At 75.1% G+C, this 56,600-nt stretch carries 55 protein-coding genes and 3 pseudogenes (1 of these 58 running past the window's edge); 33 read left to right on the top strand and 25 right to left on the bottom strand.

Annotated elements, in window-relative coordinates; genetic code table 11:
• The 4 genes from ACYVQV_RS12355 to ACYVQV_RS12340 form a co-directional block, all read left to right on the top strand.
• Positions 1-591, top strand: partial view of an alpha-ketoacid dehydrogenase subunit beta gene (locus ACYVQV_RS12355; RefSeq protein ID WP_461023596.1) — the 3' portion only. 393 nt of this gene lie to the left of the window's left edge; only the last 591 of its 984 coding nucleotides appear in the window; the start codon falls outside the window, past its left edge; the stop codon is at positions 589-591.
• A gap of 14 nt (positions 592-605) precedes the next feature.
• On the top strand, positions 606-959 hold the full coding sequence (locus ACYVQV_RS12350) for a biotin/lipoyl-containing protein (RefSeq protein ID WP_461023595.1): 354 nt from the start codon (positions 606-608) through the stop codon (positions 957-959).
• Complete coding sequence (locus ACYVQV_RS12345; RefSeq protein WP_461023594.1) at positions 952-2,508, top strand: dihydrolipoamide acetyltransferase family protein; 1,557 nt, start codon at positions 952-954, stop codon at positions 2,506-2,508. The genes ACYVQV_RS12350 and ACYVQV_RS12345 overlap by 8 nt, the downstream gene beginning before the upstream one ends.
• 123 nt (positions 2,509-2,631) lie before the next feature.
• Positions 2,632-3,192 (top strand): GNAT family N-acetyltransferase, encoded by a 561-nt coding sequence (locus ACYVQV_RS12340; RefSeq protein WP_461023593.1) that lies wholly within the window; start codon positions 2,632-2,634, stop codon positions 3,190-3,192.
• 11 nt (positions 3,193-3,203) lie between these two features.
• Here ACYVQV_RS12340 and ACYVQV_RS12335 read toward each other — a convergent pair whose 3' ends face one another.
• Both ACYVQV_RS12335 and ACYVQV_RS12330 read right to left on the bottom strand, forming a co-directional pair.
• Complete coding sequence (locus tag ACYVQV_RS12335) at positions 3,204-4,094, bottom strand: sulfurtransferase (protein WP_461023592.1); 891 nt, start codon at positions 4,092-4,094, stop codon at positions 3,204-3,206.
• On the bottom strand, positions 4,091-4,918 hold the full coding sequence (locus ACYVQV_RS12330) for a maleylpyruvate isomerase family mycothiol-dependent enzyme (protein ID WP_461023591.1): 828 nt from the start codon (positions 4,916-4,918) through the stop codon (positions 4,091-4,093). The genes ACYVQV_RS12335 and ACYVQV_RS12330 overlap by 4 nt, the downstream gene beginning before the upstream one ends.
• Positions 4,919-5,005: 87 nt before the next feature.
• On the opposite strand from ACYVQV_RS12330, the gene ACYVQV_RS12325 reads away from it, so the two are divergent.
• From ACYVQV_RS12325 to ACYVQV_RS12305, 5 genes are all read left to right on the top strand, one after another.
• Positions 5,006-5,833 (top strand): carbon-nitrogen family hydrolase, encoded by an 828-nt coding sequence (locus tag ACYVQV_RS12325; protein WP_461023590.1) that lies wholly within the window; start codon positions 5,006-5,008, stop codon positions 5,831-5,833.
• Entirely contained in the window at positions 5,830-6,330 is a 501-nt protein-coding gene (locus ACYVQV_RS12320) for a copper resistance CopC family protein (protein ID WP_461023589.1), read from the top strand. Before ACYVQV_RS12325 ends, ACYVQV_RS12320 begins: the two co-directional genes overlap by 4 nt.
• A 62-nt stretch (positions 6,331-6,392) precedes the next feature.
• On the top strand, positions 6,393-8,162 hold the full coding sequence (locus ACYVQV_RS12315) for a sensor domain-containing diguanylate cyclase (RefSeq protein ID WP_461023588.1): 1,770 nt from the start codon (positions 6,393-6,395) through the stop codon (positions 8,160-8,162).
• A gap of 97 nt (positions 8,163-8,259) precedes the next feature.
• Entirely contained in the window at positions 8,260-10,275 is a 2,016-nt protein-coding gene (locus ACYVQV_RS12310; protein WP_461023587.1) for a cytochrome c oxidase assembly protein, read from the top strand.
• A gap of 290 nt (positions 10,276-10,565) precedes the next feature.
• Positions 10,566-11,249, top strand: a complete 684-nt coding sequence (locus ACYVQV_RS12305; RefSeq protein WP_461023586.1) for a maleylpyruvate isomerase N-terminal domain-containing protein — start codon at positions 10,566-10,568, stop codon at positions 11,247-11,249.
• 97 nt (positions 11,250-11,346) lie between these two features.
• Here ACYVQV_RS12305 and ACYVQV_RS12300 read toward each other — a convergent pair whose 3' ends face one another.
• Positions 11,347-11,652: a hypothetical protein gene (locus tag ACYVQV_RS12300; RefSeq protein ID WP_461023649.1), complete on the bottom strand. Its 306-nt coding sequence runs from the start codon at positions 11,650-11,652 to the stop codon at positions 11,347-11,349.
• A 239-nt stretch (positions 11,653-11,891) separates the two neighbouring features.
• Here ACYVQV_RS12300 and ACYVQV_RS12295 point away from each other — a divergent pair, with 239 nt between their 5' ends.
• Both ACYVQV_RS12295 and ACYVQV_RS12290 read left to right on the top strand, forming a co-directional pair.
• Positions 11,892-13,862: a S9 family peptidase gene (locus ACYVQV_RS12295; protein WP_461023648.1), complete on the top strand. Its 1,971-nt coding sequence runs from the start codon at positions 11,892-11,894 to the stop codon at positions 13,860-13,862.
• A 76-nt stretch (positions 13,863-13,938) separates the two neighbouring features.
• Positions 13,939-14,565: a hypothetical protein gene (locus ACYVQV_RS12290; protein WP_461023585.1), complete on the top strand. Its 627-nt coding sequence runs from the start codon at positions 13,939-13,941 to the stop codon at positions 14,563-14,565.
• Between the two features lie 16 nt (positions 14,566-14,581).
• Here ACYVQV_RS12290 and ACYVQV_RS12285 read toward each other — a convergent pair whose 3' ends face one another.
• Positions 14,582-15,460, bottom strand: a complete 879-nt coding sequence (locus tag ACYVQV_RS12285) for a hypothetical protein (protein WP_461023584.1) — start codon at positions 15,458-15,460, stop codon at positions 14,582-14,584.
• A 48-nt stretch (positions 15,461-15,508) separates the two neighbouring features.
• On the opposite strand from ACYVQV_RS12285, the gene ACYVQV_RS12280 reads away from it, so the two are divergent.
• From ACYVQV_RS12280 to ACYVQV_RS12265, 4 genes and pseudogenes are all read left to right on the top strand, one after another.
• Positions 15,509-16,513, top strand: a complete 1,005-nt coding sequence (locus ACYVQV_RS12280; protein WP_461023583.1) for a Gfo/Idh/MocA family protein — start codon at positions 15,509-15,511, stop codon at positions 16,511-16,513.
• A gap of 79 nt (positions 16,514-16,592) precedes the next feature.
• Positions 16,593-17,540: pseudogene (locus ACYVQV_RS12275) on the top strand (DNA polymerase domain-containing protein); the annotation flags it as partial.
• A 176-nt stretch (positions 17,541-17,716) separates the two neighbouring features.
• Positions 17,717-18,295 (top strand): hypothetical protein, encoded by a 579-nt coding sequence (locus ACYVQV_RS12270; protein ID WP_461023582.1) that lies wholly within the window; start codon positions 17,717-17,719, stop codon positions 18,293-18,295.
• Entirely contained in the window at positions 18,292-19,377 is a 1,086-nt protein-coding gene (locus ACYVQV_RS12265) for an OmpA family protein (protein WP_461023581.1), read from the top strand. Before ACYVQV_RS12270 ends, ACYVQV_RS12265 begins: the two co-directional genes overlap by 4 nt.
• Here ACYVQV_RS12265 and ACYVQV_RS12260 read toward each other — a convergent pair.
• Both ACYVQV_RS12260 and ACYVQV_RS12255 read right to left on the bottom strand, forming a co-directional pair.
• Positions 19,367-20,299, bottom strand: coding sequence for an RNA polymerase sigma factor (locus tag ACYVQV_RS12260; RefSeq protein WP_461023580.1), 933 nt, complete (start codon positions 20,297-20,299; stop codon positions 19,367-19,369). The genes ACYVQV_RS12265 and ACYVQV_RS12260 overlap by 11 nt on opposite strands.
• A gap of 66 nt (positions 20,300-20,365) precedes the next feature.
• A complete protein-coding gene (locus ACYVQV_RS12255; RefSeq protein WP_461023579.1) occupies positions 20,366-20,692 on the bottom strand; it encodes a hypothetical protein in 327 nt (108 codons plus the stop codon).
• Positions 20,693-20,823: 131 nt separating this feature from the next.
• Between ACYVQV_RS12255 and ACYVQV_RS12250 the strand changes: the two genes are divergently transcribed.
• On the top strand, positions 20,824-22,767 hold the full coding sequence (locus ACYVQV_RS12250; RefSeq protein ID WP_461023578.1) for an NHL domain-containing thioredoxin family protein: 1,944 nt from the start codon (positions 20,824-20,826) through the stop codon (positions 22,765-22,767).
• Between the two features lie 14 nt (positions 22,768-22,781).
• Here ACYVQV_RS12250 and ACYVQV_RS12245 read toward each other — a convergent pair whose 3' ends face one another.
• The gene (locus tag ACYVQV_RS12245; RefSeq protein WP_461023577.1) at positions 22,782-22,988 is read right to left on the bottom strand and encodes a hypothetical protein; all 207 of its coding nucleotides are present in this window, start codon (positions 22,986-22,988) and stop codon (positions 22,782-22,784) included.
• A 110-nt stretch (positions 22,989-23,098) separates the two neighbouring features.
• Here ACYVQV_RS12245 and ACYVQV_RS12240 point away from each other — a divergent pair, with 110 nt between their 5' ends.
• On the top strand, positions 23,099-23,974 hold the full coding sequence (locus ACYVQV_RS12240) for a LysR family transcriptional regulator (protein WP_461023576.1): 876 nt from the start codon (positions 23,099-23,101) through the stop codon (positions 23,972-23,974).
• 37 nt (positions 23,975-24,011) lie between these two features.
• Here ACYVQV_RS12240 and ACYVQV_RS12235 read toward each other — a convergent pair whose 3' ends face one another.
• The 3 genes from ACYVQV_RS12235 to ACYVQV_RS12225 are packed head-to-tail and all read right to left on the bottom strand — an operon-like array spanning position 24,012 to position 27,397.
• Complete coding sequence (locus ACYVQV_RS12235) at positions 24,012-25,082, bottom strand: hypothetical protein (RefSeq protein WP_461023575.1); 1,071 nt, start codon at positions 25,080-25,082, stop codon at positions 24,012-24,014.
• A complete protein-coding gene (locus ACYVQV_RS12230; RefSeq protein ID WP_461023574.1) occupies positions 25,057-25,701 on the bottom strand; it encodes a SigE family RNA polymerase sigma factor in 645 nt (214 codons plus the stop codon). Before ACYVQV_RS12230 ends, ACYVQV_RS12235 begins: the two co-directional genes overlap by 26 nt.
• A 16-nt stretch (positions 25,702-25,717) precedes the next feature.
• Entirely contained in the window at positions 25,718-27,397 is a 1,680-nt protein-coding gene (locus tag ACYVQV_RS12225; RefSeq protein ID WP_461023573.1) for a cellulase family glycosylhydrolase, read from the bottom strand.
• A gap of 200 nt (positions 27,398-27,597) precedes the next feature.
• Between ACYVQV_RS12225 and ACYVQV_RS12220 the strand changes: the two genes are divergently transcribed.
• Positions 27,598-27,822 (top strand): DUF6458 family protein, encoded by a 225-nt coding sequence (locus tag ACYVQV_RS12220; protein ID WP_461023572.1) that lies wholly within the window; start codon positions 27,598-27,600, stop codon positions 27,820-27,822.
• A 95-nt stretch (positions 27,823-27,917) separates the two neighbouring features.
• Here ACYVQV_RS12220 and ACYVQV_RS12215 read toward each other — a convergent pair whose 3' ends face one another.
• The gene (locus ACYVQV_RS12215; protein ID WP_461023571.1) at positions 27,918-28,205 is read right to left on the bottom strand and encodes a HesB/IscA family protein; all 288 of its coding nucleotides are present in this window, start codon (positions 28,203-28,205) and stop codon (positions 27,918-27,920) included.
• A 121-nt stretch (positions 28,206-28,326) separates the two neighbouring features.
• On the opposite strand from ACYVQV_RS12215, the gene ACYVQV_RS12210 reads away from it, so the two are divergent.
• Entirely contained in the window at positions 28,327-28,857 is a 531-nt protein-coding gene (locus tag ACYVQV_RS12210; protein ID WP_461023570.1) for a CinA family protein, read from the top strand.
• Positions 28,858-28,894: 37 nt separating this feature from the next.
• On the opposite strand, the gene ACYVQV_RS12205 is transcribed toward ACYVQV_RS12210, so the two are convergent.
• The 5 genes from ACYVQV_RS12205 to ACYVQV_RS12185 form a co-directional block, all read right to left on the bottom strand.
• A complete protein-coding gene (locus ACYVQV_RS12205) occupies positions 28,895-29,683 on the bottom strand; it encodes a dioxygenase family protein (RefSeq protein ID WP_461023569.1) in 789 nt (262 codons plus the stop codon).
• Positions 29,684-29,722: 39 nt separating this feature from the next.
• Positions 29,723-31,090, bottom strand: a complete 1,368-nt coding sequence (locus ACYVQV_RS12200) for a methyl-accepting chemotaxis protein (RefSeq protein ID WP_461023568.1) — start codon at positions 31,088-31,090, stop codon at positions 29,723-29,725.
• Between the two features lie 169 nt (positions 31,091-31,259).
• Complete coding sequence (locus ACYVQV_RS12195; protein WP_461023567.1) at positions 31,260-33,143, bottom strand: acyl-CoA dehydrogenase; 1,884 nt, start codon at positions 33,141-33,143, stop codon at positions 31,260-31,262.
• 150 nt (positions 33,144-33,293) lie between these two features.
• Positions 33,294-34,022: a Mut7-C RNAse domain-containing protein gene (locus tag ACYVQV_RS12190; protein ID WP_461023566.1), complete on the bottom strand. Its 729-nt coding sequence runs from the start codon at positions 34,020-34,022 to the stop codon at positions 33,294-33,296.
• Positions 34,023-34,083: 61 nt separating this feature from the next.
• A complete protein-coding gene (locus ACYVQV_RS12185) occupies positions 34,084-35,808 on the bottom strand; it encodes a carbohydrate-binding module family 20 domain-containing protein (protein WP_461023647.1) in 1,725 nt (574 codons plus the stop codon).
• 385 nt (positions 35,809-36,193) lie between these two features.
• Here ACYVQV_RS12185 and ACYVQV_RS12180 point away from each other — a divergent pair, with 385 nt between their 5' ends.
• The 3 genes from ACYVQV_RS12180 to ACYVQV_RS12170 all read left to right on the top strand — a co-directional run bounded on the left by ACYVQV_RS12180 (position 36,194) and on the right by ACYVQV_RS12170 (position 38,852).
• Positions 36,194-37,213 (top strand): hypothetical protein, encoded by a 1,020-nt coding sequence (locus ACYVQV_RS12180; protein ID WP_461023565.1) that lies wholly within the window; start codon positions 36,194-36,196, stop codon positions 37,211-37,213.
• Between the two features lie 113 nt (positions 37,214-37,326).
• A complete protein-coding gene (locus ACYVQV_RS12175) occupies positions 37,327-37,926 on the top strand; it encodes a SigE family RNA polymerase sigma factor (RefSeq protein WP_461023564.1) in 600 nt (199 codons plus the stop codon).
• 5 nt (positions 37,927-37,931) lie between these two features.
• Positions 37,932-38,852: a hypothetical protein gene (locus ACYVQV_RS12170; protein ID WP_461023563.1), complete on the top strand. Its 921-nt coding sequence runs from the start codon at positions 37,932-37,934 to the stop codon at positions 38,850-38,852.
• Between the two features lie 81 nt (positions 38,853-38,933).
• Here ACYVQV_RS12170 and ACYVQV_RS12165 read toward each other — a convergent pair whose 3' ends face one another.
• The 5 genes from ACYVQV_RS12165 to ACYVQV_RS12145 form a co-directional block, all read right to left on the bottom strand.
• Complete coding sequence (locus tag ACYVQV_RS12165; protein ID WP_461023562.1) at positions 38,934-39,338, bottom strand: GNAT family N-acetyltransferase; 405 nt, start codon at positions 39,336-39,338, stop codon at positions 38,934-38,936.
• Positions 39,339-39,469: 131 nt separating this feature from the next.
• A complete protein-coding gene (locus tag ACYVQV_RS12160; protein WP_461023561.1) occupies positions 39,470-39,760 on the bottom strand; it encodes a hypothetical protein in 291 nt (96 codons plus the stop codon).
• 33 nt (positions 39,761-39,793) lie between these two features.
• Entirely contained in the window at positions 39,794-40,291 is a 498-nt protein-coding gene (locus ACYVQV_RS12155; protein WP_461023560.1) for a hypothetical protein, read from the bottom strand.
• Complete coding sequence (locus ACYVQV_RS12150) at positions 40,288-41,469, bottom strand: globin domain-containing protein (protein WP_461023559.1); 1,182 nt, start codon at positions 41,467-41,469, stop codon at positions 40,288-40,290. Before ACYVQV_RS12150 ends, ACYVQV_RS12155 begins: the two co-directional genes overlap by 4 nt.
• A gap of 5 nt (positions 41,470-41,474) precedes the next feature.
• Entirely contained in the window at positions 41,475-41,891 is a 417-nt protein-coding gene (locus ACYVQV_RS12145; protein ID WP_461023558.1) for a group I truncated hemoglobin, read from the bottom strand.
• A 258-nt stretch (positions 41,892-42,149) separates the two neighbouring features.
• On the opposite strand from ACYVQV_RS12145, the gene ACYVQV_RS12140 reads away from it, so the two are divergent.
• Together ACYVQV_RS12140 and ACYVQV_RS12135 are read left to right on the top strand one after the other, a co-directional pair.
• A complete protein-coding gene (locus ACYVQV_RS12140) occupies positions 42,150-43,394 on the top strand; it encodes a Fic family protein (RefSeq protein ID WP_461023557.1) in 1,245 nt (414 codons plus the stop codon).
• Between the two features lie 152 nt (positions 43,395-43,546).
• The gene (locus ACYVQV_RS12135) at positions 43,547-44,533 is read left to right on the top strand and encodes an LLM class flavin-dependent oxidoreductase (protein WP_461023556.1); all 987 of its coding nucleotides are present in this window, start codon (positions 43,547-43,549) and stop codon (positions 44,531-44,533) included.
• Between the two features lie 46 nt (positions 44,534-44,579).
• On the opposite strand, the gene ACYVQV_RS12130 is transcribed toward ACYVQV_RS12135, so the two are convergent.
• A complete protein-coding gene (locus ACYVQV_RS12130) occupies positions 44,580-44,762 on the bottom strand; it encodes a hypothetical protein (RefSeq protein ID WP_461023555.1) in 183 nt (60 codons plus the stop codon).
• A gap of 221 nt (positions 44,763-44,983) precedes the next feature.
• Between ACYVQV_RS12130 and mug the strand changes: the two genes are divergently transcribed.
• The 8 genes and pseudogenes from mug to ACYVQV_RS12090 form a co-directional block, all read left to right on the top strand.
• Complete coding sequence (gene mug, locus ACYVQV_RS12125; protein ID WP_461023554.1) at positions 44,984-45,535, top strand: G/U mismatch-specific DNA glycosylase; 552 nt, start codon at positions 44,984-44,986, stop codon at positions 45,533-45,535.
• A gap of 11 nt (positions 45,536-45,546) precedes the next feature.
• Positions 45,547-46,200, top strand: coding sequence for a class I SAM-dependent DNA methyltransferase (locus ACYVQV_RS12120; protein ID WP_461023553.1), 654 nt, complete (start codon positions 45,547-45,549; stop codon positions 46,198-46,200).
• A gap of 193 nt (positions 46,201-46,393) precedes the next feature.
• Positions 46,394-48,565 (top strand): eCIS core domain-containing protein, encoded by a 2,172-nt coding sequence (locus tag ACYVQV_RS12115; protein WP_461023552.1) that lies wholly within the window; start codon positions 46,394-46,396, stop codon positions 48,563-48,565.
• Positions 48,566-48,789: 224 nt separating this feature from the next.
• Positions 48,790-49,317 (top strand): sigma-70 family RNA polymerase sigma factor, encoded by a 528-nt coding sequence (locus tag ACYVQV_RS12110; RefSeq protein ID WP_461023551.1) that lies wholly within the window; start codon positions 48,790-48,792, stop codon positions 49,315-49,317.
• A complete protein-coding gene (locus ACYVQV_RS12105) occupies positions 49,301-50,389 on the top strand; it encodes a hypothetical protein (protein WP_461023550.1) in 1,089 nt (362 codons plus the stop codon). Before ACYVQV_RS12110 ends, ACYVQV_RS12105 begins: the two co-directional genes overlap by 17 nt.
• A gap of 1 nt (position 50,390) precedes the next feature.
• A complete protein-coding gene (locus ACYVQV_RS12100) occupies positions 50,391-51,443 on the top strand; it encodes an ABC transporter ATP-binding protein (RefSeq protein ID WP_461023549.1) in 1,053 nt (350 codons plus the stop codon).
• A complete protein-coding gene (locus ACYVQV_RS12095) occupies positions 51,440-52,339 on the top strand; it encodes an ABC transporter permease (protein ID WP_461023548.1) in 900 nt (299 codons plus the stop codon). The genes ACYVQV_RS12100 and ACYVQV_RS12095 overlap by 4 nt, the downstream gene beginning before the upstream one ends.
• A 90-nt stretch (positions 52,340-52,429) precedes the next feature.
• A pseudogene (locus tag ACYVQV_RS12090) lies at positions 52,430-53,407 on the top strand (MFS transporter); the annotation flags it as partial.
• A gap of 230 nt (positions 53,408-53,637) precedes the next feature.
• Here the strand turns inward: ACYVQV_RS12090 and ACYVQV_RS12085 are convergent.
• Positions 53,638-55,005, bottom strand: a pseudogene (locus tag ACYVQV_RS12085) (CYTH and CHAD domain-containing protein); the annotation flags it as partial.
• Between the two features lie 50 nt (positions 55,006-55,055).
• Positions 55,056-55,526, bottom strand: a complete 471-nt coding sequence (locus tag ACYVQV_RS12080) for a hemerythrin domain-containing protein (protein ID WP_461023547.1) — start codon at positions 55,524-55,526, stop codon at positions 55,056-55,058.
• A 315-nt stretch (positions 55,527-55,841) separates the two neighbouring features.
• On the opposite strand from ACYVQV_RS12080, the gene ACYVQV_RS12075 reads away from it, so the two are divergent.
• Positions 55,842-56,348 (top strand): hypothetical protein, encoded by a 507-nt coding sequence (locus ACYVQV_RS12075; protein ID WP_461023546.1) that lies wholly within the window; start codon positions 55,842-55,844, stop codon positions 56,346-56,348.
• Positions 56,349-56,414: 66 nt separating this feature from the next.
• Here the strand turns inward: ACYVQV_RS12075 and ACYVQV_RS12070 are convergent, their stop codons facing one another.
• Positions 56,415-56,573: a hypothetical protein gene (locus ACYVQV_RS12070; RefSeq protein WP_461023545.1), complete on the bottom strand. Its 159-nt coding sequence runs from the start codon at positions 56,571-56,573 to the stop codon at positions 56,415-56,417.
• Positions 56,574-56,600: the final 27 nt, after the last annotated feature.

Raw genomic sequence — 56,600 nt, 5'->3', positions numbered from 1 at the left:
AGCGAGTCCCCGGAGGCGTACTTCGCGCACACCCCGGGCCTGCGCGTGGTGTCCTGCTCGAACCCGACGGACGCCTACTGGATGATCCAGCAGGCCATCGCCAGCGACGACCCGGTGATGTTCTTCGAGCCGAAGCGGCGGTACCACGAGAAGGCCGTCGAGGTGGACCTCGACACCCCGCCCGGCCCGCTGCACTCCGCTCGCGTCGTCCGCTCCGGTGAGCACGTCACGCTGGCCTGCTACGGCCCGATGGTGAAGACCTGCCTGGCCGCGGCCGAGGCCGCCGCCGAGGAGGGCAAGTCCCTCGAGGTCGTCGACCTGCGGTCCCTGTCGCCGATCGACTGGTCGACGCTCGAGGGCTCCGTCGCCCGCACGGGCCGGCTCGTCGTCGTCCACGAGGCCCCGACGGTGCTCGGTCTCGGGTCGGAGATCTCCGCCCGGGTCACCGAGGACCTGTTCTACGCCCTCGAGGCGCCGGTGCTGCGCGTCGGTGGCTTCTCCACCCCGTACCCCGCGAGCCGGATCGAGGAGGAGTACCTGCCCGACCTGGACCGGGTGCTCGACGCCGTCGACCGTTCGCTGGCCTACTGAGGAGGGGAGTGCGAGTGCCTGAGATCAAGGAGTTCCGCATGCCCGACCTCGGGATCGGGCCGGTCGAGGCGGACGTCGTCTCGTGGACGGCGCAGCCGGGTGACCGGGTGGACGCCGGTGACCGTGTGGTCGACGTGGAGGTGCACAGCGCGAAGAGCATCGTGCAGATCCCAGCGACGGAGGTCGGCGTCGTGGCCGCGATCCACGCGCCCACCGGCACGCGGGTGTCGATCGACTCGCTCCTGGCATCCCTGGACGTCGACCCGGTCGCGCTCGCCGCGGCCCGTAAGCGTGCCGGCCACCGGCCGGCACGTGCGTCCTGGTTCGCCGGCCTGCTCTCCCGGAAGGGGGCCTCTTCCCGTGCCTGAGATCAAGGAGTTCAAGCTCCCCGACGTCGGGGAGGGCCTCGTCGAGGCCGACATCGTGACGTGGCGGGTCAAGCCCGGCGACCACGTGAAGGTCAACACGATGCTGGTGGACATCGAGACCGCGAAGTCGGTCGTCGAGCTGCCCAGCCCGTTCGAGGGCGTCGTCCGCGAGCTGCTCTTCGAGGAGGGGCAGACCGTCGACGTGGGCACGCCGATCATCACCGTCGAGGTCGGCGCGGGCGCCGGGTCCGGCGGGTCGGCCGGTGCGGACGGCGGCAGCGAGGCGCCGCAGGGCACCGACCACCCGGGCGACGACATGGTGCCGCGGCTGCCGGACGGCGCCCAGGCCACCGAGGTCTCCACGGCGGCGCCGGACGAGCCCGTCGAGCCGGGCATGGCCGGTGGCCCGGCCGAGGGCCCGAAGACGCTCGTCGGCTACGGGCCGCGCGCCGTGTCCTCCAAGCGCCGCGCCCGCCGCGGCGCGGCCGGAGGTGCCTCGCAGGAGGTGCACGAGGCGTTCTCGACCGGTCGTCAGGTCGCCCAGCCCGTCGCGCCGCCGCGTGAGCCGCAGCGGGTGACCCCGGTGCCGGCGAAGCGCGAGGGTGCGTCCCTGCCCTCGGCCGGGACGCCGGCGCCGGCGCCGATCGCGCCGTCCGCCCGGGTGCTCGCCAAGCCGCCTGTGCGCAAGCTCGCGAAGGACCTCGGTATCGACCTGGCCGCCGTCCCCGCCACCGGGCCTCAGGGCACGGTGACCCGGGACGACGTGATGGCGTTCCAGGAGAACGGGTCCGCGGCGTCCGCGCCGGCGGGCGCGTCGGCCGCTGCGCCGAGGGCCGCAGCACCCGGGGAGCGGGAGACGCGCGTCCCGGTCAAGGGCGTGCGCAAGGTGACCGCGCAGGCGATGGTGACCAGCGCGTTCACCGCCCCGCACGTCACGGAGTTCCTCACCGTCGACGTCACCCGCACCATGCGGCTCGTCGAGCGGCTCAAGGCCGACCGCGAGTTCGCCGGGGTCAAGGTCTCCCCGCTGCTCGTCGTCGCGAAGGCGCTGCTGCTGGCGGTGCGTCGCAACCCGGAGATCAACGCGTCGTGGGACGAGGACGCCCAGGAGATCGTGGTCAAGCACTACGTGAACCTCGGCATCGCGGCCGCCACCCCCCGCGGGCTCGTCGTCCCGAACGTCAAGGACGCCCAGGACCTCACCCTGCGCCAGCTCGCCGACGCGCTCGCCGAGCTGACCGCGACGGCGAAGGAGGGCAGGACGCAGCCGGCCGAGATGGCCGACGGCACCATCTCCATCACCAACGTCGGCGTCTTCGGCGTCGACACCGGCACGCCGATCCTGCCCCCGGGCGAGTCCGCGATCCTGTGCTTCGGCGCGGTCCGGCAGCAGCCGTGGGTGCACAAGGGCAAGGTCAAGCCGCGCTGGGTCACCCAGCTCGCGCTGTCCTTCGACCACCGCCTGGTGGACGGCGACCTCGGCTCCCGCTTCCTCGCGGACGTCGGCGCGGTCCTCGAGCGTCCCGAGCAGGCGCTCGTCTGGGGCTGAGCCCCACCTGCACGAACTGATCGTCAGACGCTCCTGGGGGTGATCACCCCCAGGAGCGTCTGACGATCAGCTGCCTCAGGCCGGGTGCGTGCGCGGCGGACCGGTGTGCCCGAGACTGCGCGCATGACGTCACGCCGCACCGCCCGCCTGCTCCTGCGGCCCTGGCGGGACGACGACCGTGACCCGTTCGCGGCGATGAACGCCGACCCGCGGGTGATGGAGCACTTCGTGGCCCCGTCGACGCGGGAGGGCTCCGACGCGTTCGTCGACCGCATCCGGCAGCGGTGGGACGACGACGGGTACGGCCTGTGGGCGCTGGAGCGGCTCGACACCGGTGCGTTCATCGGGTTCACCGGCCTCGCGCCGGCCCGGTTCGAGGCGCCGTTCACCCCGGCGGTGGAGGTGGGCTGGCGGTTGGCGCGCGACGCGTGGGGTCACGGGTTCGCGACCGAGGCCGCGACGGAGGCGCTCCGGTTCGGGTTCGAGGACGTCGGCCTCACCGAGATCGTGTCGTTCACCGCGGTCGGCAACGTCCGGTCGCAGCGGGTGATGGAACGCATCGGGCTGGTCCGCGACCCGGACGGCGACTTCGACCACCCGGCCGTCCCCGCCGGTCACCCCGTGCGCCCGCACGTGCTGTACCGGTTGCCGCGCACCACGTGGCGAGCCGCCCAGCACCGGTGAGTCCCGGTCGCTCAGCCCGTCGCGACGGGTCGGGACGGGTCGGCGACCCACTCCGACCACGACCCCGGCCACAGGGCGACCGGCACCCCGGCGACCTCGCCGGCGAGCACGAGCTGCGTCGCCGTCACCCCGGACCCGCACTGGGCGGCCAGGGGAGCGCCGTCCGCGACCACCGGCTCGCCCGACGACCCGACGGCACCGGCCCGGACGTCGTCCAGCACCTCCCGCAGCGCCGCCGCCGGCAGGTAGCGGCCCGAGTCGTCGACCAACCCGGACGCCGGGCACGACACCGCGCCAGGGACGTGCCCGGCCACCGGGTCGACCGGCTCCACCTCCCCGCGGAACCGCTCCGGTGCGCGCACGTCGACCACCAGCCCGCCCCGGCCGGCGGCCACGTCGTCCACCGACACCGTCGGCATCGACCCGACCCGTGCCCGCGCCGCCGGGTCCGCGACCGGCTCGACCGGTCCCGACTCCAGCGGGCCGCCGGCCTCCGTCCACGCCGGCAGGCCACCGTCGAGCACCCGCACCCGCTCGTGCCCGGCCCACCGCAGCACCCACCACGCCCGGGACGCCGCCATCGCGTTCCCGCCGTCGTACACGACGACGTCCCGGTCGGCGCCGATACCGAGCCGGCGCAGCGTCGCCGTCAGGGTCTCGGCGTCCGGCAACGGGTGCCGCCCGCCCGCCCCGGGCGGTGACGCGAGGTCCGCGTCGAGGTCCACGAACACCGCCCCCGGCAGGTGACCGGTCAGGTACGACGGGACGTCCGGCCCGGCGAGCGTCCAGCGCACGTCCAGCAGCAGCGGCCGCTGCCGCTCGTCGCCGGTGACCAGCCCCAGCAGCTCGTCGACCGCCACCAGCGGCGACCGACTCGGCACCTCGGCGGCCGGACCGGTCACGGGGTCACCGCCAGCGCCGTGAGCACCGCCCGGGCGGCGTCCTCGTCGCCGGACACCTCCGCCGGCGTGTGCTCCACCGCCCAGCGCCCCGCGGACCGGCGGGTGAATGCCTCGGTGGTCAGCACCAGCCGCGCCCTCGGCTCGACGCCGTCCGCACCCGGGTCGACGACCGCGCCCACCGGCTTGCCGCCGTCCCCCTCCCGGACGACGACCACGTCCGCGAACGGCACCTCGCCGGTGACGTCGACGGCGACCACGGTGCCGACGGGCAGCCGGGCGGCGCGCGCGACCACCCGCGGCAGCGAGCGCCGCAGCCAGCCGACGGAGACCTGGGCTGCCTGCGACCCGAGGTTGCCGGGGCGGCCGAGCGCGCGGCGCACGTCCTGCTCGTGGGTCCAGATGTCGAACGTGCGCATCGACAGCACCGACCGCAGCGGCATCGTCCCGCCCAAGGGGCTGGGGGTCTCGGCGCCCGGGTCCGTGCCCGGCCCGCGCAACGCCGTCAACCGCGACGTCAGGACCTCCGCGAGCTCGGCCGCCACGTCCTCCAGCGACCGGCCCCGGCGGGCGTCCACGCCGACCTCCACGAGCCGGCCCAACGGTGTCCGCACGTGCTCCAGCCCCTCGGGCACCCGGTGCTCCGGCCACGGCTCGCCGCCCATCCAGCGCTCCAGGCTGACGACGTGCGCGAGCTGGTCCCGCACCGTCCAGCCGGGGCACTCCGTCGGGCGGTCGGCGTCCTCGGCGGTGGCGTCGGCGGCCAGGGCCAGGTGCGCGCGCACGGTGTGCTCGTAGGCGTCGACGATCTCGGCGAAGTCGGTCATCGGGTCCCGATCCGTGGAGGGGTGGGCGCGGAACCGGTCACGTCGCCGTCCGGCCCGCGTCGTCCGCCTCACCCTAGAGTGCGTGGGGTGAGGATCCACCTGCTGCAGGTCGCCTACGGCGACGACGAACCGGTCGGGGACCGGCGCCGCCGCGTCGCGGACCTCGTCCGCCGGCAGGAGGGCGCCGACCTCGTCGTGCTGCCCGAGCTGTGGGCGCCCGGCGGGTTCTCCTACCGCACGTGGGAGCGCGACGCCGAACCGCTCGACGGGCCGACGGTGCAGGCCGTCCGGGAGGCCGCGCGCGACCTCGGCGCCGTCGTCCACGCCGGCTCGGTCGTCGAGCACGCACCCGACGACCCCGGTGAGGACGGCCGCGGCCTCTACAACACCTCCGTCGTCCTCGGCCCGGACGGGCAGGTCCTCGCGACCTACCGCAAGGTGCACCGGTTCGGGTTCGGCAACGGCGAGCCGAAGCTCATGGACGCCGGCCGGGCCGTCATCACGCTGCCGCTGCCGGGCACGGACGACGGCACCGGCTCGCCCGTCGTCGCCGGCCTGGCCACCTGCTACGACCTGCGCTTCCCGGAGATGTTCCGGACCCTGCTGGACGACGGCGCGCAGCTGCTCGTCGTCCCCGCGGCCTGGCCGGCGGCCCGCGTCGCGCACTGGACGCTGCTCGGGCGCGCGCGGGCGGTCGAGGACCAGTGCGTGCTCGCCGCCGTGAACACCGCCGGCACCCACGCCGGGACGCCGATGGGCGGCCGCAGCCAGGTCGTCGGCCCGATGGGCGAGGTGCTGGCCGAGGCCGGGGACGGCGAGGAGGTGCTCGTCGTGGACGTCGACGTCGCGGGCCTGGTGTCGAGCGCCCGCCGGGACTTCCCCGTCCTGGCCGACCGCCGGCTGGGGCGGTCGTGACGGCGACCCCGCTGCGCCGGGGCCCCGGCCGGGTCCTCGGGCGCGGTCTCGTGGCCGTGGTCGCGGCGACGCTGCTGCTGGCCGGTGCGGGGCCGGCGTCCGCGAGCCCGGTCCTCGAGCGGGTCGTCCCCGGCAACGGCGCGTCCGTGCAGCGCACCCCGGACCAGGTGGTGCTGACGTTCTCCCGGCGGCTGGACGAGACCGTCGTCGCCGTCACGCTGACCACCCCCGAGGGCCAGGACGAGGTCACGCCGCGGGTGGACGGCCGGTCCGTCAGCGTCTCGGTGCCGGACGACGGCCCCGGCGAGTACCTCGTGTCCTACCGGCTGACTCCCGGCCCCGCCGAGGGCGAGACGGTCTTCACCGTCCTCGCACCCGGGGAGAGCGCCCCGGCCGAGCAGCGTGCGTCGATCTGGTGGTTCGTCACCGGCGCGGGCCTGCTCGTCCTCCTGGTGCTGGTGCTCGTGCGCACCCTGCGGGGACTGCGCCGGGAGTAGGTACTGCGCCGGGAGCAGCCGCACCCGTCAAGCCCGCGCCGCGGCACGCCGATGACCACAGGGTGTCGAGACCACGGCAACCACCAGGGCGCAGCCTGCTGGGCGAGCTGGCCACCACCCACCGCCTCGTGCTGGCCTCCCTCAGCAGCCTGCTCCTGCTGACGACGCTGTGCTCGGCGTACCTGCTCGTCGTCACCCAACCGGCCGTGGACCGGCTCACCGAGACCACCCGGCAGGTCCGCACGAACCACCAGGCGATGCTCGACCAGGAGACCGGCCTGCGGGCCTGGTTGGCCACCGGCGACGAGGCCTACCTCGAACCGTTCCGCCGCGGTCGCGTGGCCGGGGAGCGGTCCCGTGAGGCGCTCGTGGCGCAGGCCGAGGTCAGCGGCCCGCTGCAGCCCTCCGTCGTGGCCGAGGTCGTCGACCTCGTCCTCGCGGCGCAGCAGTGGCAGGACTGGGCGGACGAGGTGCTCGCCGGGGGGCCCGTCACCGCGGACCCCGAGCGGCTCGGGACGGTGCTGGCCGACGGCAGGACCCGGTTCGACGACTACCGCGGAACCTCCGGGGTCGTCACCGGCGCCGTCGTCGCCCACCGCGACGACGCCCTCCAGCGGCAGCGGACGGCGCTCGCGGTCACCACCGTCGCCTACCTGGTCACCTTCGCCGCCGCCGTGGCGCTCGTCGTCCGGCGCCGAAGGAACCTCGTACGGGCCGTGGAGGGACCGGTCGAGGTGCTCCTGGGGACCATCGACGCGCTGCGAGGTGGGGACCTCACCGCCCAGGCGGCGCCCAGCGGGGTGCGGGAGCTGGACGCCGTCGGGGTCGCGCTGTCCGGGCTCGCCGGAGGCCTGCGTCGTGCGGGCGAGGAGCAGCTCGTCCGGGAGCAGCGCACCCAGGCGCTCGTGCAGCGCCTGGAGACCGTCGTGCGGGTCACGCGCGAGGTCTCCGGCAGCCTCAGCGTCCGCTACGTGACGGAGTCGGTCGCCTCGGCGGCTGCCGAGCTGACCGGCGCACGGGCCACCTTGTGGCTGCCGGGCCAGGACGGCCGGCTGCGCGCCGTGCGCCGCAGCGACGACCCGCACGGCAACGTGCCGCCATCCGAGCTGGCGCCGCCCGAGGTCGTCGCCCGCGCCGCCGCCGACGCCCGCGCAGGGGGCACCGCTGACACGCGCGCGTACCCGCTGGTGCTGGCCGGGATGGTCGTCGGCGTCCTCGAGGTCGCCGACGCCCGGCCCGACCCGGACGCCGAGCAGGTCCTCGAGGCGCTGCTGTCGTCTGCCGCCGGCGCTCTGGAGTCCGCCCGCCTGCACAGCGAGACCCGCGAGCTCGCGGAGGTCGACGCACTCACCCAGCTCGCCAACCGCCGCCGCCTGGAGACGGACCTGGCCTCCGAGTGGGACCGCTGCCGTCGCTACGAGCGGCCGCTCAGCGTCGTCATGGTCGACCTCGACCACTTCAAGCGCCTCAACGACACCGAGGGCCACGCGGTCGGGGACGTGGCCCTGCGCGCGGTGGCCGCGACCATCGCCGCCGCGCTGCGGTCGACGGACACCGCGTACCGGTACGGAGGCGAGGAGATCGTCGTGCTGCTGCGGGAGACGCCGCTCGACGAGGCGGTGCTCGTCGCCGAGCGGCTCCGCGCCGCCGTGGCCGGCACCCCGCTGCTCGGCACGTCGACGACGGTGACCGCGTCGCTCGGGGTCGCGACGCTGGCCGACGGGATGCTCGACGCGCGTGACCTCGTCGCGGCGGCGGACGCCGCCCTCTACACCGCCAAGCGGCAGGGTCGGGACCGGGTGGTGGCCGCCACGGCACTCACCACCACCTGAGCCGACGACACCCCGACCGGTGCGGGCCCCCACCCGCACCACCGGGGGGGAACACGGGGGCCCGGGGCCGCCGTCCCGGCGCACGTACGGTGTCCCCATGACCGCCGTGAGCCCGCCGCGGGAGCCCGCGACGGAGCCCGTCGCCGACTGGCGACGCCCCACCGCCCTTGCACTGTCCGCCGGGTCGCTGCTCGTCGCCCTCGTGGCCGGCCTGCTGTACACCGGAGCCGCCGCGCCGTTCGCGCTGCAGGACCCCGGCCCGTTGGTCCGGTGGGGGCTCCCGATCGCCCGGGCCGCCCAGGACGTCGGCGGGGTGATCGCCCTCGGGGCGCTGCTGCTCGCCGCGACCGCCGTCCCCGCCGGGTCGCGCGCGTTCCGGCGCGCCGCGGGCGTCGGGGCGGTCGCGGCGGCGGTGTGGACGGTCGCCGCCACGGTCGCGCTGCTGCTGACCTTCGCCCTGTCCGTCGGGGCGCCGTTGACCGACCCGCGGATCGGTGAGCAGCTGTCGGCGTTCCTGCTCGACCTGGAGCTGACCCGCAACCTCCTCATCGGCGTCCTGCTCGCCGCCGCGACCGCCACCTGCGCGTTCGGCGTCCGGACCCCCACCGGTGCGGGGCTGACCGCCGCGCTCGCGGCGGCCGCCTGGTTCCCCGTCGCCCTGACCGGCCACGCCTCCGGCAACGCCGACCACGAGACCGCCGTCTCCGGGTGGTGGCTGCACGTCCTCGGCGTCGCCGTCTGGCTCGGTGGCCTGGTCACCCTCGCGCTGCTGCGCGGCCGGCTCGGGACGGCGCTGCCGGACGTCGCTGCCCGGTACTCCACGCTCGCCGGCGTCGGGTTCGTGCTCGTCGTGGTGTCCGGGGCGGTCAACGGGTGGCTGCGGCTGAACGCCCCGTCGGACCTCCTCGACGGCTACGGCCTGCTGCTCCTGCTCAAGGTCGCCGGGACCCTCGCCCTGGGCGCGGCGGGCTGGTGGCACCGGCGCAGCACCCTGCGGGCGCTCACGGGACCGGCGGCGGACGACGCCACCCGCGGCCGGCCGTTCTGGCGGTTGCTCGGCGGCGAGCTGGTCCTCTTCGGCGCGGTCTCAGGACTGGCCGTGGCGCTCAGCCGCTCCGACCCGCCGAACCCCGTCGACGAGGCACCGCCCGCGCTGACCCCGGCGCAGGTCCTCACCGGTGAACCGCTGCCGCCGCCGTTCGACGCCGGCCGGCTGCTCGACGTCTGGCGCCCCGACGTCCTGTGGGTGCTCGTCGCCCTCGGCCTCGCCGTCGCCTACGCCGCGGGCGTGCGCCGCCTCCGGGCGCGCGGCGACTCCTGGCCGCTGCACCGGACCCTGTTGTGGCTGCTCGGCTGCGCGGCGCTGCTGTGGGTCACCTCAGGGGCGCTCGCCGAGTACGGGCGGGTGCTGTTCAGCCTGCACATGGTGCAGCACATGGCCCTGTCGATGGTCGTGCCGCCGCTGCTGGTGTTCGGCGCCCCCGTCACCCTCGCGATGCGCGCGCTGCCGCGGCGCCGGGACGGCTCGAAGGGCCCGCGGGAGTGGCTGACCTGGGCGATCGAGACGCCGTGGGCGCGGTTCGTGTCCCACCCCGTCGTGGCCGCGGTCGTGTTCGCCGGCAGCATCGTCGTCTTCTACTTCTCGCCGCTGTTCGGCCTGGCCCTGAGCACCCACCTCGGGCACGAGCTGATGATGGTGCACTTCCTGCTCGCCGGGTACCTGTTCGCCCAGGCGCTCGTCGGTGTCGACCCGGGTCCGAACCGGTCCGGCTACCCCCTGCGGCTGGTGCTGCTGTTCGCGACCATGGCGTTCCACGCGTTCTTCGGGGTCACCCTCGTCACCGGCGAGACCCTGCTGGAGGCCACGTGGTTCTCCACCCTCGGCTGGGGGTACGACGCGCTCGCCGACCAGCGCACCGGCGGTGAGATCGCCTGGGGCATCGGGGAGGTGCCGACGATCCTGCTGGCGATGGTGCTCGTCGCCCAGTGGGTGCGCAGCGACGACCGGGAGACCCGCCGCAGCGACCGGGCCGCCGACCGGGACGACGACGCCGAGCTCAAGGCGTACAACGCCATGCTGCAGCGGATGGGCGAGCGCTCCTCCGGCTCCTGACCCGGCCGCTCACCCACCCCACCTGCCCACTCATCCCACCACCCCCCATCCCACCACCCCCCATCCCACCCACCCGCAAGATCGTCAGACGCTCCTGGTCGTGATAGCGACCATCAACGTCTGACGATCTTGATGGGTGATGGGTGATGGGTGATGGGTGATGGGTGCGGGGGTGCGGGGGTGCGGGGGTGCGGGGGTGCGGGGGTGCGGGGGTGCGGGGGTGCGGGTGCGCGGGTGCGCGGGTGCGCGGGTGCGCGGTGGCCCGGACGGCGGGCGCTAGCGTCCGTGCCGTGCGCGCCGACGTCCTGGTCCCCCTGGAGCTGGAGTCGGCGGCCCTCGCGGGGGCGATGGCCGCGCTGACGCCGCAGCAGCGGCACCGGCCGACCGGCTGCGCCCCCTGGGACGTCAGCCAGCTGTTCGGGCACGTGCACGTGGTGCTCGCCTGGCTGCCGGGCATGCTCGACGCGGACGTCGACCGGCCGGCGACGGTGAGCGCAGCCGGCTACTACCGCGCGGACGGGCGCTTCTCTCCGGCGACCGACGAGCAGAGGATCCGTCTGGCGACCGACCACGCGGCACGGTTCGACGACGCCCGGTCCCAGGCGGCGGCGTTCACGAGCCTGGTCGAGCAGGTCGTCCACCGGGCCGCGGCGGAACCGGCCGACCGGGTCGTCGTCACCCGGCACGGCGACGCGATGCTCCTGGACGACTTCCTCGTGACCAGGGTCCTCGAGGTGGCCGTCCACGGCCTCGACCTCGCCGCCGCCCTGGACCACGACCCGTGGCTGACTCCCACGGCCGGTGCCCTCCTGCGGCGCTTCCTCCTGCCGTCCGCGACCGACCCCGTGCCGCACCTGGACGACGCCGCGCTGCTGGCCGGCCTCACCGGTCGTCGCGCCCTCGCCTCGGCGGACCGCGACGCGATCGACCGGGCAGGCGGCCCGCGGCTGCACCTCGGTCGACCCTTCGGCTGACCCTTCGCCTGCCCCTTCGCGTGAACTGATCGTCAGACCGAGCTGGGGGCTATCACCCCCAACCACGTATGACGATCAGTCACACACGGGAGGACGGTCAGGCGGGCGGCAGGGCACCCACCGCGGCGACCGGTCCGCAGCCGCGCTCGCACACCCACCACGGGTCGGCGCCCATCGACGGCTCGACCTGCAGCGGCTCCTCGGAGTGCTCGGCGCACACGGGCCAGCGGCCCTCGGTCTCGATCAGCCGGTCCTGGACGTCCTGCGCGACCTGCCCGGCGACGAACGCGGCACCCTCGGGCCACTGCTCCACCCACCAGCGGCGGTGCGCGACGACGTCCTCGACCACGTCGACGAGCGAGGCGACGTCCGCTCCCCGCGCCGCCAGGTCGTGCAGCACCATCGCCCGCGCCTGCAGGAGCGCCGCGTCGACGTCGTCCACCACGACGCCATCGTCGCACCGCCCTACCGGCGCCCCGCAGCACCGCGCCGCGCGTGACGGTCTGGTAGGACAAGACGGTGACCGACACCACCTCCCCGAAGGCCGACGAGGCCAAGCCCTTCCGTCCCGACCCGGACGCCCCCACGCCCTTCCACGACCTCGACGCGTTCGTCACCCTCCCGCGCGTCGGCGGGCTCGTGATGTCCCCGGACGGCGAGCGGCTCGTCGTCCCCGTCGCCACCGTCGACCAGAAGAAGGCCCGGTACGTCACGGCCCTGTGGGAGGTCGACCCGGCGGGTCGTGAGCCGGCCCGCCGGCTGACCCGCGGCGCGGGCGGCGAGACGAGCGCCGCGTTCACCCCGGACGGCGACCTGCTGTTCTCCGCGAAGCGCCCCGGTGAGGACGACGAGGACGCACCGCCCGCGCTGTGGCTGCTGCCGCGCCGGGGCGGCGAGGCGCGCGTCGTCGCCACCCGCCCTGGCGGCCTGGGCGGCGTCACCGTCGCCCGCGGGTCCGGGACCGTCGTCCTCGGCTCGTCGACCCTGCCGACCGCGGCGAAGGGCGACGACGACAAGGACGCGCGCCAGGCCCGCAAGGACGCCGGGGTCGACGCGATCCTGCACGACGGGTACCCCGTCCGGTTCTGGGACCACGACCTCGGCCCCGACCGGCAGCGCCTGCTCGTCGGGGCCGTCGGCGACCTGACCGACGCGGCGCCCGGCGCGGACGACCCGCGGATGGACCTGCGGGACCTGACCGGGCACGTCGGTTCGGCGCTCAGCCACGAGGTGTCCTGGGACGTCGCGCCCGACGGCTCGACCGTCGTCACCGCGTGGGTGGTGCCGCAGGCGAACGCCTCGGAGACCGTCGTCCTCGTCGCGATCGACGTCGCGACCGGCGATCGCCGCACCCTGGCGGCCCACGACGACTACGAGTTCGAGAACCCGAAGGTCAGCCCGGACGGCACCCAGGTGGCCCTGACGCGGTGGCGCCGGTCGACCCCGGACAGCCCGCCGGACATCGACCTGGCCGTCGTCCCCCTCGCCGGCGGTGACGTCCGCGTGCTCACCGGGGGTTGGGACCGCTGGCCCGGCCAGCTCGAGTGGACGCCGGACGGCTCGGCGCTCGTCGTCACCGCCGACTCCGACGGCCGCGGGCCGCTGTTCCGCGTCGACGCGACGAGCGGCGAGGTCACGGCGCTGACGGACGACGACTGGACGTACGCGTCGCCGCAGGTGTCGCCGGACGGTCGCTGGGTGTACGCGCTGCGCTCGTCGTACGCGGCGCCGCTTCACCCGGTCCGGGTCGCGCTGGACGGCAGCGGGGTGACCGAGCTGCGCTCGCCGGTGGAGGCGCCGCCGCTGCCCGGGCGGCTGACGGAGGTGACGACCACGGCGGACGACGGGACGCCGGTCCGCGGGTGGCTCGCGCTGCCCGAGGGCGCGTCCGCCGAGGCCCCCGCGCCGCTGCTGCTGTGGATCCACGGCGGGCCGCTCGGTTCGTGGAACGCGTGGACGTGGCGGTGGTGCCCGTGGGTGATGGTGGCCCGCGGGTACGCGGTGCTGCTGCCCGACCCGGCGCTGTCCACCGGGTACGGCCTGGACTTCGTCGCCCGCGGGTGGGGGGCGTGGGGCAAGGCCCCGTACACCGACCTGATGGCGATCACGGACGCCGCCGTCGAGCGGCCCGAGGTCGACGCCGACCGCACGGCCGCGATGGGCGGGTCGTTCGGTGGGTACATGGCGAACTGGGTGGCCGGCCACACCGACCGGTTCCAGGCGATCGTCACCCACGCCAGCCTGTGGGCGCTGGACCAGTTCGGGCCCACGACGGACTCCGCGTACTACTGGACGCGCGAGATGACGCCGGAGATGGCGCGGGAGAACTCGCCGCACCTGCACGCCGACGCGATCGTCACCCCGATGCTCGTCGTCCACGGCGACAAGGACTACCGGGTGCCGATAGGCGAGGGTCTGCGGCTGTGGTGGGACCTGACGTCCCGGTCGAAGGACCCGGAGGGGAGGACCGACCACCGGTTCCTGTACTTCCCGGAGGAGAACCACTGGATCCTCACGCCGGGCAACGCGCGGGTCTGGTACGCCACGGTGCTGGCGTTCCTCGCGCAGCACGTGCTCGGTGAGGAGTGGCAGCAGCCCGACCTGCTCGGCTGACCGCGCGTGAGCCGGCCCGGTGACCTGGACCCGATCCGGTCACCGGGCCGCTGCGCGCTGGGTACCCTCGACGCCCGTGACGGCCGTCGAGGAGCGGGAGGGCACCCGCGAGCACCGGTGGAGCCAGCGGCTCGCCGTCCCCGTGCTCGTCGCGGCGCTCGCGTCGGTCCCGGCGGTCTTCCTGACGCTGCTGGACGACCCGTACTCGACGGTCGGCACGGTCGTGAACTGGCTGAGCGGGGCGGTCCTCACCGCGGAGACGGTGGTCCTGCTGCTCGTCGCGGAGGACAAGCGGGCGTGGCTGCGCCGGCACCTGTGGCTGATCCTGCTGACGCTCGGCGTCCTCGTCGCGGTGGTCCTCGCGCTCGGACCGGCGCAGCTGCTGCGGCTCGTGCGTGCCGTCGGGGCGCTGCGCGTCGTCCGCGCCGGGCGGATCGTCAAGGCGGCCCGGATCCTGAGCCGGCGGATGGGTCTGACCGGGCGGTGGACGCACGTGCTGTCCGGGGCGGTGGGCGTGCTCGTCGCCAGTTTCGTCGCCGTCCTGCTCAGCGACCCGACGTCGTCCACGAGGTCGTTCGTCGAGGACTGGCTCGGAGCCAACCCGGCGGTCCTCGTCTCGCTCGTCGTCCTCGCCGGGGCGCTGCTCGGTGGGGCGACGTACGTCGTCCTGCGCGACCGGGGCGAGTCGCCCCCGCCTGCCTGACCGCTGCCCGGCCCGTTCAGGCCAGAGGCAGGTCCGAGCCGACCCCGCTGGCGTCGTCGTGGACGGCGACGACGACGGCCTCGGGTGAGCCGGCGTCCGGCTGCGGACCGTCGACGGCGAGCAGCCGGCACGTCGCGTACCCGGTGCGCGCGGTGTCGTAGCGGGTCAACCAGCGCGCGAAGGCCTGCTCGGTGGCGTCGTCCGGGGCCGGCCAGTGCCGCCGGGGTGAGGTCAGCCCGATCCGCCACGGCTTCGGTGTCAGCCGCGCTCGGTAGGAGCCGTGCGCCCCGCACAACGCCACGTAGACCCGGTCGGTGCCGAGGTCGGCGAGCACCTGCTCGGACAGCTCCGACCCGGGGACGGCACCGGACCCGGTGACGAGCACCCGCAGGCCGGCGGCCGTCCGGTACGTGCGCACCCCCAGCTCGGGGTGCGAGCGGGCCCACCGGCGGACGTCGTCCAGCGCCTCGCGCTCCAGGTCAGCCACCGGTTCCTGCGGTCGGGCGTCGCCGAGCCGGCGCCTCACCCGCGACCACAGCGACGGGCGGGGTGGCGCGAGGTCACGGTCGACGTCCGCGACGAGCACCCGGTCGGTGGTCAGCACCATCGCGCCGTACCGGTTGCGGGTCACGTACGCGACGACGTCGCCGCCCACCTCGACGGTGCGCAGGACCTCCTCGCGCGGCGGCGTCCGCGGGTAGTAGTCGTCGCGGCCGCCCGCACCGACGGTCCCCTGGCGCACGCGCTCGAGCACCACGCGCAGCCGCTCGGCGGCCACCTGGGCGGCGTCCGCAGCCGACTCGGACGACCACCCCCACACGCGCAGCCGCCACGGACGGCCCCGCGGGTCGACGTCCTCACCGTCGGCGCTCACCCAGAACCGCGGGACCCGCACGCTCCGCCCCTCCCGCGCGGGGACCGCCCCCGCTCTAGATTCGACCCTATGGGCGTGCGCTGGGGGTTCCTGGGGACCGGGTCGATCGCGAGCACCGTCGCCGGGGACCTCGCGCTGACCCCGGGCGCGGAGGCGTACGCGGTCGCGTCGCGTGACGGCTCGCGCGCGGAGCGCTTCGCCGACCAGCACGGATTCGGCCGCGCCTACGCCGGGTACGACGCGCTGCTCGCCGACCCCGACGTGGACGTCGTCTACGTCGCGACCCCGCACGGGCAGCACCACCGCGACGTCTCCGCGTGCCTGGACGCCGGCAAGCCGGTGCTGGTGGAGAAGGCGTTCACCGTGTCCGCGGCCGCCGCCCGCGACCTCGTGCAGCGCGCGCGGGACCGGCGGCTGTTCGTGATGGAGGCGATGTGGACGCGCTTCCAGCCGCTCGTCGTCGAGCTGCGCCGGCTGGCGGCGGACGGCGCGATCGGCCAGGTCCGGACCGTGCACGCCGACCTCGGCTTCGTCGGCCCGCAGGACCGCGGTCACCGGCTGTGGGACCCGGCGCAGGGCGGCGGCGCCCTCCTCGACCTGGGCGTGTACCCGGTGTCGTTCGCGCAGATGCTGCTCGGGGCGCCGACGTCCGTCGCCGTCCACGGAGCCCTGGGGGACACGGGCGTCGACGCCGAGGTGGGGCTGCTGCTCGGCTGGGACGACGGCGCGTCGGCGCTGCTGTCGTGCACCCTGACCGCGACCCCGTTCGCCGGTGCGCGGATCGTCGGCACCCACGGCCGGATCGACCTGGAGGAGCCGTTCCACCACACCGGGTCGCTGACGCTGCACCGCCCCGACGTGGACGCCGAGGTCGTGACCCGCGGGTACACGGGCCGCGGGTACGTGCACCAGCTCGAGGAGGTGCAGCGCTGCCTCGCCGAGGGCCTGACGGAGAGCCCGGTGATGCCGCTGGACGACACCCTCGCCGTGATGGACGTCCTCGACGGCGCCCTGGAGCACCTCGGCGCCGTCCACGTCGACGAGGGGTTCACCCCACCCACCCCCTCCCCGTGATCTTGCAGATCTCCCAGTCCGGTGATCATGCACTTGTGCTCGCTCGCGCCACTGCGGTCCAGACGGCAGAGTGACCGCCATGGCGGGGACCGCGGACGAGTGGGACGTCGACGGCACGCCCGTGCGCGTGACCAACCTGGAGAAGGTCTACTTCCCCGAGCTCGGCGCGGACGCCGGCACCAAGGGGCACCTCGTCGGCTACTACCGTGCCGTGGCCGAGATCGGTGCGATCGTCGCCGCGCTGCGGAACCGGCCGACGTACCTGCAGCGCTTCCCTGACGGGATCACCGGCGAGGAGATCTACCAGAAGCGCGTCCCGAGGCACGCGCCCGAGTACGTCGGGACCTGCCGGGTGTCGTTCCCGTCCGGGCGGCACGCGGACGCGCTGCGCGTCCAGGGCCCGGCCGAGGTCGTGTGGGCGGCGAACTCCGGCGCCGTGACGTTCCACCCGTGGCCGTCCCGGTGCGACGACACCGAGCACCCCGACGAGCTGCGGATCGACCTCGACCCCCAGCCGGGCACCGGGTTCGCCGAGGCGCGCTCGCTCGCGCTGGACGTCGTCCGGCCGCTGCTCGACGAGCTCGGCTACGCCGGGTACCCCAAGACCAGCGGCGGGCGCGGCGTCCACGTGTACGTGCGGCTCGAACGCCGGTGGGGTCAGCGCGAGATCCGCCGCGCTGCCCTGGCGTTCGCGCGCGAGTGCGAGCGGCGCGCGGGCGACCGCGTCACCACGGCGTGGTGGAAGAAGGACCGCACCGGCGGCATCTTCGTCGACTACAACCAGAACGCCCGCGACCGCACCATCGCCTCGGCGTACTCGGTGCGCCGGACCCCGCGCGCCACCGTGTCGTGCCCGCTCACCTGGGACGAGCTCGTGGACGCCGACCCGGACGACCTGACGATGGCGACCGTCCCCGGGCTGCTCGCCGAGCGCGGCGACCCGATGGCGACCCTGGACGACGTCGCGCACGACCTGACGCCTCTGCTGGAGCGCGCGGACCGGGACGAGACCGAGGGTCTGGAGGACCCGGGCGACCAGGCGTGACGCCCGGTGCGCGGTCCCGCCGACCGGGGGACCCAGCCCTGTGGACGAGTTCGGTGGGGTGGTCGGGTCGTAGGTAGGGTCTGGCGCCGTCGGGGGGCGAACGTCCCCCGGTGCGCCGCGGGGACCCGGCGGCGCGGGACGACACCAGGGGACGCACCGTGGCCGACCAGGCACCCGACGCTCGCACGTACCGACTCCGGCGCCTCGCCGCCGTCACCGGCCTCGCCCTGGCGCTGCCGGCGCTGGCCGGCTGCAGCCTGGTGGGTGGGGGCGACGAGGGCTCCGGTGGGTCCGGGTCCGTGCCCGCGGTCGAGCTCGCGGAGGACGGCACCGTCGCGGACAGCGTCGCCACGGTCTCGCGCCCGATCGGCGACTACGACGTGACCGTGGACGTGCTGCGGCTGCACCGGTTCGACGAGGCGACCCGCCTGGAGCTGGCGATCACCCCGCGCAGCCGCGGCGCGGACCGACCGTTCAACCGGAACTTCTTCTCCGCCAACGGCTACAGCGGCCAGGCCGACGGCATCTACCTGCTGGACACCGCGAACCTCAAGCAGTACCCGGTGCTGCGCGTCTCCGACGAGGAGTGCGTCTGCTCGGCCGTCGCGGACGACTTCGAGCTCGGCAAGGCCACCGTGCTGTTCGCGGACTTCCCGGCCGTCCCGGAGGACGTCTCCGACCTGACGGTCGTCCTGCCGCGCACCGGCCCGCTGGCCGGTGTCGAGGTGACGTCGTGACCCGCTCCATGGGGCGGCGCGGCACGGTCCTGGGCGCGGTCGCAGCCCTCGCCCTCGTCGGCGTGCTGCCGGCGACCGCGACCCCCACAGAGGAGCCGGTGACCTGGCCCGCCCCGGGGGAGCGCGCGCAGGACGCCCAGCCGCGGGACGTCTCCGGCGCGCCGGTCGACGTCCAGCTCGTCCGCGACCCGCTCGACGTGGTCGAGGAGGACGCCGAGGCCGGTGCGACGGCCAGCTTCACGGTCTCGGCGGACGTCCTCTTCGAGTCGGGGGAGGACACGCTCGGCACCGCGGCGCAGGAGGCGCTCGACAACCTCGTCACCGCGCTGAAGGACGCCGGGGTCGCCGGTCCGGCCGTCGTCGCCGGGCACACCGACGACGTGGGCGAGGACGCGCCGAACCTCGAGCTGTCGCAGCGCCGCGCGCAGACGGTGACGACGTGGCTGGAGCCGAAGCTCGGCAACACCGGCATCACGTTGACGCCTCAGGGCCTCGGCGAGTCCCAGCCGCTCGTCGCGAACGAGGACGACGCCTCGCGGGCGCGCAACCGCCGTGTCAGCGTGGTCTTCACGACCGCGCAGGAGGACCGGTCCGAGGAGCGGCGCCCCTCCGACATCGCCGTCGGGCCGTTCGACCCCGCACCGGACGCCCCCGCCACGGGTGGACCGGACGACAGCATCGTGGGCACGCAGCGCTCCATCCCCACCGACGACGGCGACGTGACCATCCGCCTGGACGTCACGCGGGCCGACGTCGTCGGCGGGCTGCTCGCCGTCGAGACCCGCGCGCGGCTGGTCGCCGGACCGAAGGACTCGTTCTCCGGGTACGGCGGGCTGTTCAGTGGCGTCACCCACGAGGACTCCGTCGCCCCGACGGTGCTGTACGACGTGGACAACGGTCAGCAGCTGAGGCCGGTCCTGAACGCCGAGGGCACCGTGCTGGCCGGGGACGTGTCCGGCTCCCTCGACGAGGGGGCCGAGCGGCTGGGCTGGCTGCTCTTCCCGCTCCCCGACGCCGTCGAGGGCGTCGTCCCGCTGTACGTGCCGGCATTCGGCGTGCTGACCGTCCCCGTCACCCGCTGACGGCCGGTCCGTCGGCCAGCAGGGTCGGCATGGCCGCCGCGAGGCGCTGCCAGACCTGGGGTGGCGCGGCGAAGTCCGGCGCGGTCCGGTAGACCTCCGCGACGGCCGTCGCGGTGTCGAGCTCGCGGGCCGCGACCTCCAGGGTGGTCGTCTCGATGGGCAGCGTCACGCCCGCGTGCCGGGCCCATCGCGGGTCGTCCCGGTCCAGCAGGCCGACGTCGATGCTGGTGCGCACGAGGCGGTCGCAGCGGCACGGGTTCGCCTCCGCGACGAGGCCGCACCGGTTCGCCATCAAGGTGCGCATCGTCGTCCGCGCCCTCGACAGGCGCTGCCGGAACGCCGCCCGGCTCACCTGGCAGATCTCGGCGCCCTCGGCGTCCGTGAAGCGCATCAGGTCACCGAGGAGGTACGCGACCCGCTGGTCGCGGGTCAGGCACAGCAGCATCCCGTACGTGCACGACAGCCGGACGTCGGCGCACAGCTCCTCGTACTCGGCCGTGCTCGCGGGCTCCCACGCCGGGTCCGAGGCATGCGTGTCGACGAACGCCGCGAACGCCTCCGGCCCGGCGACGGACCGCTCGGTCGCGCGCCGGGCGGTCCGGCCGAGCTGACGGACGGCGACCGTGTACGCCCACGTGGTGAACCGGGACCGTCCCTCGAACGACCCCAGCCGCGTCACCAGCGACACCATCACCTCCTGGCAGGCGTCCTCGGCGTCGGCGGGGTTGCCGCAGAACCTCAGCGCCAGGTGGTACATCGGGTCCTGCACGGCCCGGCAGAGCGCCTCCAGGGCGTCCCGGTCGCCCTCCCGGGCCGCCAGCGCCAACGCGGTCACCTCGTCGAGGTCACGGTCGGCTCGGTCGGTCGGGTACGTCGGGTCGGTACGGGGGGTGGGGTCGGTAGGGACGGGTGCCGAGCTCATCTGCGCTCCTGACGGGGGGTCGGGACGGCGGGTGGGCGCGGCGGTACGCCGCGCCCACCCGTGGGTTCAGCGGGCCGCGGGCTCCGGCGAGCCGACCGGCACCGTGTGCAGCATGAGGACGGACGACATGTCGATCGCGGCGAGGAAGCTCGCGACCGGCTCCGCCGCGCCGATCGCCGCGGCGGCCGCCTCGGCGTCCTGCCGGCTGGCCCAGGTGATCTGGTCCACCCACCGGTCGCCTGCCGCGTCGTGGGACAGGACCCGTCCGAGGAAGCCGGGCTGGTTGCGGATCCACTCCTCGGCGTCCTGCGCCACGGTCTGCATCTGCTCGTGGCTCACGCCGTCGGCGGCCTGGAACACCACGATCTCCTGCACCTGCTGCGTCTGCGTCATCTGCGTGTCTCCTGTGGTCACGGGCTCGCGCCCGGCGCCGGCACTCGCCGGCACACAGGTTGAGAGGCACCTCGGGGGCGGAGTGTGACAGCCGGATCCGGACCGTTTCCGCGGTGGGACAGAATGCGGGCGTGACCTCCCCGACGCCGTCCACCCGGACCGCTCGCGTCCGCGCCCCCGAGCTCGCGGGCCGCGGCTGGCTCAACACCGGTGGTGAGGCCCTCACGCTCGCCGGGCTGCGGGGCCGCTTCGTCCTGCTGGACTTCTGGACGTTCTGCTGCGTCAACTGCCTGCACGTCCTCGACGAGCTGCGGCCGCTCGAGGAGGCGCTGGCCGACGTCCTCGTGACCATCGGCGTGCACTCCCCGAAGTTCGAGCACGAGGCCGACCCGGACGCGCTCGCCGCCGCCGTCGAGCGGTACGAGGTGCACCACCCGGTCCTCGACGACCCGGAGCTGCGGACCTGGCAGGCGTACGCCGCGCGCGCCTGGCCGACGCTCGTCCTCGTCGACCCCGAGGGCTACGTCGTCGCCCAGCTCTCCGGTGAGGGGCACGTCCACGGGCTGCGGTCGCTGCTGACCGAGCTCGTCGCCGAGCACGAGGCGAAGGGCACGCTGCGCCGCGGCGACGCGCCGTTCGTGCCGCCGCCCGCCCCGGACACCGCGCTGCGGTTCCCCGGCAAGGTCGTCCCGCTGCCCACCGGCACGGTGCTCGTCACCGACACCGCCCACCACCAGCTCGTCGAGCTCGAGGCCGACCTGGTCACCGAGCGGCGCCGGATCGGCTCGGGGGAGCGGGGACTGGTCGACGGGGACGGCGCGACCGCGCGGTTCAGCGAGCCGCAGGGCCTGACGCTGCTGCCCGAGGACGTCGCCGCGCGGGTCGGGTACGACGTCGTGGTCGCCGACTCCGTGAACCACGCCCTGCGCGGCGTCCGGCTGGACGACGGCAGCGTCCGGACCGTCGCCGGCACGGGCACCCAGCTGCGGCGCCGCGAGGGGGGCGGGCCCGCGCTGCAGCAGGACCTGTCGACACCGTGGGACGTGGTCTGGCACAACGGGTCGGAGCAGGGCGAGCCCGCGGACGGCGGCGCGGTGGTCGTGGCGATGGCCGGCGTCCACCAGCTCTGGACGTTCGTCCCCGCGGCCGACCCCGCCGACGGGCTCGTCGCCGTCCTCGCCGGGACGACGGAGGAGGGCCTGCGGGACGGTCCGGCGGAGGAGGCGACCCTCGCCCAGACGTCCGGGCTGCTGAGCGGCGGCGACGGCGTGCTGTGGTTCGTCGACTCGGAGACCTCGGCGCTGCGTCGGCTGTCCCCCGAGCCGGACGGCGGCCAGCGCGTCGACACCGTCGTCGGGACCGGCCTGTTCGACTTCGGTCACGTCGACGGCCCGGTGGGTGACGCCCGGCTGCAGCACCCGCTCGGCTTGTGCGAGCTCCCGGACGGGTCCGTCGCCGTCGCCGACACCTACAACGGGGCGATCCGCCGGTACGACCGCGCGTCCGGCGAGGTCAGCACCGTCGCCGACGGCCTCGCCGAACCGTCCGACGTCGTGGTCGAGCACACCGACGACGGGCCTCTGCTGCTGGTGGTCGAGTCCGCCGCGCACCGGTTGACCCGGGTGCCGGTGCCCGCGGAGGCGCGACACGTCCAGGGCGAGGCGATGCGCACGCAGCGGCCGCCGACCGACGTCGCGCCCGGGCCGCTGCGCCTCGAGGTCGCGTTCACCCCGCCGACCGGGCAGAAGCTCGACGACCGGTGGGGCGACCCCACCCGCCTCGTCGTGTCCGCGACCCCGCCGGAGCTGCTCACGTCGGGCGCCGGGTCGGCCCAGGGGCTGGTGCGCGAGCTCGTCGTCTCAGCCGGCTCCGGCTCCGGCTCCGACGACGGCGTGGGTGCGGCGGACGGCGTCCTGCACGTCAGCGTCCAGGCCGCGGCCTGCGACGGTGACCCGGTGACCGGCGAGGTGCCCGAGCACGCCGCGTGCCACCTCTACCAGCAGGACTGGGGCATCCCGGTGCGCGTCGTCGAGGGCGGCGCCGACGTCCTGCGCCTGGACCTGCGCGGCGTCTGAGTCGGTCGCCCGTCTCAGCGCTGGCTGGGGCGCAGCTCCTCGAGCTGGGCGTTCAGCGCCGGCTCACGCAGGGTGGGGCCGACCAGCGCGCGCAGCCCACGGGTCACGTCGGCGGCGACGCCCTCACCGGTGAGCGGCCGGCGCTCGGTCACCGGGACGACGCTGCGACCGATGGCGGTCAGCAGGACGAGGGCGAGCGCGATGAACAGCACGGTGGCCATGGGAGCTCCTCCGGTTCGGGGTGGCGGACGTCGGTCCGCTCCACCTCGAGGGTGAACCTCGTCGCGCCATCCGCGAAATGCGCATCGCGCCTCTGCCATACGCTGAGTGCATGGCTGTCGAGCTGAGGGAGCTGCGGGCACTCGTCGCCGTCGCGGACGAGGGCACCTTCACCGACGCGGCCATCGCCCTGGGCACCTCCCAGGCGTCGGTCTCGCGGGCCGTGGCGGGGCTGGAGGACGAGCTCGGGGTGCGCCTCCTGCTGCGGACCAGCCGCGGCGCGACCCCCACGGTGACGGGGCAGCGGGTGCTCGCGCACGCGCGCCGGGTCCTCGACGACGTCGCCGCCGTCCACCGGGTGGTCGCCGGCACCGGCGAGCTGCGGGTCGGGTACGCCTGGGCCGCGCTGGGCCGGCACACCACGGCGGTGCAGCGGCGGTGGTCGGCCGACCACCCGGGGGCGTCGGTCGTCTTCGTGCAGTCCGCCACCGTCAGTGCGGGGCTCGTCGAGGGCGTCGCGGACGTCGCGGTGCTCCGGCGTCCGGTGGAGGACCGTCGGCTGCGCGAGGCCCTGGAGACCGTTCTCGTCGGGGTCGAGCGACGGTACGCCGTCCTCGCCTCGGACCACCGTCTGGGCCGCCGCCGCACGCTCGGCCTGCGCGACCTCCTGGGTGAGGTCGTCGGTGTCGACAGCCGCACGGGCAGCACCACCCCGGACCTGTGGCCCGAGGGCACGGCACCCGCCGCCGTGCGGGAGACCCGCGGGGTCGACGAGCTGCTCAACCTCATCGCCGCCGGCGCCGTCGTCGGCATCACGTCCGAGGCGACGGTCCGCCAGCACCCGCGGCCGGGGATCGTCTACCGCCCGGTCCGTGACGCCGAACCCGTCGCGGTGCACCTGGCCTGGTGGCGCGACGACCCGCCGCCGCGGGTGCGCGAGCTCGTCGGCCTGGTCTGCGAGCTCTACGCGGCCGACGACCCCCGCTGAGGCGTCGTCGACCTCAGGACGGACCTCAGGACGGACCTCAGGACCGCAGGACGACGGCCGCGACGGCGACCGCGCCGCCGTCTCCGGCGACCACCTCGACCCTCAGGTTCCCCGCCCCCGCGCCGGCGGCGGTCACCGTGACCACGGACCCGCCCGAGCCGCCGGCGGGGACCGGGACCTGCACGGCGTGACCCAGGCCGGACACCCGGACGACGCCCGCGACGTCCAGCGCCCCGACGTGCAGGACGAGCGTGCGGGGCGCCGTCAGCGGGGTGTGCACGAGCACCGCCGTCTCGGGACCACCCGCTCGGCCGCGGACCACCAGCCACGACGAGGACGCGTCGGCCGACCGGACCGGCGCGCCGCCGTCCCACGTGGTCCTGAAGGGCCCGGGACGCGTCGACGGCGTCGGGTCACCCGTCTGGTGCGGGCCGCTGAGCGGCTGGTCGCCGTTCGCGCGACGGACCGCGGGCACCCACCCGTCACGGGGTGGCTCCGCGGCGCCGGCGACGAACCAGTCCAGCGCCGGGACGTCGCGCAGGTCGACGTCGTGCGGCGCCCGGACGTCGCGTCGCTCGACGCGCACCGGGCCGGAGACAGCCACGACCGATGAGCCGCCGGGCGACGTCGGCGTCGGCGCGCCGGCTGCGCGCGTCGGGGCCGGCGCAGCCGGTGCGGTCGGCACCCGAGCCGGGTCGGCACCCGGCCCGGTGGTCAGGTCAGCGGTCGGCTCGGCGGTCGGTGGAGTCCGGACCTCCGGTGGCGGCGTGGTGGCGGCGCCGTCGGTGGAGACGGTCCGGCCCGCCGCCGGCCGCAGCGTGTCGGGGCGCAGGTCGGTGACGGTGACGACACCGACCAGCACCGCGACCACGGCCGCGGCCGAGGCGACGGGCACGGCCCACGACCGTCTTCGGCGCGTGCGGACGCCGGCCGGCGGCGGCTCGGGCGAGGGGTGCGGCGCCGACCGCTGCGGGCGTCCGGCGCCCGCGGGCATCCCGTCGCGCACGCGCGCGGTGATGCGGTCGAGGTCCGGCTCGTGCCGGGCCGCCTCCGTCAGCAGCCTGCGGCGCAGGGCGACCTCGTCAGGTCGTCGGTGGCTGTGCGGCACCGCGTCCCCTCCCTCCCGGCTCGTCCGCTCGCGTCCCGGGGCACTCCAGCGAGCTGACGCCCGAGCCGTCGCCGAGGAGCGTGCGCAGCTGCGCGGCACCCTTCGAGGTCTGGCTCTTGACCGTCCCGACGGCCACCCCGAGGGTTCGCGCGACCTCGTCCTCCGGCAGGTCGAAGGCGTACCGCAGCACGACGCACGCCCGTCGCCGGGCGGGCAGCCGGCGCAGCGCGTCCTGCACGTCGACGACCGCCGCGGGGTCGTGCTGGACGGCGGCCGTCGCGTCCCGCTGGAACAGGCGCATCCGGCGCCGCTCCCGGGCCGCGGACCGCACCCTGGACGCCGCCATGTTGACGACCACGCGCCGCAGGTACGCGGTCGGCTGCTCGACGTCGCAGACGGTGTCCCACTGGCGCCACGCCGCCAGCAGGGCGTCCGCGGCGAGGTCGTCGGCGGCGTCCCGGTCCCCGAGCAGCAGGTACGCCAGCCGCGACAGGGAGCCGGCGTGCTCGGTGACGAGGCGTTCGAACGCCTGCGCCCGCCCCGGCGAGCCGTGCTCGGCGGGGCGGGCGGCAGCGTGCGACGGGCCGTGGGGGGCCGGCCGGTCGCGCGGGGGCGCCACGGGGGTCAGGTGGCGCTCACCCGCCGTCCCTGGTGGTGGTGGCACCCGCCGCGCACAGGGCGCCGTCCAGTGCCACGGCGGTCGGGGCGGTGTGCGTCGGGTCGTCGGCGGTGTACCCGATGGTGACGCGCTCGCCACGGTCCAGCGTGCGGTCCCAGTGCGGGGCGGTGGCGACGACGGTGCGTCCCTCCTGGCGGACGTCCGCGTTCCAGCCGCTGTTCAGCCGGGCGCCGGCCGGGAGGGTGAACGTGACGGTCCAGTCGCGGACGGCGGCCCCGTCGTTGCGGACGCCGACCTGGCCCAGGTACCCGCCGGGCCACGTCTGCAGCCCCACCGTGGCGGAGCAGCGCCCGGTGCCCGGGTCCGTCGGGGTGGCCGTCGGCGTTCCCGTCGGCGTTCCCGTCGGTGTCCCCGTCGGCGTGGTCGTGGGTGTCGGGCTGGGGGTGGGCGTGGGGGTCGTCGGGTCGCCCGCGCCGAGCAGGTACGGCTCGAGCAGGGAGTACTTGCGCTGGTCGACGGTGCGCCAGTCGTCGGTGAGCACCCCGCCGGTGTCCCCGGAGTTGGGGTTCCACGACCAGTACGTGAAGTCGGTGCCGGTGGGGCCGGTGCCGAGGTACTCCAGCAGCGTGCGCATCCAGGTGGTGTCGCGCGGGTCCTGCAGGGTCGAGCCGAACTCCCCGACGAGGACGGGGGCGACGTCCTGCGTCTCGAGGTAGCCCCAGGTCCGCTCCCACCGCTCGGGCAGGTTCGCCGGGAACGACGGGTCGTCGAACCACGGCTGCTGGTACACGGACGTGGCGTACTCGTGGGTGGAGTAGACGAGCTTGCTCGGGTCGCTCAGCCGCACCGGCGCGCGCCCGGCGGCGGACAGGTTGCTGCCCCACCAGTGGGCGCAGTCGCCGTCCACGCACTGCACGCCCTCGACGACGACGAGCCAGTCGGGGTTGGCGCGCAGGATCGCCTCGCCGGCGCGCTCCGCGGCCAGGCGCCAGTCCCGCGCGGGGTCGCCGCATCCCCAGCACGCGCTGCCGTGCGGCTCGTTGTGCAGGTCGGCGCCGACGACGGTCGGGTTGCCCCGGTAGCGCTCGGCCAGGGTCACCCAGTCCTCGATCCAACGGGACTCGGGGACCTGCGCGGTGTACCAGAGCTCGGACTGCGCGGCGGACGTCGGCCGGTGCCGGTCCAGCAGCACCCGCAGCCCACGCTCGCCCGCGTAGTCGACGACCTCGTCGAGCACCTCGATCGAGGTCAGGCCGCGCAGCTGCGGGTTGAGGCTCTCGTCGATGCCCGTCGGCATCGTCCCGGGACGCAGGATGTCGTTGGAGTACGGGATGCGCAGGGTGTTGAAGCCGAGGTCGGCGACCTGGTCGATCATGTCGCGGTACCCGCGTGCCCACAGGCCGTGCGGGGCGCGCGTCTCGGTCTCGAAGCCGAACCAGTTGACGCCCGTCATCCGCACGGGGTCGCCGTCGGCGTCGACGAGCTGGGCGCCGCGGGCGCTCCACGGCCCGGTGCCGGTGCTCGTCGAGGCCTGCGCCGGGGCGGCCCCGGTGGCGTCGGACCGGTCGGCGCCGGACCGGTCGGCGGAGGCGGGTGCGAGCAGGCCGGTGGTGATCGCGAGGGCGGCCGTGGCCGCGGTGACCACGGCGGCGGCGAGGGCCGGACGTGGTCGTCGGTCGCGGTGGGTGGGCGTCATGGCGGTCTCCCCGAGTCTGGTGCGTCAGCTGCCTGGGCACGCGTGCTGCATGCAACCAGTCGCCGCCGACGGGCCGGGGGTTGCCTCGTGCGTCGTGACGTGGGTCACTCGGTCAGGCGCGCCGAGGTGCGGCGCGCCCGGCCGGGCCCCAGACTCGGCTGCGACCGGCCCGCCCGGAGGGCCCGGACTGGAGGTAAGTCATGGGTATCGGTGCAGGCATCTTCCTGCTCGTCATCGGAGGCATCATGGCCTTCGGCGTGCGTGACAGCTGGGACGCGCTGGACCTCACCGCCATCGGCTGGATCTGCATGGGCGCGGGTGTGCTCGCGATCGTGCTGGCGCTGGCCATGAACACGCAGCGCTCGAACACCTCGCACACCGAGGTCGTGGAGCGCCGCGACATGGGCAACCCGCCGCCCGCCTGACGCGCGAACCTCGGGGACCGACACGAGGGGCCCCGGACCACGTGGTCCGGGGCCCCTCGTCGTGCGCCCGCAGGGGCGCAGTGGCACCTGCCTGCTCAGGCGGGCTGCTCCGGCTGCGTCAGCACGAAGCCGGCACCGCTGCCGGAGGTGTCGGCGTCCAGCGTGCTGTCGCCGAGGATCTCGGCGGTCTGGGCCTCGACGAAGACACGGGCCTCGCCGGCGTCGATGACCTGGTCGCCGGGCGCGGGCGCCTCGACGAGGGCCATCTCGAGCTGGCCGGGGGTCTGCGCCGGCGCGATCCGCAGCCCGCCCTCGGCGGGCAGCTCGGGGCGCGCGGTGATGTCGCGGACGAGGGTCTGGGCGTTCTCGGTCAGGGTGAGCACGAGGGGCTCCTGTTCTGATCGGGTGTCAGGTCCCTTGCTCCTCCACCGTCGGGGGAGCGGGGGCCAGGGGTCAACCGGAGGGGCCTGGTTCCGCGCGACGCGAACGGGGGAACACCGCAGGATGGGTGACGTGGCAGCCACGAGGGAGCAGCAGCAGCGGATCGCCGACCTGGCCGAGGAGGTCGCCGACCTCGCCGGCCGGCACGACCTGGGCGTCGCGGCGGTGGAGTCGCTGACGGGTGGCGCGGTCTCCAGCGCGCTGAGCGCCGCGCCGTCGTCTGCGCAGTGGTACCGCGGCACGGTCGTGGCGTACTCGCCGCGGGTGAAGTACGAGCTGATGGGTGTACCCGAGGGGCCGGTCGTCACCGAGGAGTGCGCCCGCTGCCTGGTGACGTCGGGCGCGCGGCTGCTCCTCGCCGACGCGGCTGTTGCGGTCACCGGTGTCGGCGGGCCGGACGACGAGGAGGGGCATCCCCCCGGCACCGTGTGGTTCGGGGTCACCGCGGGTCAGGGCGTCAGCGTGACGCTGGAGCACCTGGGGACCGACGCGTCCGACGGGTCCGAGCGCGACCCGGAGGAGATCGTGCACGTCACCACCATCAGGGCGCTGGAGCTGCTGGTCGACGCCCTGCGGGCGCTCGGCGCGGACTGACCGGGGCGACCAGCGGGCCGGCGGGGCGCCCCGCGGTTCAGCCCAGCTGCAGCGAGCGCTTGGACAGCCCGTACCAGTAGCCCTCGATGACCGACCGGACGTCGGTGTCGTCCATCGCGGCGCCGAGCGTCACGAACAGGGGAGCGAAGTGCTCGGTGCGCGGGTGCGCGATCCGAGCGGCGGGGGCCTTGACCAGGAAGTCGACGAGGGCGTCGACGTCCTTGCGCTCGACGGCCTCGCGGACCCAGTGGTCGAACTCCGCCGACCAGGTCGGCGCGGGGCCGTCGGGCCCGTGCTCCCAGCTCATCTCGCGCAGGTTGTGGGTCGTGAACCCGCTGCCCATCACGAGCACGCCCTGGTCGCGCAGTGGCGCGAGCCGGCGGCCGACGTCGAGCAGCTTCACGGGGTCGAGCGTCGGCATGGAGACCTGCAGCACCGGGACGTCCGCCTCCGGGTACATCTCGACCAGCGGGACGTACGCACCGTGGTCGAGACCCCGGTCGGGGACGTCGGCCACGGGCGTGTCCGGACCGGCCAGCAGGGCCCGGACGTCGGCCGCCAGCTGCGGGGCACCGGGCGCCGGGTAGCGCACCTGGTAGTAGCGCTCGGGGAAGCCCCAGAAGTCGTAGGTCAGCGGCACGGTCCGGGTGGCGCCGATCGCCAGCGGCGCCTCCTCCCAGTGCGCGGACACGACGAGCACGGCCTCGGGGCGGGGGAGGGCCGCGGCCCAGTCGGCGAGCTCGGTCGTCCACCGCGCGTCGTCCGCCAGGGGCGGCGCGCCGTGGCTGAGGTAGACGGACGGCATGCGGGTGGCGGTCGGGGTCATGTACCCAGGGTAGGAAAGAAAACTTGAATGTTCAAGTAATCACCGCGAGGGGGCCAGCTCCTCGACCGCGTCGGCGATCTCGCGCACCGCACCGGCCACGGTCCGGCCGCCCTCGTCCGCGGCGGCGGAGGCCTCCTGCTGACGCCGGACGGCCTCGGCGATGGCCGACTGCAGCGCGTCGATCTGCCGGATGACCTCCGCGCTGCGGTCCATCACGCCCGCGGTCGAGCGGGTGCGGTCCTCGATCGTCGCGGCCATCTCGGTGATCTGGGCGGTGGCGCGCGCCGTCTGGGTCGCGAGCTCCTTGACCTCGCCGGCGACGACGGCGAAACCGCGACCGGCGTCACCGGCGCGGGCCGCCTCGATGGTCGCGTTCAGCGCGAGCAGGTTCGTCTGCTCGGCGATGGCCGTGACCACCCGGACGACGTCGGCGATCCGGCGGCCCTGCGTACCGAGCTGGTCGACCTCCTCGCGCGTGCGGTCCACCAGCGTCACCGCCTCCCGGGCGGTGCTGGCCGCCGCTGCCGCGTTGCGGCTGACCTCGCCGAGCGACTCGGCCGTGGCGCTGGACGCCTGCGCCGCCGCCTCGACGCCCTGCCGCACCTCGCCCACGGCGTCCCGCAGCCTCGCGAGCTGGACGTCGAGGGCCTCCCGCTCCCGCACGCTGCGCTCGAGCGCGTCCGCCTGGGCGGTCGCGGCGGCCTCGCGCTCGGTGGCCGCCGCGCGCTCCGCCTCCAGCTGGGCGGCCGCCGTCCGAGCCGCCTCGGCCTGGGCGAGCGTCGCGGCCACCTGCGCCGCCTCGGCGAAGCGCCACACCGTCACCTGGGCCGCGCAGGCCGCCAGGATGTAGACAGCGTGCAGCAGGGCCCACAGCAGCGGGTTCCCGAGCTCGACCGAGCCCTGGCTGAACAGGTACTGCGGCATCGTCGACGCCATCACGACGTGGTGCACGGCGGTGAAGCCGACCGCGAGCAGGTACGCCGTCCAGTTCTGGTAGACGGCGATGAACGCCAGGACGACGAAGAAGTGGAAGTGGTTGGTCGTCGTCCCGCCGGTCAGGTGCACCAGCGAGGCCGACACCCCCAGCAGGGCCAGGCTCGTCGCGGAGGCCCTCACGGTCCGTCCGCGCGCGAGCAGCGCCGCGCCCGCCGGGAGGACGACGAGGGCGAGGACGGGGACGACGGCGTGCGCGAGGTGGCCCCGGTGCGGGCCGAGCAGCGCGACGGCGGCGAGGACGGGTGCGTGCAGTCCGAGCACCACCAGCAGCAGGCGGTGCCGGCGGTCCCACGACTCCTGGTCCACGGGGACGCCCCGCGGCAGCAGGCCGAGCAGCCCCGCCCGGGGTGCGGCGTAGCGCTGCTGCCACGCGGGGGAGCCGGGCTCCAGGACGTGCGGGGATGCGGCCACGGTTTCCTCCAGGGACGCGGAACGGGGTGTCGCCGGGCCCCCGACGCACCGGCTGCACGACCCATCGGCGACCGACCCGTCGACCCGCAGGGTTTTCTGCGTGACGACGAAGGGCCCGTACCGTGACCGGTCCGGGCCCCTCGCGGGCGTCAGCGCGAGCCGTGCTCGCTCAGAAGGCCGCCTCGTCGACGTCCATCAGCGCGTTGTCGGTCGCCTCGGCGATCGCGCGCTCCGCGGTGATCTTCGGCAGCTGGGTGCGGGCGAAGAACCGGGCCGCCGCCACCTTGCCGGTGTAGAACTTCTCGTCCTTGGCGGACAGGCCGCCCTCCGCGAGCCGCGCCGCCGCGATCTCGGCCTGGCGCAGCAGCAGCCAGCCGACGACCAGGTCACCGGCCACCATGAGCAGGCGGGTGGTGTTCTGGCCGACCTTGTAGAGGTTGCGGACGTCCGTGCCCTCCTGGCGCGTGTCGGACGCCATGAGCTGGCCGACCATGTAGCCGACGACGCCCTGCACGTCCTCGAGCGCCTTGCCCAGCAGCTCGCGCTCGGTGGTCAGCGCGTCCTCCGCGCCACCGGCCTTGGCGAACTCCTGGATCTGGGTGGACAGGTGGCCGAGGGCCTGGCCCTTGTCCCGCACGATCTTGCGGAAGAAGAAGTCCATGCCCTGGATGGCCGTGGTGCCCTCGTACAGGGTGTCGATCTTCGCGTCGCGGACGTACTGCTCGACCGGGTAGTCCTGCAGGAAGCCGGAGCCCCCGAACGTCTGCAGGGACTCGGTGCCCAGCAGCACCCACGCGCGCTCGGAGCCGACGCCCTTGACGATCGGCAGCAGCAGGTCGTTGACCCGGACCGCCATGTCCTCCTTGGAGCCGGTCTCGAACTCCTCGACCCCGCCCTGGGCCAGACCGGCGGCGTCCACGGTGTCCTGCTGGCTGGCCGTGTAGAGGACCAGGGCGCGCAGGCCCTCGGCGTACGCCTTCTGCAGCATCAGCGAGCGGCGGACGTCCGGGTGGTTGGTGATGGTCACGCGGGGCGCGGCCTTGTCGGTCATCTGCGTCAGGTCGGCGCCCTGGACGCGCTCCTTGGCGTACTCCAGCGCGTTGAGGTAGCCGGTCGACAGGGTCGCGATGGCCTTCGTGCCGACCATCATCCGAGCGAACTCGATGATCTTGAACATCTGCGCGATGCCGTCGTGCACCTCGCCGAGCAGGGTCCCGACGGCGGGGATGCCGTCGACCTCGCCGAAGCGGACCTCGCAGGTCGTGGAGACCTTCAGGCCCATCTTGTGCTCGACGTTGGTGACGAAGGCGCCGTTCCGCTCGCCCTTCTCGCCGGTCTCGAGGTCGACGTGGTACTTCGGGACGATGAACAGGCTCAGGCCCTTGGTGCCGGGACCGGCGCCCTCGGGGCGGGCCAGCACGAAGTGCACGACGTTGTCGTAGAAGTCGGCCTCGGCGGAGGTGATGAAGCGCTTCACGCCGGTGATGTGCCACGTACCGTCCTCCTGCTGGACGGCCTTGGTGCGGCCGGCGCCGACGTCGGACCCGGCGTCGGGCTCGGTGAGCACCATCGTGGCGCCCCAGTGCTTGTCCACGGCGTGCTCGGCGAGCTTCTTCTGCGCCTCGGTGCCGAGGTGGAACAGGACCTTGGCGAACGCGAAGCCGGCGGAGTACATGTGCACGGCCGGGTTGGAGCCGAGGATCATCTCGGCCATCGCCCAGCGCAGCGACGGGGGCACGATCGTGCCGCCGAGCTCGGCGGGGACGTCGGTGCGCCACCACTCGGCGTCCACGTACGCCTGGTAGCTCTTGCGGAACGACTCGGGGACGGTCACCGAGTAGGTCTTCGGGTCGTAGACCGGCGGGTTGCGGTCGGAGTCCAGGAGGGACTCGGCGAGCTCGTTCTCCGCCAGGCGGGCGACCTCGCGCAGCATCTCGCGGCCGGTGTCGGCGTCGATCTCGGCGTACGGGCCGGTGCCCATGAGGTCCTGGCGCCCGAGCACCTCGAAGAGGTTGAACTCGATGTCGCGGAGGTTCGCCTTGTAGTGGCCCATCGTGTGTCCCGTCTGCGGTGGTTACCGGTCAGTAACTGCCATGATGCTACTCGTCGGTAACAGTTGCAAGCGGTCCGCCGGAACTGCCCCGGAGCACCACCCGCCCCGCCCTCACCGCCTCCTCTACCGCCTCCTTCTCATCGCCTCCTCTCATCGCCACCGCCCGGGCGCCTGCGCGCGCCGCACCGCCGCCTCGAGGGCCGCGGCGTGGGCGCCTCGCCACAGCACCCGGCCGCACCCCGTGCACCGGGCGAACTCGGTGTACGTGCGGCGGGTGCCGGGCGGCACCTCCGCCGACACCTCCTCGAGCGACGCCGGGCGCAGCACCCGTCCGCAGGCGGGACAGCGCGTCCACGGGGCCAGCGGCGGGTCGAACCGGTCGAGGACGTCGGCGGCCTCCTCCTCGACGCCCTGGCCGCGGACGAACGCGCCGTGCTGCAGCGCGCGCCGGCGCAGCAGCCCCCGGTCCTTCGTCAGCAGCACGCGCCGCTCCCGCGCGGCCTGGGCGACGAGCTCGTCGTCGTCCGCCGGGTTGCGGTACGCGACGTCCAGGCCGAGCAGCCGCAGTCGCCGGGCCAGCGACCCGAGGTGCACGTCGAGGAGGAACCGCGGCGGGTCGGTGGGTGCGCGCTGAGGTCGGGCGCGGGCCCGCACCAGCAGCGTGCCGGGTGCGTCCGTGCGCCCGGACGGCGGCACCGGCTCGCCGTCCAGGAGCAGGTCACCCACCTCCGTCAGCGGGACGCCCAGCGCCTCGACGAGGTGACCGACGGTGGACGTCGGGTCGGGTGCGACGGCCACCACGTCGAGGCGCCGGTGCCGGGCGGTCAGCAGGTGACGCAGCGCGTCCTCCACCCGCACCACCAGGACGTCGCCGCTCACGCCCCGATGGTCCGCCGTGCCCGGTCGTCCGTGCCAGGTCGGACGCTCCACGGCACTGCCGTCAGTCGCGCCAGGTGCCGGTCAGCTCGAGTCGGCCGGACGCGGGGACGGTCGCCGTCCGGTTCGCCCCCGACTCCCACTGGACGGCACCGGCACCGTCGCGCCGCACGTACTTGTAGGCGAAGCGGGTGCCCGGCGGGAGCGTCACCGAACCGGTCCAGCGGGGGTAGGCGGTGGGTGCCAGCGCCACGCCGCGGGAGGGGTCCCAGCCGCCGAGGGCGGCGACGTCCCCCACGACGTGGACCTCCTGCCCCCACTGGGTCGTGGCGTCCACGGCGAAGGAGACGGTGCCCTGGGTGTCGCCGCCACCGCCGCCGCCACCATCGCCGCCGCCGGTGCGTGCGCCGACGTGCACCGCGAGCGTGTCGTGCGGGCCGACCGTCGCGGTCAGGCGCCCGCCGTCGTCGACGGTGACGACGTCCCCCGCGCAGCCGCCGTCCCGCGGCCGGCCGTCGGTGACGTCGCAGTAGCTCCCGGCAGGCAGGGAGGTCTGGAACGTCCGCGCCATCGCTGTCCCCGTGTGGTTGAGCGCGACGTACCCGGCCGCGCCGCGGCCGAACGCGATCCGGTCGTCGCCGTCGTCCCACCAGTCGGTGACGCCGGTGCCGGCGACGGCGTTGCGGAAGCCGACCATGCCGCTGACCTGCGGCCAGGCGTGCTGGCAGGTCCAGCCGTCGGCGTAGCAGGCGGCGACGTCGCCGTCGCGCGGCGGCCCGGCGTCGTAGTCGCTGAAGCCGTACCCCGAGTGGACGGCCGGTGAGCCGTAGGGCCAGGCGAGGGTGAAGACGTTCGCCAACGTGTACGTGGCGCCGTCCCGGGTGCTCAGGGTGGAGCCGTTGCGCTCGGTGTCGTGGTTGTCGACGAACGTGACCGCCCGCGACGACGGGAGCATGCCCCAGCTCTCGCCGAACGTGCGCAGGTACGCCAGGCGCTCCTGCTGGAACACGCGCTTGAGGTTCGTGCCGAACCGGAACTCGTGCACGTCGCCGGTGCCGGTGTACTCCTCCGGGACGACGGGCTCCCCGGCGCCGTGGATGACCTCCTGCACCCAGTACGCGCCGGGATCGGACGTGCGCTGCTTGATCCCGGCCAGGTCCTGCACGGCGACGTGCTTCGCGGCGTCGATCCGGAACCCGTCCACGCCCATCGACCGCAGGTCGTCGAGGTAGTCGGCGACCTCCTGCTGGACGTAGGCGCTGCCCGTGTCGAGGTCGGACAGGCCCACGAGCTCGCAGCTCTGCACCTGCCAGCGGTCCCGGTAGTCGGTGATGTCGCGGCGGCAGTCGTGGAAGTCCTGGGACTGGTAGTGCCCGGGGTAGTCGTACTTGCCGTACCGGGTGCCGGCGGTGCCGGTGCCCGACCCGGCGGACATGTGGTTGACCACCGCGTCCGCGATGACGCGCACCCCCGCGTCGTGGCAGGTGCGCACCATGGCCTCGAAGCCGGCGCGGTCACCCTGGCGGTTGCCGAGGCGGTAGCTCACCGGCTGGTACGACACCCACCACTGCGGTCCCTGGATCGTCTCCTGCGGCGGGGAGACCTGGACGTAGCCGTACCCGGACGGGCCGAGGTCCTCGGTGCAGGCCCGGGCGACGTCGTCCCAGTCCCACTGGAAGAGCACGGCGGTGACGTCCTTCGCGCCGGGCGGGGCGGCCGCTGCCGTGGCCGGGGGGTCCGCTCCGGGAGCCGGGGAGGTGGCCGGGGCGACGGCCGACGCGGTGGTCAGCGCGAGCGCCGCGGCGAGGACGGCCCCGCGGTGGGTGCGACGTGCTCGTGGTGCGGCGGTCCGGGTGGGTCTGCTGCGGTGCACGGGTGCCTCCAGGCAGGTCTGCTCCACCCCGTGCGCCTCGTTGCGCACGGGTGGTCCGCGCTCCTCGGCGCGGAGAAGGGCGACCGCCGGCGGCCAGTCCCGACCCGGCTCGTCCGACAGGAACGGACGAAATGGGTTGCATCGGGATGAAAGGAGAGTGTCGGAAACTGCAACAAGCCGTCAAGGGTTGGCCCTCGCCCTCCCCGCCCGCACTGATCGTCAGACCGTTCTGGTGGTGATAGCCACCAGAACGGTCTGACGATCAGTGGGGTCAGCGGGGGCGGGCGGGCAGGATGACGGCGTGGGCGACGAGGACGTGGAAGCCGCTGCCGAGGAGCTCTACCGGTTGGACCCGGGCGAGTTCACCGCGCGCCGGGGAGAGCTGGCGAAGGACGCGCGGTCGGCCGGTGACCGCCCGGCCGCGACGAGGATCGTCGCCCTGCGCCGTCCGACCGTCGCCGCGTGGGCCGTCAACCAGGCCGTCCGCGAACCGGTGCCGGAGCTCGACGAGCTGCTCGAGGTCGCCGACACGCTGCGGGAGGCACAGGCCGCTCTGGACGGTCCGCGCCTCAAGCAGCTCGACGCACGCCGCCAGGGGCTCGAGCGGGTCGTCGTCCGGCACGTGCGCGACGTCGCCCGGGAGCGCGGCCAGGACCTCACCGCCTCCGTGCTCACCGAGGTCGAGCAGACCCTGCGGGCGGCGGCATCGGACCCGCAGGCCGCCCGGGCCGTCGCCTCCGGTCGGCTCACCCGCGCGCTGGCGTACGTCGGTTTCGGGGACGTCGACCTCGCCGACGCCGTCGCGACGCCGATGCGCGAGGGCGGCGCCGTCCGCGACGAGCTCGCGCCCCGCCGACGTGCGCGGGCGGCGTCGTCCGGGACGGCGAAGCGCGGGACGGCGAAGTCCGGGACGGTGAAGTCCGGGACGGCGAAGACCGGCAAGGCCGTGAGCGGGAAGGCGGGGCACCAGAAGGACGGGCGCGAGAACGAGGAGCAACGCGCGGAACGGCAGCGCGCGGAACGGCAGCGGGCGGAGCGGGAGCGCGCGGAGCAGCAGCGGGCGGAGCGGCTGCGGGAGCTCCAGGAGGCGCTCCGTCAGGCCCGTGGGTCCGCGGCGGCGGCCGACCGCGCGGTCACGGAGGCGGAGGAGGCCGAGCAGGACGCCGTCCGGCTCGTCGAGGAGCTGCACCGGCGCCTGGACGAGGCGCGCGCCGAGGTCACCGCGGCGGGCAAGCGCGCGGCGTCCGCGGGACGGGAGCAGCAACGGGCGCACCGGGCGGTGCGCGCGGCCGAGCGCGACCTGGACCGGGCACGCGACTGACGGTCCCGGGTGCCGGCCGGCCGGGAGCTCGCTCGACGGTGCGACCGGACGGCGGTCCCAGACGTGTCAGTCGTGAGAGGCGCCACCGGCGGCTCGGGAAGGGGAGGTCCGACGTGACCGAGCACGACTTCGACGCGGTGTACGCCGCGTCGGTGCACCGGCTCGCCGGTCAGCTGTACCTGCTGACCGGCGACCGGGAGGAGGCGCTCGAGTGCGTCCAGGAGGCCTTCGAGCGCGCCTGGCTCCGCTGGGACTCCGTCGCGGCGCACGAGGACCCGGTGGCGTGGGTGCGGACGGTCGCGCACCGGGTCGCCGTGAGCCGCTGGCGTCGCACGCGCAACGCCGTCCGGGCCTGGACGCGCCACGGCGGCGGGCCGCGTCAGCACGACGGTGGGACGGCGGTGGCGGCGGACCGCGTCGCGCTGGTCGACGCGCTGCAGGAGCTGCCGGCCGCCCAGCGGACCGCGATCGTGCTCCACCACCTCTACGACCTGGACGTCGCCACCGTCGCGGCGGAGACGCACTCCAGCGTCAGCGCGGTGAAGTCCCGGCTCTCCCGCGGTCGGCAGGCGCTCGCCGAGCGGCTCGGCGACGTCCACCTGGCCGGCGCGGATCCCACGGCCGATCCGGGTCCCGCCGGTGCGCGCCCGCCGGCCGACCGAGCCACCGGCCGGCCGACCGACCGACCGTCCACCACCCCGAAGGGACGGTGAGCCCCGTGGACGACAGGCTGCACGAGCTGATGCAGGACGCCGCCGACCGGGGTGCGCCCACCCACGTGGCGCCCGCGGCCGAGGTGCGCGCACGGGCGGTCCGGCGGCGGACCCGGCGCCGCGCTGCCGCGGCCGCCGGCACGTCGGTCGTGGCCGTGGGACTGGTCGTCGCGCTCGGCCTGGGGGGCGGGCGGCCGGACGCGACCCCCACCCCCGCGCCCCCGGCCGCCACGACCACCGCCGTCCCGCCGGAGACGACGCCGGCACCCCCGCCGACGAGCGAGCCGGGCCCCACCGGAACGGCCGACCCCGGCGACACGGTGTCCCCGGAGCCGTTGACCGCACAGCGCGTCCGCGAGGTGCTGGCGTCGGGAACCCCGCGCTACGAGGCGGTCCTCGCCGACGAGGCGGCGCAGACGGGCTACGAACCGGAGGTCACCCTCGACCCGACGACCTGGCCGGCCGCGGGCGTCTGCCGCACGGAGGCGACACCGCTGCCCCCGGGGGTGCTCGGCTCGCGCCGGCACGTCGGCCAGACGGTCACCGACACGTCGGTCCTCACGCAGGTGCTCGTGTTCGACAGCCCGCAGGCGGCGCGGGAGGCGTTCACGGCCCGCCGCGGCGACGTGCGGCGCTGCCAGGCGTCGGCGGAGGAGGCCGGGGGGTCCTCGGCACCGGAGGAGCCGACGCAGGTGACGCGGTCCGGCACGACCTCCGCCGGGGACGAGGCCTTCTGGGAGCTCGACGCCGAGGAGCGGTACGGCGAGCCACCGTCCTACGGGTACCTCGTCCTGTGGGTCCTGCGCGGCAACACCGTCTTCGTCGCCGGTGGCGCAGGGTCCTGGGCCGACGCCTCCACGGACGTGGACCGCCTCGTCGGGTGGTGGGGCGACGTCCAGGACACCTACAGGGCGGTGGTCCGCTGAGCTCCCGCCGGTCCGCGCCCCGGACGGGGGAGGGCGCGGCCCGGCGGGCCGGCCTCGGAGCGACCCGGCCTCCTGCGCGCGTCAGTCGTAGCGCACGAACGCGCGCAGCGACCCGTTGCCGTGGGCGCGCACCTCGCAGTAGCCGAGCGCCTCGTAGAACGCGTGCTGGCCGGGCTCGTCGTCGGTGAGCAGCACCTTCTGGCGGACGTGGGCGTAACGGTCCACGACCGCCTGGACGAGCCGGCGGCCGACACCCCGCCGCTGGTGCGTCGGGTCGACCAGGAGGTCCTGCAGGTAGCAGACCGTCGCGTCGTCGCTGACGACCCGCGCCAGACCGACGAGCCGGCCGTCGTCCCGGGCGGCGACCAGGTAGGCGGAGTTGCGCACCGCCGACCCGAGCGTCGCGGGGTCCGCCGTGTAGCCACCCCACCCGACCGAGCTGTACAGGCGCAGCAGCTCGTCCTGGCCGAGCTGGTCCGCCGTCACGGCCGCCACATCCACCACACCGACCTCCCCGCCGAGGAGCGCCGCACCGACCCGGTGCTGGGAGGTGCTGGTGAAACGGTACGGCGGCCCGGGCCGATCGCGCAGCGGACGCCGCCGCACCCGTGCGGCCCTCAGGCCTCGTCGTCCCCGAGGTCGCGCTCGAGCAGGGTGGCCATCTCCGCGGCGAGGTCCCCGATCCGCAGCTGGAGCTCCGCGGCCCGAGCGGCGTGGACGGCGTGCGCGGCCAGGAAGCTGATCACCTCGCCCGCCCGCGACGTCCCGGCGAGGACGTCGGACTCCAGCCGCGCCAGGCGAGAGTGCTCGTCGAGCTCCCGGTGCGCGGCGAGGAACTGCCCGACGAGCTGGTGCATCTCGCGGCGGGCGTCCGGGGTCAGGCGGTCCAGCCAGCCGTCGTCGCTCACGGTCACAGGGTAGTCGGGGAGGACGGACGCGGGTCAGCGGAGCAGGTCGTCGGCCTCCCGGTCCAGGTCGCCGAACGGGTCGAGGTCCGTCAGGGACGCCGGCCGGGGCCGGTTGAGCTGCGGCAGCTCACCGAGCCGGTCGACCTGCTCCGTGAGGGCGTCGAGGACGGACCGCAGCTGGACGCGGGCCACCTGGGCGTACGTGCGGACGTACTCGACCTCGGGAATCGGGGTCGTGTACCCGGCGGTCTCGTCGGCCAGGGCGGACGACGCGGACGTCGCCGAGTCCTCGGCGCGCTGGAGGATGTCGCGGTACTGGGCGCGGGCGGTCATCACCAGGTCGCGGGCGTACTGCTCCGCGTCCGCGATGCACTTGTCGGCGACGAGCTGGGCCTGGCTGAGCAGGTCGACGGCCTCCGCGGCGATGTGCGCGTGCAGCGGGTCGACGTCCTCCCCGGGTCCGCGGTCGGCCGCCTCGGCGGCGCGCGACTCGCGACGCGTCGTCCCGGGCTCGGGCCACATGGGGGTCACTGCGCATCACCTGGTCCCTCGGTACTGCGGGCGGCTGCGCCCGCGGGGCTGCGGTCCGTCGTGCCGCTGAAGTCCTCGTGGCGCACGTCGTCGGGTGCCACGCCGGAGTCGACGAGTCTGGAGACGGTGTGGCGGGTCATGCCCTCCGAGCCGCAGACCAGGACGCGGTGCCCGTCCCACGGCCCGGCGGCGGCGACGACGTCCCCGACGAGGCCTGTCTCGCGCGTCCGGCTGGGTTCCTCGGACAGCACCCCGGTCCACGTGAACCAGGGCCGCTGAGCCAGGGCGTCGAGCTGCTCGCGGTCGTACAGCGCCCACTCGGTCCGCGCGCCGTGGAACAGGTGGACGCGAGGCGCCTGCTCGTCGTCCCCCCATCGGCGCTCGAGCTGGTCGACGAGCGCGCGCATCGGCGCCAGGCCGGTGCCGCCGGCGACGAGCAGGAGCGGCCGGGCGTGGTCGTCGGGGACCGTCAGCAGGTGCCCGAGCGGTGCGCCCAGCCGGATCCGGTCGCCGACGGCGAGCCGGCGCACGATGGCCCCGCTGACCTGCCCGCCGGGGACGAGCTGGACGTGCAGGTCGATGGTGTTGTCCTCGCGCGGCGCGTTGGCGGGGCTGAGGTAGCGCCACTGCCGGGGGCGCTGCGGCACCTGGACGGCCACGGACTGCCCGGCGCGGTAGGGGAACGGGAGCTCCGGCCGGACCCGGAGCACGGTCGTGTCGATGGTCCGCCGCTGCATGATGACGACCTCGGCGTCCCACGCGGCGGGGCTGGTCGCCTCGGACTCGGTGGCGGCCTCCACCATGACCTTGGCGATGACGCCGTACGCGGCGGCCCAGTCGGCGGCGAGCTCGTCGGTCCAGCGGTCGGCGAGGAAGTGCTCGAGCGTCGCCAGCAGGGACGCCCCGACGGCGTCGTAGTGCTGCGTCACGACGTCGAAGCGTCGGTGGTCGCGCCCGAGCTGCTGGATGAACGGGGTGACCTCCTCGAGGCGGTCGACGTCACCCACGATCCGTCCGAGCGCGCCGACGAGGCGGTCGCGCTGGGTGGTCATCGAGACGGGGAAGAGCGGGCGGACCTCGGGGTGGGACAGGAACAGGTGGGAGTAGAAGAACAGCGGGACCTCGCCGCCGTACTCGGCGACGACCTTCCAGCTGGCCTTGAGGGCTGCGGGGTCCACGTCCGTCAGGACGGCGCGCTGACGACGTCCCGCTCGCTGGCGGCGACGACGGACACCAGGCGCATCACGACGGGCTCGGGGACCTCGGCGTCGCGCAGGGACTGCACCAGGTGCTCGGCGACCCGGGCGAACGCGTGGGAGGTGATGCCGAGACCGTCATGGGCGGCGCGCATCTCGCGGCCGGTGTACTCGACGGGGCCGCCGAGCAGGTGGGAGACGAGCTGGACCTGGTGGCGCTTGAGCGCGACGAGGTCGCGACCTTCGAAGTAGGGGCTGAGGTGCTCGTCGGCGAGGACACGCTCGTAGAAGTCGCCGACGACGGCGGAGACGGCACGGCCGCCGCCGACCAGGTCGTAGTCGCTGACCTGCTCGTCCTCGGCGGGCGTCCCGGACGACGGGTCGGTCGTGGAGGCGTTGGTCACGGGTGGTCCGTTCGACGAGGGGGAGGGCGCGAGGGCGCGAGGTGCCGGGTAATAGGTACCACCCGGACAGCCGTCTTCGTAACCCACACGGAGCAACCTTCTCGGGCGACCTGTGCCACAGGAACCCGTTGTCCTTCAACGACTTCGACGTTCAGTCACGTCACATCGCCAGGCAGTGACCGTCGCGCGCGGGGGCGCGTCGCCCGTCGCCCGCCGTCGTTGCCCGATGGAGTGATCGACGGCACCGTCCTATCGCTTATGCCCATAAGTGATAAGATCAGGGAGGTGAAACGGGTGACGCGGAGCTCGACGGCCGGGGGTTGGCCCCCCGTGGACTCCGAGCGGCACGTCTGGGCCTCGTCCTACGAGCAGGGAGCGGGGTCACGAGCGGCACTGAGGCGACACCGTGGGCCGTACCTGGCCGCCGTCGTCCCGCAGATCGCGGACTGCGACCCGGACCTGCCCCCCGCGGTGTTGGCGGAGAGCTCCGACGCGGCCCAGGAGCTGGCGCGCTTCGACGGCGAGCTCGGTGCTGAGATCGCCCCCTTCGCCGCTGTGTTGCTGCGTTCGGAGTCAGCGGCCAGCTCGCAGATCGAGGACCTGACGGCCTCCGCCCGTGCCGTGGCCGAGGCGACGCTGGGGCAGCCGGCGGGCCCGAACGCCCAGCAGGTCGTCGGGAACGTGGAGGCCATGCGCGCCGCCGTGTCCCTGGCGGATGAGCTCACGGGGGATGCGATCCTGGCCATGCACGCCGCGCTCATGCGCCGAACGGACCCGGAAGGCGCAGGGCGCTGGCGCACCGAGCAGGTCTGGATCGGAGGGTCGGCCCTCGGGCCGCACGGCGCCACCTTCGTCCCCCCACACCACGATCGCGTCCCCGCGGCGATCGAGGACCTCCGACGCTTCGCGGACCGCGTCGACCTGCCCGTCCTCGTGCACGTCGCGCTGGCGCACGCGCAGTTCGAGACGATCCACCCCTTCACCGACGGCAACGGGCGGACCGGCCGGGCGCTGGTCCACGCGATGCTCCGAGGTGCCGGGCTCGTGCGCAACGTGACCGTGCCGGTGTCGGCAGGGCTCCTGGCAGACGTCGACCGGTACTTCGACGCCCTGACCGCCTACCGCGACGGCGACGTCGTCCCTGTCGTCGAGCGCTTTGCCGAGGCCTCGTACGCGGCCGTGACCAACGGGCGGGCACTGGTCGAGGACCTGCGCAGCACCAGGGCGTCGTGGGACGACCGGGTCCGCGTCCGTCGCGGGGCCCTCGCCTGGGACGTCGCGGACCTGCTGCTGCGCCTGCCCGTGGTCAACGCCCGGCTCCTCGCCGACGAGCTCGGCGTCCTCCCCCAGAACGTCTACCGGACGCTCGCCCCGCTCGAGGACGCCGGTGTCCTCACCGCGTCCGGCGGCTCCCGCAACCGCACCTGGCGCGCCCAGGAGGTGCTCGATGCCGTGGACGCCTTCGCGGCCCGGGCGCGCAGGGGCCGACCTCCGCGTCGCTGAGGCGGCTCGCCGGCGCGCCGCCGAGCCGGCGGGCATGCGCGGCGCGGGGCCGGTGTTGCACCCCACGAGACGGTCGCGGTGACGGGCCGCGCCGTCGCGCGCGGCCCACCGACGACGTCGCGCCTCGACCGACAGACCCGGAAGGACCCCCCATGCGCATCCCGCTGTCCGTGCTCGACCTCGTGCCCGTCGACCCGGGCCGGACCGTGGGCGAGAGCATCGCCGCCAGCGTCGAGCTGGCCCAGCGCGCCGAGAAGGCCGGGTACCACCGCGTCTGGTACGCCGAGCACCACAACATGAAGCGGATCGCGTCGTCCGCGACGAGCACGCTGATCGCGCACGTCGGCGCGCACACGAGCAGCATCCGGCTCGGCGCCGGCGGTGTGATGCTGCCGAACCACTCGCCTCTGGTCGTCGCGGAGCAGTTCGGCACCCTGGAGGCGATGTACCCCGGCCGGATCGACCTGGGCCTCGGCCGGGCCCCCGGGTCCGACCAGCACACCCAGTACGCGCTTCGGCGCGACCCGCGGGCCGCCGAGTCCTTCCCCCAGGACGTCGTCGAGCTGCAGGCGTACCTGGCCGGCGAGTCGAAGGTGCCCGGCGTGGACGCCTACCCGGGCAAGGGCTCGAACGTCCCGCTGTACGTCCTCGGGTCCTCGCTGTTCGGCGCGCAGCTCGCGGCGGCGCTCGGGCTGCCGTACGCGTTCGCGTCGCACTTCGCGCCCCAGGCGCTGGAGGCCGCCGTCGCCACGTACCGGCGCGAGTTCCGCCCGTCGACGCAGCTCGCCGAGCCGTACGTCGTCGCCGGCGTCAACGTGCTGGCGACCGACACCGCAGACGAGGCCCGCGAGGAGCTCGCGACGGTCCGCCGGATCCGCGCCAAGGCTCTGTTCGGCAAGGGCCGCGACCTGTCCGACGCGGAGGTCGACGCGCTGCTGGACGCCGGGGCGGGCAGTCACGTCGACACCATGCTCACGTACACCGCGCTCGGGACGCCGGACGACGTCGCCGGCTACCTCGACCGGTTCCGCGCGCTCGCCGGGGCCGACGAGCTGATGGTGGCGTTCTCGGCGACGACGCCGCAGGGCCGGCTGCGGTCCCTGGACCTGCTGGCCGAGGGGATGCGGGACGGGCGCTGACGAACGGTCCGGGCCCTGTCTCGCGTGGGCCCGGACCGGCGTCCCGTCAGATCCGCAGGTCGATGCCGAGCAGCACCAGGAACCACAGCAGGACGGCGAGCAGCGCGGACACCACCTGCTTCACCAGCGGCACCGTGATGTAGCCGCGGTCGACCGCGACGACGATGCCGATGACGACGTACACGAGGACGACCAGGCTGTACGTGCGCAGGGGACGGCGGCGTGCCATGAGGACTCCAGATCCGTTGGGGCGGTGGGGGAAACGCCCGGCCGAGCGTATTGACGTCCCACCGATCCGCCACTCGAACCAGCGCCTCTCACGTACGGCCACCACGGGGGTGCGCAGGGTGAGCTGACGTGAACCTGCACGACCTCCTCGCGGGCATCTCCCCGGAGCGACTGACGACGACGCGGACGGCAGGGACCCGTCACCGCACGTAGCGTGGCGACGTGCCGTCCCCCTCCCGCCAGCAGCTGCTCGCAGCCGCCGACCGGACCGTCGACCCCGTCGTCGCACCCGGTCTGCGCGTGCTGTTCTGCGGGATCAACCCCGGGCTGTACACCGCCTGGACAGGTCACCACTTCGCCCGGCCCGGTAACCGGTTCTGGCCCGCGCTGCACCGCTCGGGGTTCACGCCGCGGCTGCTGCGGCCCGACGAGCAGGACGCGCTCCTCGACCTCGGGCTCGGCATCACGAACGTCGCGCACCGGGCCACCGCCACCGCGGCCGAGCTCACCGCCGACGAGCTGGTCACAGGTGGACGCCGGCTGGTCACCGACGCGGAGGCGTACCGGCCGGAGTGGGTCGCCGTGCTCGGCGTCACCGCCTACCGCGTCGCCTTCGGTGAGCGCGGCGCCACCGTCGGGGCCCAGGAGCGGCGGCTCGGCCCGTCGCGGGTGTGGCTGCTGCCGAACCCCAGCGGTCTGAACGCCCACTACACGCCCTCCGCGCTGGCGGAGCGCTTCGCCGAGCTCAGGACGGCCGTCGGCGCGTACCCCTAAGGTGCCGCGACGTGAGCACCGACGCCGCCCCACCTGACCTCGAGGCGGTTCGGGCCTCCTACGAGCGGGTCGCCGACCGCTACGTCGAGCTCGGGCTCGACAACCTGTCACCGCACCCGTGGCTGCGCGCGGTGCTCACCGCGTTCGCCGAGGAGGTCCGCGACCTCGGGCCAGTGCTGGACGTCGGGTGCGGCCCGGGCCACGTCAGCGCGTTCCTGGCCGACCTCGGTGTCGAGGTGTCCGGCGTCGACCTGTCCCCGCGGATGGTCGAGCACGCGCGCCGGCGTCGACCCGACCTGGACTTCACCGTCGCCTCCGCGACCGAGCTGGACCTGCCCTCGGCCGGTCTCGGCGGGGTTCTCGCCTGGTGGTCGCTGTTCCACCTGCCCCGTCCCGCGCTCGAGACCGTGGTCACCGACCTGGCCGGGGCGCTCGTCCCCGGCGGGGTGCTCCTGGTCGGCACGCACGTCGGGGACGGTGACGTGGTGCGGTCGGAGGCGTACGACGGCGTGCCCGTGGACTGGACGACGCACCTGTGGCAGCCCGACGACCTCGCCGCCGTCCTCACGGCGGCCGGGCTCGAGGATGTCGTCCGGGTGCAGTGGCCGCCGAAGCCGCCGCAGCGCGCGCAGGTGGTCCTGGCCGGCCGGCGTCCGCCTGCGTGACGGGCTGCCCTCATCACTGCCCCGTCGCGCAGGACCGGCTCCGGCACGTTCCCGGTCCCGCCGCCCGCGCCTACGCTGGCCGGGTGCTCTCGGGAGCGCTGACCGACGACGCCTGACCCGGGGTGATGCGGTGGACCGTGAGTACGCGAGCCCCGTCCGCGCGGCCGGCGAGCGGCCGGCCCCATCCCCTCAGGTGCCGTCCCGTCAGGTGCTGTCCCGGCCCGGGACCGCCGCGTCCGCGCACGAGGGCGTGCTGCGCCTGCAGGGGGCCGTCGGCAACGCGGCCACGCAGCGGGTCGTGGCGCCCGCGCCGCTGTCCGGGACCACGTCGACGCCGCGGGCGCTGCCGCCCGTCGCCGTCCCGTCGTCCGACCCGGGCGGGGCGCTGGCCGCGGCCGCCGGGGACCTGCACCGGCACTGGGCCGGGCTCGGCACCGGCGACCCGGTGCCCGCGTCGCTGCGCGCTCCGCACGAGAGCAGCTTCGGCGTCGACCTGTCGCCGGCGCGGATGCACGTCGGGACCCCCGCGGCCCGCGGCGTCACGACCACCCTCGGGGTGCAGGCGCTGACCGCGGGCAACCACATGCTGTTCGCCGCCGCCCCCGACAGTCGCGTCCTCGGGCACGAGCTGGCGCACGTCGTCCAGCAGGGGCTGCGCGGAGGACCGGCGGCCAACAGCGCCGTGCGCGCCGCGGCACCCGGGTCGGACGCCGAGCGGGACGCCGACGTGGCCGCGCACGCCGTGGCCGCGGGCCGACCGCACCGGCTGCGCCCCGCGGGCGGTGAGGACGTCCACCTGCTCGCGCCCCTGGCCTGGCTGGCGATCGCTGCCCTCGTCGCCGGTGGCGGCATCGCGGTGACCGCCGAGCTGGCGGGTCCGTCGTACGAGGAGAACCGTCGGCGGGCCGAGGAACGGCGGCGCGACCCGTCGGTCGCGGCGTGGGCGGAGGCGACCTGGTTGTGGGTCCCCGTCGGCGGGACCGCCACCCGCATCTGGCAGGCCGAGAGCCGGCTGGAGCGCTACCTCAACGTCGCGATGATGCCGCTGGACGTCCTGACGCTCGGTGCCCTGTGGTCGGCGGGCGCGAAGATCACCAGCACCGGGCTGTGGCGGACGGCGGTCACCCGCGCCGCTCCCGAGGAGCTCGCCGCGCTGGGCCGCCAGGGCGTCTCGGTGGCCACCCGCGCCGAGGTGCAGGCGTCGGCCCGCGCCGCCCTCGAGGCCGGCAAGGCGGTCGTCGCCACCGTCGGGCGCCGCAACCACGCCCTCGTGTTCGTCATGGTCGAGGGCCAGCTGTACCGGCTCACCGGCGGTGCGCTGCGCTCCATGGCCGTGCGGTCGATGGCGTCCTTCGCGCCCCGCAGCATCAACGCCTTCCACGTGCTGGGCGGCACGCAGGCCAGCGCCCGGATCCTCGCCGAGGCGCAGATGCTCGCCCGCACCCTCGGCCCGGGCCTGGGGTTCTCCTTCCGGTCCTGCGGGCTGAGCACCGCGCGGCTCGCGGAGACCGGGCTGCTGTCGGTCGGCCAGGCCGGGCTCGGGCTCGGCGGCGGCCGGGCGTTCCTGCCCGTCACGGTGATGGGGGCGCTCGCCGAGCGCGGCGGCATCATGATGTCGCAGCAGGGCGCCCGGAACATGCTGCTCGGCAGCGGGCTGCAGTTCGGGCTCATCGCCACCGCGCGCAGCGCCGTCACGGTCATGGCCAACCCCGAGGGCTTCGCGTCCTCCCTGGTGCACCTGCTCGTCCCCGGCGCCACCGACCTGGAGCCCGTCCAGTCCTCCGCCGACGACCCGGCGCACGACCCGCTGACCGAGCTCGAGGCCACGCAGGCGGACGTCGACGCCGCCGTCCTCGACGAGAGCGAACCCGCCGACGGCATCGACGTCGGCTCCGTGACGACCGCCTACACGATGATCCAGAACCGGCGGGCGCTGCAGGCGGGCGGCGAGCCGAACGCCTCCCACCAGCTCGAGCTCGAACCCGTCTACACCTTCCTCGCCACCGCCGAGGACAACGCGAGCATCGCCCACCACCCCGTCAGCCCCAGCGAGGTCGTGGACCTGACCGCGGCCGCCGACACCGAGCCGGGTGCGGACGCCGACCGCGACCACGACTGGCTGCTGCACCTGTCCGGCGAGCCGGAGTACGTCGACGGCGCGCTCCGGTTCGTCGACGACCTGCGCGCCTGCGTCGACTCCGAGGGGCACGCCCGGGTCCTCGACGCGGTCGGGTCGTACTTCCCCGCCTCCAGCCCCCGCCCGGGGGAGCGGGCCGCCGCCGCGGGCCTGGCGCTCGAGCGCGCCGGCCTGAGCGGCGAGGACCTCGAGGCGGCGCGATCCCGCCTCGCGCTCTCCGGCGGCTGATTCCCGCTTCCCGGCGGAGGAACCGTGGAGGCCGCGTGCAGACCCGGGTGGTGGACGGTGGAGCGCGCTGCGCCGCGGTGGCCGGGATGTCACATTCAGCGGGTCGGTGGTGCTGACATGACGTGGACCTCATCCGACGCGGCAGGACCGGACCGGCGCTCGCCCTGGCGACGGCACCCTCCGGTGCCCCTGCCGTGCCGACGAGGTCCGAGGGGAGGCAACGCGTGGCGTCGTCCCGCGAACGCAGGTCCGCAGGGGTGCGGGACGACCTCGCGGAGGTCTTCAGCCGCGACTACGCCCTCGTCGTCGGGGTCGCCGCCCGCGTGCTCGGCTCCCGCGACCAGGCCGAGGACGTCGCCCAGGAGGTCTTCCTGTCCTTCAACCGGACGACGGTCCCGGCCGAGCAGGCGCGTGGCTGGCTGTCCGTCGCCGCGGCCCACACCGCGCTGAACCACCTGCGCACCGGACGGCGGCGCGCCACCCGTGAGGAGGCCGTCGCGGCGACCACCGACACCGTCGCCCCCGACGTGTCGGAGACCGTGGTCGCCCGCGAGGAGCGCGGCCGGGTCCGGGCCGCGCTCGCCCGCCTCCCCCGCAAGCAGGCCACGGCCCTGGTGCTGCGGCACAGCGGCCTGAGCTACGCCGACGTCGCGTCGGCGCTCGACATGTCCCCCGGCAGCGTCGGCACCACCGTCCGGCGCGCCGAGTCCGCCCTTCGTGAGGAGCTGAACCGTGATGCGACACCCCAGTGACGGCGACCTGCGCCGCCTCGTCGACGACCCGGCCGGGGTGTCCGACCCCGACCGCCGGCACGTCGCCGGCTGCCCCCGGTGCCTGACCGCCCTGGCCGGGGTCCGCGAGGACGCCGACGCCGTGCGGTCCGCGTTCGCCGTGGAGCCGGCCGGTGCCCAGGAGACCGCCGTCGCGTGGCAGCGGTTGGTCGCTGCCGCACCGGCGCGTGAGGCGTCCGCGGCGTCCCCGCACCGACGTCCGAGCCGGCTGCGCGAGGCGCTGCGCCGGCCCGCGGCCGCGGCGCTGGCGGCGGCCGTGGTCGTCGGCGGCGGTGCCACCGCCGCCGCGAACGACTGGTTCCAGGTCTTCCGCACCGAGCAGGTCGCGCCCGTGTCGTTCAGCGCCGCCGACCTGAGCGCCGTCCCGGACCTCGAGGAGTACGGCGACCTCGAGCTCGTCGAGGGCGGCGAGGTCCGCGAGGTCTCCGGCGCCGAGGAGGCCGCCGAGGTGACCGGACTGGACCTGCCCGAGGTGACGACGTTGCCGCGCGGCGTCAGCGGCGAGCCCGTGTACCAGGCCGGTGAGCAGGTCACCGCGGTCTTCACGGTGGATACAGACCGCGCCGCCGCCGCGGCCGCGCGGGCGGGTGAGCCCGCACCGGTCGCGCCCGTGGGTCTGGACGGCACCCAGGTGCGCCTGACCGCGGGGCCCGGCGTGGCGGCGGTCTGGTCGTCGCAGGCGGCGGACGTGCCCAGCCTCGTCGTCGGCCGCGCGGTCGCCCCCACGGCGTCGTCGTCCGGTGCGGACTTCGAGACGGTCCGCGAGTACCTGCTGTCCGTGCCGGGCATGCCTGACGACGTTGCCGCCCAGCTGCGCGCCTTCAGCGCCGACGGGTCGACGCTGCCCCTGCCGGTCCCGCAGGAGCTCGCCACCAGCAGCGACGCCGAGGTGGACGGCGCCCCCGCGACCGTCCTGACCAGCCGCGACCGCACGTTCGCCGCGGTGGTGTGGGTCGACGACGGTGAGGTCACCGTGGTGGCCGGTGCCGTCGACGCCGACGAGGTCCTGGCGGTCGCCCGCGGGCTGCGCTGACGTGGGCACCCACCAGGACGTCGACCGCGGTCCGCAGCCGGAGGCGCTGCGGGCCGCGGCCGCCCTCGTCGGGGACCTCCCGCCGGCACCCGCGGCGTGGTGCTCCGGGCTGCGCAAGCGGTACGGGCGGCGCCAGGCCGTCGACGGGGTGTCGTTCGAGGTCGGTCGCGGTGAGGTGGTCGGGCTGCTCGGCCCGAACGGGGCGGGCAAGACCACCGTCATCAAGATGCTCCTCGGGCTGACCCGGCCCGACTCCGGCGAGGCGATGCTGCTCGGCCGCCCGGCCGCCGACCCCGCGGCCCGGGCGCGGGTCGGGTACCTGCCCGAGCTGTTCCGCTACCAACCGTGGCTGACGGCGTCCGAGGTGCTGGCCCTGCACGTGCGGCTCGCCGGCCTCGACGTCCCCGCCGCCGAGCGGCAGGACCGGCTGCGGCTCGTCGGTCTCGGCGAGCGCGGTCGCGACCGCGTCGGGGGGTTCTCGAAGGGCATGCAGCAGCGGCTCGGCCTGGCCGTGGCGCTCGTCGCGCGGCCGGACCTCGTCGTCCTCGACGAGCCGACGAGCGCGCTCGACCCGCTCGGGCGTGCCGACGTCCGCGACATCGTGCTCGACCTGAAGGCGAACGGGGTCGCTGTGCTGCTCAACTCCCACCTCATCGGCGAGGTGGAGCGCGTGTGCGACCGGGTGACGATCCTGGACAAGGGCCGGGTCGCGGCGTCCGGGACGCTCGCTGAGCTGCTCGGGCGCCGTGAGGTCCGGCTGCGGCTGACCGGGGTGACCGGCGAGGCCGAGCAGCGGATCGCACGGGTCGGCTCGGTCGACCGGTCCGGTGACTGGTTCACCGTCGCCCTGGCGGGAGAGGACGACGGGACGACGGTCCCCGCGCTGGTCTCCGACCTCGTCGCGGCGGGTGTGGCCGTGCACGCGGTGCAGCCGACGAGCATCACCCTGGAGGAGCGGTTGCTGGGGATCCTGCGCGAGGGGGCGGCGGCTCCGGCGGGTGCGACGACAGATCCGACGACGACGGGTCCGACGGCGACGGGGGAGCAGCGATGACCGCGAGCGCGACGTCCGCGCCGTCGGAGACGGCCGTGCCGACGGTGGTGCGGGTGGTGACCACCGTCGCCGGGCTGACCCTGCGGGAGGCGACCCGCCGCCGGGTGCTGTGGGCGCTGGTCGCCCTGACCTCCCTGCTGCTGGTGCTCAGCGGCTGGGGCTTCTCCCGGCTGGCCGCCGAGGCCGGTCAGGCCGAGCTGACCAGCGGCCAGGGCCGGTTCGTCGCCGCGCAGCTGCTCAACCTGGCGATGTTCGGGCTGAGCCTCATCGCCGCGCTGGGGACGGCGTTCCTCGCCGGGCCGACCCTGTCGGGCGAGACGGAGTCCGGGATCGCGCTGTCGGTGCTGGCCCGGCCCGTGCGCCGGTGGTCGGTGCTGCTGGGCAAGTGGCTGGGTCTGGTCGCGTTCGGCACGGGTTTCGTCGTCGTCGCGGGGTTGTCGCAGTTCCTCGTGGTGCTCGTGACGATGGACTACTGGCCACCCCAACCCGTCGTCGGGCTGCTGCTGCTGGCCGCCCAGACCACGGTGCTGCTGACGATCGCGGTGCTGCTGTCGACCGTCGTGTCGCCGATGGCCTCCGGCGTGGTCGCTGTCGGCATCTTCGGGGCGACCTGGATCGCGGGCGTCGTCGGCGGCATCGGGCAGGCCCTCGGCCACGACGGCGTCGCGCAGGTCGGCACGGTCTCCCGGATGGTCGTCCCGACCGACGGGCTGTGGCGCGGGGCGATGTACGCCTTCCAGGACTCCACCCTGCTGGCCCGGTTCGGCCCGGAGATGGAGGGCTTCCCCTTCCTCGGGTTCTCGCCGCTGACCGCCGGGTACCTGCTGTGGTGCGCCCTGTGGGTGGCGATGGTCTGGGGCGTCGCCGCGATCGCGTTCTCCCGCAAGGACCTCTGACTCCACCCGGCACCGCCCCCCGGACGTATCGTTCGGGGGCCGGACCGCCGCCGCGGGCCCGGTCGACGGGCGACGCGGACCGGAGGCGGGATGACGGCAGCAGCGCAGCGGGCGGCGGTCGCCGTCGTCCAGGTGCTCGGGCTGGCCGTCTGGTTCTCCGTGTCCGCGGTCGTGCCGAGCGTGCAGGCGGACTGGGGGATCTCCGCGACCCAGGCGGTGTGGCTGACCGGGACCGTCCAGCTCGGCTTCGTCACCGGGGCGCTGGTGTCCACCGTCCTCAACCTCGCGGACCGCGTGCCGCCGCAGGGCCTGATGGCGGCCAGCGCCGCCCTGGCCGCGGCGTGCACCGCCTCGCTCGCCTGGTTCGCCGACGGCCTCGCTGCGGCGCTGGCGCTGCGGTTCCTCACCGGGGCGTTCCTCGCCGGCGTCTACCCGGTCGGGATGATGCTCATGGCCTCGTGGGCGCCCCGCAGCAACCGCGGCCTCGCGATGGGCCTGCTCATCGGCGCGCTGACCGTCGGCTCGGCGCTGCCGCACCTGGTCCGTGGGCTGGTCGACCTGCCCTGGCGCGGCTCGCTGCAGGTGACGGCGGCGGTGGCGCTGGTCGGCGCGGTGCTCGCGGTGGCCGTCGTCCGGCCCGGGCCGCACCTGGCCGCAGGACCCGCCACGCTGCACCCCCGCTACGCGCTGACGATGTTCCGGCAGTCCGGGCCGCGGCTCGTCAGCCTCGGCTACTTCGGGCACATGTGGGAGCTGTACGCCCTGTGGACGTGGATCCCCCTGTTCGTCCTGGCGTCCGCCGCCTCGGACGGGCTGGGGACGCGTGCCCCGCTGCTGGTCTTCGTGGCCATGGGGGTGTTCGGGCTGCTCGGCTGCCTGCTCGGCGGGTGGGCGGCCGACCGGTTCGGCCGATCGACCGCCGCCGTGACCGCGCTCGCCGTCAGCGGCGCCTGCTGCCTGCTGTCACCGCTCGCGTTCGTCGCTCCCGCGCCCGTCCTCGCCGTGTTCTGCGCGGTGTGGGGTGCGTCGGTCATCGCCGACTCGGGTGTCTTCTCCACCGCGCTGTCCGAGGTGGCGGACCCCCGGTTCGTCGGCACGGCGCTGACCGCCCAGACGGCGATCGGGTTCGCCTTGACGGTGGCGAGCATCCAGGCCGTGCCGGTCCTCGCCGGCGCGGTCGGCTGGCAGTACGCGTTCCTGCTGCTGGCCTCGTTCGTCGGGGCGCGCCGGGCCAGCTCGTGCAGGTGCTGGCGCGCGACGACGGAGTCCTGGTGCTCACCGAGGACCTCCTGGAGGTCCTCGATCGCCGCGGCGAAGTGGCTCGCGGGCTCACCGAACGCCGGCGCCACCGCCTCGGCGGCGTACCGGGCGCGCTTGGCGGCCTTGCGGGCCTCGTGCAGGACGGCGTCCCGCTCGTCCCCCGCTGGGACGTCGGCGGCGCCTGCCATGACGTCGCGCAGCCGGACCCAGTCACGTCGTACCCGCCGGGGGAGCGCCTTGCGCGCAGGACGCGCCGCCCGCTCGGTGAACGGCGGGCCCGCGACCAGGTCGCGCAGCGCGGCGAGCAGCGCGTGGTAGCGGTCGCCGTCCAGGTGCTCGAGGAGCGCGTCGTGGGCGTCGCGGTAGGCGCGGCCGAGCTCCGCGTCGACGGCGTCGAGCGGGTCGGTGGCGACCGTTTCCTCGTCAGCCTCGGCGGCGGTCCGCAACCGCGCGCCCATCACCTCGGCGTCGCGGGCCCGGCCCAGCTCGCCGGCGAGCCACGTCAGCTCGTCGCGCAGCGGGTCGGTCACCGACCGGTCGAGGAGCGGGCGGAACGACCTGAGGGCGCTGCGCAGCCGGCGGGTCGCCACCCGCATGGCGTGGACCCCGCCGTCCGCGTCGAGCCGGACCGGCAGGTCCTGCCGGTGGATCTGCTCCACCTGCTCACGCACGTAGGCCATGACGACCTGCCCGGCGGGGGTGCTGCGCTTCATCGGCGGTGCGTCATCGCTGCCACGCGTCGTGGGGGTCGCATCGACGGCGTCGCCCAGAGCGCGACGGAGCTTGCTGGACGACGCGGACGGTCGCAGTCCGCGGTCGCGCAGGGCGGTGTCGAGGTGGTCGAGGAGTGCGGGCTGCCCGCCGACCAGCTCCACCTCGACCTCGCGCCACGTCGTCGCGGCGGTGACGTCGTCCCCGTTGCCCTCGACCGGCAGCAGCCGGCGCGCGGTGACCCGGTCGTCGGCCAGCTCGACGAGCACCTGTCCGGTGGCGTCCACCAACCGTCGCACGGCCCGTCGCGTCGTGACCTCGACGACCGGCTGCAGCGGTGCGTCGGCCGTGACCGCGCGGACCATCCGGCGCAGCGCGGCGGGGACGGTCCGGGTGGCGCGACCGAGAGGACGGCGCACCTCGGTGCGGGTGTCGTCCCCGGCGGGGACCTTCAGGTGCCACCCCGCGTCGTCCCCACCGGTCCGGCGGCGCAACGTCAGACCGGCCGCGGCCAGCCGCAGGTCGGCGGTGTCGAAGTAGGTCGCGGACAGCTCGTGCTGGGCGACGTCACCGTCCAGGACGGACGTCGGGTCGACCGCTCCGTCCGCGGACCGGAGCAGCTCGGACACGGCGGGCAGCTCGGCGTCGTCGTCGGCCGTGTACGTCCGCTCGACCTCCGTGTGGATCCCGCCCATGTCGTCCTTTCTACGACCCCGGAGCCGTCCCCGCGCGGTGCCGCCGCGGCTCACAGCGGTCCGAGGACACCGGCCGGGTCGGCGCTCAGGTCGAGTGCCTCGAGGACGCCCAGGAGCTCACGATCCTCGTACCGGAAGTGCGACTCCATGATCGCCGCGAGGCCCTCGAGGTGCCGGTCCAGCTCCTCGGGGGACGCCGACCGGTCCGCGGCCGCCTGCAGGGCGGTGACCAGGTGGGTGATCATCGAGTGGTCCTGCTGCAGGGAGCGCAGCGTCTCCGCGAGGTGCGGGTGCTGCTCGGCGATCGTCGGGAACAGGGTGCGGTCCTCACCGACGTGGTGCCCGGTCAGCGCGGTGCAGAACCCGTGGCACAGCAGGAGCAGGTCCCGGGTCGCGGGCTCGGCCGCCTCGCCGGCCTCCACCGCCTCGCGGGTCACCCGCAGCGCCTCGCGCAACCGGTCGTGCACCGCGCGCAGCTCTCTGCTCCAGGCGACGAGCCTGGTCCTCTCGCCCTCAGTCACGCGAGTGCGAAGGGGACGACGTCACGCCGTGCTCCTTCGGTCCGGTGCCTCCATGCCGGACACGGTCTGCCACCGGCACGCGACGCTGCGGCGACCGTAGCGGTCCGTCACCCACCGGGCCAGGGGCTGCCCGTGCAGATGGTTGTTGTCAAAGCCGCAGCCCCGGTGCCTGTGAGGGACCGGAACTGCGCCCCTGTCCGGCGTACCGACCCGCGCCGCATCGACGCGGAAGATCCGACGCCCTCCGACGCGCCGGATCTTCCGCGCTGTGGGCTGGTTGCATGGACCGAGTGCGAAAGCGACAAGGAGCCGTTGGTGCGTAGCGGGCGGTCGTCCGGGCGGCGGTCGACGGAGATCCGGTGCAGCTCGGTGCTCGACGTGCACGCCGACGAGCTGTGGCAGCGGGTCACCGACCTGCTGGGTGTCAACGCCGAGCTCATGCCGCTCCTTCGGATGACCGCCCCCCGCGGTCAGCGGAGGCTGGCCCTCGACACCGTCCAGCCCGGGCAGCGGCTGTGCAGGTCGTGGCTGCTGCTGTTCGGTGTGCTTCCGATCGACTACGACGACATCCACGTCGCCGAGGTGGGTCCCGGCTACCGGTTCCTCGAACGGTCGCGGATGCTGAGCGCCGTCGTGTGGGAGCACGAACGCTCGGTCGAGGAGGCCGGCGCCGGCCGAGCGCGGCTCACGGACAGGGTCCGCTTCACTCCCCGGTGGGGCGTCGTGGCCCCGCTGCTGAGGTGGTTCGTCCCACGTGTGTTCGCCCACCGGCACCGGCGGCTCCGTGCGGCCCTCGGGGGTTGCGGCGAGACCCGTTCGTGAGACCGGCCCCGGTGCCTTCCACCTAGCGGACGCTGATGGCACCGCACGCCTCGCCTGCTTCGGAGTTCACCGGGACGTGCGTTCCGCGGCACCACGGTGCCCGCGGGCGGACAGGTTCTCGAGGGACGGTGGGTGCACGTGCGAGGTCTCGATTGAGGTGACGTCCCCTGGGGTGGTGTAGTTCTCGATCTTGTTCGTCGTGATGGCCGCGATGAAGAAGGCCATCGTGCGATGGTCAGTGAGACCGGACTA

It is taken from the genome of Thalassiella azotivora (assembly GCF_054781695.1).
This window is presented reverse-complemented; position numbering and strand designations above follow the sequence as displayed.

What these genes read in the sequence shown, in the direction of transcription:
- ACYVQV_RS12300 (WP_461023649.1), bottom strand. Translation starts at nt 11,652, where the DNA reads ATGGTGCTGCACGACCTGGCGGCGCGGGGAGCGGACGTCGCCTCGCTC.
- ACYVQV_RS12130 (WP_461023555.1), bottom strand. Translation starts at nt 44,762, where the DNA reads ATGGCACGCCGCCGTCCCCTGCGCACGTACAGCCTGGTCGTCCTCGTG.
- ACYVQV_RS12105 (WP_461023550.1), top strand. Translation starts at nt 49,301, where the DNA reads ATGCGACACCCCAGTGACGGCGACCTGCGCCGCCTCGTCGACGACCCG.
- ACYVQV_RS12220 (WP_461023572.1), top strand. Translation starts at nt 27,598, where the DNA reads ATGGGTATCGGTGCAGGCATCTTCCTGCTCGTCATCGGAGGCATCATG.
- ACYVQV_RS12205 (WP_461023569.1), bottom strand. Translation starts at nt 29,683, where the DNA reads ATGACCCCGACCGCCACCCGCATGCCGTCCGTCTACCTCAGCCACGGC.
- ACYVQV_RS12195 (WP_461023567.1), bottom strand. Translation starts at nt 33,143, where the DNA reads ATGGGCCACTACAAGGCGAACCTCCGCGACATCGAGTTCAACCTCTTC.
- ACYVQV_RS12070 (WP_461023545.1), bottom strand. Translation starts at nt 56,573, where the DNA reads ATGGCCTTCTTCATCGCGGCCATCACGACGAACAAGATCGAGAACTAC.
- ACYVQV_RS12260 (WP_461023580.1), bottom strand. Translation starts at nt 20,299, where the DNA reads ATGAGCTCGGCACCCGTCCCTACCGACCCCACCCCCCGTACCGACCCG.
- ACYVQV_RS12240 (WP_461023576.1), top strand. Translation starts at nt 23,099, where the DNA reads ATGGCTGTCGAGCTGAGGGAGCTGCGGGCACTCGTCGCCGTCGCGGAC.
- ACYVQV_RS12210 (WP_461023570.1), top strand. Translation starts at nt 28,327, where the DNA reads ATGGGTGACGTGGCAGCCACGAGGGAGCAGCAGCAGCGGATCGCCGAC.
- ACYVQV_RS12310 (WP_461023587.1), top strand. Translation starts at nt 8,260, where the DNA reads ATGACCGCCGTGAGCCCGCCGCGGGAGCCCGCGACGGAGCCCGTCGCC.
- ACYVQV_RS12340 (WP_461023593.1), top strand. Translation starts at nt 2,632, where the DNA reads ATGACGTCACGCCGCACCGCCCGCCTGCTCCTGCGGCCCTGGCGGGAC.
- ACYVQV_RS12225 (WP_461023573.1), bottom strand. Translation starts at nt 27,397, where the DNA reads ATGACGCCCACCCACCGCGACCGACGACCACGTCCGGCCCTCGCCGCC.
- ACYVQV_RS12245 (WP_461023577.1), bottom strand. Translation starts at nt 22,988, where the DNA reads ATGGCCACCGTGCTGTTCATCGCGCTCGCCCTCGTCCTGCTGACCGCC.
- ACYVQV_RS12140 (WP_461023557.1), top strand. Translation starts at nt 42,150, where the DNA reads ATGCCCATAAGTGATAAGATCAGGGAGGTGAAACGGGTGACGCGGAGC.
- ACYVQV_RS12095 (WP_461023548.1), top strand. Translation starts at nt 51,440, where the DNA reads ATGACCGCGAGCGCGACGTCCGCGCCGTCGGAGACGGCCGTGCCGACG.
- ACYVQV_RS12295 (WP_461023648.1), top strand. Translation starts at nt 11,892, where the DNA reads ATGTCCCCGGACGGCGAGCGGCTCGTCGTCCCCGTCGCCACCGTCGAC.
- ACYVQV_RS12330 (WP_461023591.1), bottom strand. Translation starts at nt 4,918, where the DNA reads ATGACCGACTTCGCCGAGATCGTCGACGCCTACGAGCACACCGTGCGC.
- ACYVQV_RS12255 (WP_461023579.1), bottom strand. Translation starts at nt 20,692, where the DNA reads ATGACGCAGACGCAGCAGGTGCAGGAGATCGTGGTGTTCCAGGCCGCC.
- ACYVQV_RS12280 (WP_461023583.1), top strand. Translation starts at nt 15,509, where the DNA reads ATGGGCGTGCGCTGGGGGTTCCTGGGGACCGGGTCGATCGCGAGCACC.
- ACYVQV_RS12135 (WP_461023556.1), top strand. Translation starts at nt 43,547, where the DNA reads ATGCGCATCCCGCTGTCCGTGCTCGACCTCGTGCCCGTCGACCCGGGC.